The sequence below is a fragment of the Inhella proteolytica genome, from assembly GCF_016093275.1.
Lineage (GTDB): Bacteria > Pseudomonadota > Gammaproteobacteria > Burkholderiales > Burkholderiaceae_C > Inhella > Inhella proteolytica.
The window spans coordinates 1-56,491 of sequence record NZ_JAEDAK010000020.1; the positions used below are offsets into that span (position 1 = coordinate 1).

The window sequence follows — 56,491 nt, forward strand, 5'->3', positions numbered from 1 at the left end:
GCGCGCGGGACACGAGCCGCCGGTGCGGGCGGCAGCGGCGCCGGCGGGGCCGTGGCCAGCGGTGCGGCCGGGCGCGCGGCCGGCACGGTGACGATGCGCAAGCTGGCCGCCGACACGCGCGCCACGGGGGCGGCCGAAGCCCCCAGGCGCAGCAGCCCCAGCCACAGGGCATGGCCGGCCAGGCTGATCAGCAGGGCCAGCAGCCACAGCCCGGTGGGGCGCAGCGCCGCCGGCCAGGGGTTGCGGGCGTGCATGGCGGCGCACCTTAGCAGGCGCAGAATCGTCGCTCGACCCGCTGCCGCCCTCCACCATGAAGCGCCGCCACTGCCTGCTCCTGCTTGCCCCCCTGCCGGCTCACGCGGCCCTGCTTGAAAGTGACGCCGCCCAGGGCGTGCGCGCCGCACTGGAACGCGGCGCGCTGGCCGCAGTGAGCCAGCTCGGCCGGGTGGACGGCTTCTTTGCCCACCCCGAGCTGAAGATCGAATTGCCAGGCGCGCTGAAGGACGCCGCCAAGCTGCTCAAGGCCACCGGCCAGGGCAAGAAGGTGGACGCCCTGGTGCTGGCGATGAACCGCGCCGCTGAAGCCGCCGTGCCGCAGGCGCGCGATCTGCTGGTGCAGACGGTGAAGAAGATCAGCGTGGAGGACGCCCTGCGCCTGGTGCGCGCGAGCGAAGACGACGCGGTGACGCGCTTCTTCGAGACCAAGACCCGCGAGCCCCTGACCGAGCGCTTCCTGCCCATCGTCACCAAGGCCACCGAGAAGCAGAGCCTGGCCGACAAGTACAACGCCGTGGCCGGCAAGGCCGCCGGCCTGGGCCTGCTGAAGGGCGAGGACAGCAACATCCAGGCCTACGTGACGCGCAAGGCGCTGGACGGGCTTTACCGTCTGATTGGCGAGGAAGAAAAGAAGATCCGCCAGGACCCGGTGGGCACCGGCAGCGCCATCCTCAAGAAGGTGTTCAAGCTGGGTTGAGCCAAGGCTCGGCCAAGGCCTTTTCGGCCGCCTTGGCCAGCTGCTTGGCGCCTTTGGCCTTGGCCTGCGCGGCCACCCAGCTAGCGGCGGCTCCGCCCTGACCCGCGAGCAGGCGCAGCGCCAGGCCACCCACCGCGGGCGCGCGCACGCCCACATCGGGCAGGCGCTCGAAGGCCGCCGTAGCCACGGCCTGCCAGGGGGCGTCGTGCAGTTCGGGGTCGAGCGCCGACCACCAGAGCAGGCCCATCAGCAGGTCCTCGCTGCATTCGCCCAGGCGCGCGCCCACGCCGGGGCGGGCGCCGGTCGTGGCCCATTCGGTGCGGCCGCTGCTATGCGGGAAGGCCGCCAGGCGCGCACGCACCCAGTCGCGCCAGGGCTGCAGCTGCGCCGCGTCAAAGCCTGCGATGTGGGCGCGCAGCTCGCGCAGCCAGCGCTGGCTGGGCTTGGTGGGCACGCCTTCCAGCCAGTGCTGGATTACGGGCGCGGCGGCGGTCTTCAATACGGGCGGTGCGCTGTCCCAGGCAGCTTGCGCGGGCCCCCCAAAGTCATCGGGCTCGAAGTGCACCGGCAGCAGGCCCGTCACCGGGTCGCGCCGCAGCCAGCGCCGCCAGCTGCGCACGGCGGCCTTGTCGGCCGGGGCCAAGACCTGTTCGGGGTACTCGGTGAGGCGGCGGCGGATCGCTTCGGGGTCCACTGGCTCCTGAGCCTCCAACTCGGCCATGCGCTCGCGGCTCTCCTTCATGAACTCGTACATAGAGTCGTTCGGGTCCAGAGGCTTGGAGCGCTCGGCTGCCAAAAAGGCCACGCCCACTTCCCAGCGCTTCACGACAGTGACTGACAAGCGCGCCAACCAAGTCCGAATGCCCTCGGTGAGCGCGGCACTATGCGACTGCCCTTCCAGCCAGGCCGCCAAAACTGAGAAGCCCCAAGGAAAGCGCGCCGTGACCAGTTCCTGCTTCAGGCGGGTTTGCAGGCAGAGCAAGATATCGAACAGCGGCGTGGTCTGCTCCAATTGCGGAAGGCCTGGGAGCAAGGCCGCCAGCAAAGGTGGCAGAGCCTCGTCCGCGTCGCATCGGCGCTGCGAATCGTAGAGAGCCGAAGGCGCAAGCCCCCGTTCCCAGTTTGCTGGCTTCTGGAGCAAAGCAAACAAGGTCTCCTCGCGAGCCCGAGCGTCCATTCGGCCGATCTGTGGTCCGGTCGGCAAATCTCGCAGTGGATCTGGGTCCCGGTGCCGCAACTTGCGGAATTCGGCAAACCATGCATCGGCGAGCTGCGCCGGCGAATGGTGCGAGGACTCCGCTGGCGACTCAAAGGCTTTGACGACAGGCTTCGGTTTGGGAGGGCGCTGAGCTGCACTCGATTGATGAGCCGCCGTCGTTGACTTTCGCGCACTTGCGCGTGTCCAGGCGCCCGCATCGACCCCGTGGACCTGCAGCCAGGTACTCAGCGCGCGTAGATAGGCGGGCGACCAACGCTTCCAGGGCTCCAAGACCGAGTCGACCAATCGCTGCGCGACCTCCCGGTCCCTGAGCACCAGGGCCGCGGCGAGGCGGGTTGGAATCGAGGGCTCAATGCCGGAGTCCGCAAAATCGCGTACGGCCTCGACCGAGGCATGTTGATCGAACCAAGGCAGTACATGCCCAGTAGCGGCAAGCTCATGTGCTTCAGCCAAGGCCAGCAAGTCCGTATCTTTGCCCAACTTGCCCTCGGTCTGAACCAACCAATGATCTGCAGGTAGCGCATCTTCGAGGTGGCAACGAATGTGGCCGCGGGCGTCGTCCGGCTTCTCGATGCCTTCGAGGCGCCGTTCCTCACCCGGGCACTGCGCCCGCATCTGGTCAATGGCCGGGAATTGCAAGGCGAGATTGACATAGAACTCACCTCTCGATCCCTCGTTCCACTCACCCGCCTGCAGATTCACGATCTGCCAATGCCGCTGCACCCCCTCGCCCTGCTCGCGCCAAAGCGTGCGGCTCTTGCGCTTGAAGCCCAGCGGCGCCAGCACCTGACCCAGGCGCTTGGCCAGGTAGTCGATCTTGGCGCCGGCCTTGTCCTCAGGCGCGGGGCATTTCAGTTCCTTGCTGGCCATGTGCTGCCTCCATGGGGGCCGCATGCTGCCAGACCAAGTCGGCAATCGCGCCGATGTCCTCCAGCTTGAGCCAGGGCCGCTCGACCGGGGGCGGCGCGTCGGTCGCCAGCGCCACGATGCCCGGCCAATCCGGCCACAGCATGGGCTTGCCCACCTCGGCGCGCCAGACCTCGAGCTTGGGGAAGTCGCCGCTCTTGAAGCCCTCCACCAGCACCAGGTCGCAGCGCTGGATGCGGCTGAGCAGGTAGGCCAGCGGCGGCTCCTCGGCGCCGCGCAGCTCGTGCATTAGCGCCCAGCGCGAGGCGCCCAGCAGCAGCACCTCCTGGCAGCCGGCCTCGCGCAGGCGAAAGCTGTCCTTGCCGGGGCGGTCGACCTCGATGTCCTTGTGGCTGTGCTTGATCAGCGAGACCGAAAGGCCGCGCCGGCCGAATTCCGCCACCAGCTTTTCCAGCAGGGTGGTCTTGCCCATGCCGGAGCGCCCGGCGATGCCAAAGACTTTCATATCCGTGACCGAAGGGCCGCCCCGAGGACACGAGGGCCCCCTTGGGGGGTGGCGACTGAAAGGAGACTGGGGACGTCCATTTCGCGATTGTGGTGGTGCCGGCTTGACGCACTGCAAGCCCGTCGGCCGGGCCTGCGCCCAGAATGCCGCGATGGATCCGCGCCGCCGCTTCTTCTTCCGTGCCCAGCCCATTGCCGCGACGATTCAGCGCCCACCCGGCGCCCTGCCCGAGGCCGCCTTCGAGCAAGCCTGCACGCGCTGCGATGCCTGCATCACCGCCTGCCCGCCGCAGGTGATCCGGCGCGGCAGCGGGGGCTTTCCGGCGATGGACTTCAGCCGCGCCGGCTGCGACTTCTGCGGCGCCTGCCAGCGCGCCTGCGCGCCGGGCGCCTTGGCTGCTGCGCCGGGCTTCGGCCCCTGGAAGGCGCAGATCAGCAGCAGCTGCCTGGCGCAGCGTGGCGTGGACTGCCGCGTCTGCGGCGACGGCTGCGAGGCACGCGCCCTGCGCTTCCCGCCACGGCGTGGCGGCGCGCCGGTGCCGGTGCTGGACCTGCAGGCCTGCACCGGTTGCGGGGCCTGCGTGGGCAGCTGCCCGGCGCAGGCCATCAAGCTGGTGGTGCCTGCCTGAAAGAAGGCTGGCCTGCGGGGCTCGCGCCGCCGCAGGCCAGCACCAGACCTTCAGGCCCTCAGCGCCCTGGGGCCGAATCGGACGCGGCGTTGCTCGGGGGCAGTTGCACCGCCCCTTCCTTGGCTGCGCCGATCGGCTGCTCGATCGGTGGCAGCGTGTGCGCGATGCCTTTGTGGCAGTCGATGCAGGTCTGCCCCGCCGTGAACGCCACCTGGTGACGCGTGGCCGCGCGGCTGTTCTGCTCGGCGTAGTCCATGTAGCTGAAGTTGTGGCAGTTGCGGCATTCCTGCGAGTCGTTGCGCTTCATGCGTGCCCACTCGTGCTCGGCCAGGATGGGGCGCTTGGCGTTGAACTTCTCGGGGGTGTTGATGGACCCCAGGATCTTGTGCAGCACCTCGTTCGAGGCCTGGATCTTGCGGATCATCTTGGGCCCCCACTCCTTGGGAACATGGCAGTCCGGGCAGGTGGCGCGCACGCCGGTACGGTTCTGGTAGTGGATGGTGTTGCGGTACTCGACGAAGACGTTCTGCTCCATCTCGTGGCAGGAGATGCAGAAGGCTTCGCGGTTGGTCCACTCCATCGCCGTGTTGAAGCCGCCCCAGAAGATGATGCCGCCGGCAAAGGCCGCGAACAGGACCCAGAACTGCTTGGTGTGGGCAAAGGCCCAGGCGCGTTGGATGAGGGCTTTCATGGCCGGGACCTTACTTCATGCCTTTGGCACGTTCGTAGGTGTTGGCCACGAGCGGCTTGGCGTCGCTCTGCGGCACATGGCACTGGGTGCAGAAGTAGCGGCGCGGGCTCACCGTGTCCAGCTCCACACCCTCGCGGGTCTTGAAGTGGGTGACGCTGATCTTGGTGGCGCCGCTCTCCTTGGTCTTCTGCCAGGCATGGCAGTCCATGCACTTGTTGAAGTTCTTGGTGATCTGGTAGCCGCTGATGGTGTGCGGAATCAGCGGCGGCATCTGCACGAAGTCGCGGTCGCCCACCGGGTGGTCACGCTCCTGCCGGTGGTTGGCCGGCGGGTTGTCCTGGTTCAGCGGCGTGCCGCCCCGCAGGCCCTGCAGCTTGACGGGCTCGGCCGGCTTGTCGGCGGCGCGCGCCTGGTCCACGCCGATGGCAAAGACGGAGAGCGCCAGCAGTACGGGGCCAAAGCGCTTGAAGAAGCCGGGTACTTTCATGGTCAGTCCCTTCTTGTGTCGAAACGGTGGGTGAATCGGAAGACGTCGGTGGTGCAGACATCGGCGCAGCGGCCGCAGGCCGTGCACTCGCGGTCGGTGATGACGGGGCCGTGGCCCTGCTTGCCCTTGAGCGGCATGACGATGACCTGCGGCTCGGGGCAGACGGCGTAGCAGTCGCCGCAGTCGTTGCAGCGGCTGCTGTGCGTGGCGGCCACGCGCAGCAAGGGCTTGCTGCCCAGCAGCGCATAGGCCGCGCCATGCGGGCACAGATGGCCGCACCAGCCACGCGGTGCCACCAGCAGCTCGAACAGGAACACCGCGAGCGCGCCGCCCCAGGCCAGGGAGCCGCCGAAGATCAGCGCGCGCTGGGTGAGCGTGACGGGGTTGACGGCTTCCCACACGGCCTGGCCGCTGAAAAAGGCCGCGCCCAGCACGGCCGCCAGCAGCCAGTAGCGCAGGTTGCGGCTGGGGCTGCGGCCGGTGCTGATGCGCAGCTTGCGGCGCAGCCAGCCGGCGCTGTCGCTCACCAGGTTCACCGGGCAGACCCAGGAGCAGTAGACGCGCCCGAACACGGCGTAGAAGGCGAGGACGATGCCCACACCGATCAGCGCGGCCGCTTCGGGCCGGTGCCCCGCCGCCAGGCTTTGCGCCAGCACGAAGGGGTCGGTCAGCGGCAGCACGCCCAGGGTCAGGCTGCTGGCCAGATTGCCCTTGACGATCCAGAGGCCTGCCAGCGGACCGAGCAGGAAGAGCGTGAAGAGGCCGAGCTGGCTGAGGCGGCGCAGCAGCAGCCAGCGCTGGCGCTTCCACCAGGGCTTGGCGGCCACGTTCGGCAGCGGCAGCACGGCGCTCACTTCCTGGCCCCGGACGCGGGTTGCGGATAGGCCGGGCTGCCGTCACGCAGCGGCGCAATGTCCCCGCCCTGCTCGGGCAGGCGCTGGCTGGGCAGGTTGTATTGGGGTTGGTAGCCGCGGTTCTCGGCCTCCCAGCCTTTGCGGTAGTGGCCGCCTAGGCGCCCTTGCGCCAGCTCGCGCGGCAGCACCTTGATGGCCGCCTCTTCCAGCACGCAGCTCTTCTCGCATTTGCCGCAGCCGGTGCACGCGTCGGCATGCACGGTGGGCAGCAGCATGGCGTGGCGGTCGCTGCGCGGGTTGCTGATCTTCTCCAGCGTGATGGCCTTGTCCATCACCGGGCAGACGCGGTAGCAGACGTCGCAGCGCAGGCCCAGGAAGTTCAGGCAGCTCTCGTGGTCGATCAGCACCGCCAGGCCCATCTGGGCCTTTTCAATCTGCCGCAGGGTCGGGTCAAGCGCGCCGGTGGGGCAGGCCTTGACGCAGGGGATGCCCTCGCACATCTCGCAAGGGATGTCGCGCGCCACAAAGTAGGGCGTGCCGATGGCGACGTCGCGCGCCATGCCGTCGCCGAGCTGGCTGAGCTTGAGGTTCTGCGGCGGGCAGTCGCGCACGCACAGACCGCAGCGCACGCAGGCGGCCAGGAATTCGGCTTCGTTCAGCGCGCCCGGTGGGCGCAGGGCCTGAGCCGGCCGCGCCTGCGCCGGGTGTGCGACCAGGGCCGCGCCGCCGGCCGTGAGGCAGGCAGCGGCGGCGCTGGAAGCGCCCTGCAGCAGGTTGCGGCGGTTCAGGTTCATGGCCTCAAACCTTGATGACCTTGACGGCGCACTTCTTGAAGTCGGTCTCCTTCGAGATCGGGCAGGTGGCGTCCAGCGTGAGCTTGTTGACCAGCCGGCCTTCGTCGAAGAAGGGCACGAAGACGAGGCCACGCGGCACCTTGTTGCGGCCCTTGGTCTCGACCTGGCACTGGATCTCGCCGCGGCGCGAGGCCACCTTGACGCGCATGCCGCGTTGCAGGCCCCGCGCCTTGGCGTCGTCGGGGTGCATGAAGAGCAGGGCCTCGGGCACGGCGCGGTGCAGTTCGGGTACGCGGCGCGTCATCGTGCCGGTATGCCAGTGCTCCAGCACGCGGCCGGTGCACAGCCAGAGGTCAAACTCCTTGTCCGGGCTCTCGGCTGCCGGCTGGTAGGGCAGCGCATAGATCACCGCCTTGCCGTCCTTGTGGCCGTAGAACTTCACACCCTCGCCGGCCTTCACGTACGGGTCATAGCCCTCGCGGAAGCGCCACAGGGTTTCCTTGCCGTCCACCACCGGCCAGCGCAGGCCGCGCACCTCGTGGTAGGTGTCGAACGGGGCCAGGTCGTGGCCATGGCCGCGGCCGAACTCGGCGTACTCCTCGAACAGGCCCTTCTGCAGGTAGTAGCCCAGCTGCTGGCTCTCGTCGTTCTTGTAGTCGGGGATGTACTTGCCGTTGACCTTGCCCATGTCGGCCAAGGGGAACTTGTTGACCTTGCCGTTCTTGTAGAGCACGTCGAACAGGGTCTTGCCCTTGTACTCGGGCTTCTTGGCCAGCAGCTCGGCCGGCCACACCTCTTCGATCTTGAAGCGCTTGCTGAATTCGATGAACTGCCACAGATCGCTCTTGGCCTGGCCCGGCGCGCTGACCTGCTGGCGCCAGAACTGCGTGCGGCGCTCGGCGTTGCCGAAGGCGCCTTCCTTCTCCACCCACATCGCGGCGGGCAGGATCAAGTCGGCGGCCATCGCACTGGCGGTCGGGTAGGGGTCGCTCACCACCACGAAGGCCTTGGGGTTGCGCCAGCCCGGCAGGATCTCGCCGTTGATGTTGGGGCCGGCCTGCATGTTGTTGTTGGTGGTGACCCAGTAGCAGCGCAGCTTGCCGTCCTTGAGCGCGCGGCTCTGTGCCACGGCGTGCAGGCCGATCTTGTCGGGGATGGTGCCGTCGGGCAGGCCCCAGATTTCTTCGGTGTGCTTGCGGTGCTCGGGGTTGGTGACCACCATGTCCGCCGGCAGGCGGTGCGAGAAGGTGCCGACCTCGCGCGCGGTGCCGCAGGCGCTGGGCTGGCCCGTCAGGCTGAAGGGGCTGTTGCCGGGCTGGCTGATCTTGCCGGTCAGCAGGTGGATGTTGTAGACCATGTTGTTGGCCCAGGTGCCCCGGGTGTGCTGGTTGAAGCCCATGGTCCAGAACGAGGTCACCTTGATCTTGGGATCGGCATACAACTTGGCCAGGTCTTCGAGCTGCTTGACGGGCACGCCCGAGAGCTCGCTGGTCTTCTCGGCGGTGTATTCGCTCACGAACTTCGCGTACTCCTCAAAGCTCATCGGCGTGGAGTCGTTCGGGTTGCCCTTGGGCTTGCCGTCGGCGCCGGGGTAGCCGTTGCTCTTGGCGTCCTTTTCCAGCGCGTGCACCGGGCGCAGGCCGTAACCGATGTCGTCGGCGCCCTTCTTGAAGTTGACGTGCTTCTTGATGAACTCCTGGTTCACCTTGCCGTTCTTGATGATGTAGTTGGCGATGTAGTTGAGGATCGCCAGATCGGTCTGCGGCTTGAAGATGATGGGTTGGTCGGCCAGGTCGAAGCTGCGGTGCTCGAAGGTCGAGAGCACAGCCACCTTGGTCTGCGGGTGCGAAAGCCGGCGGTCGGTGATGCGGGTCCACAGGATGGGGTGCATCTCGGCCATGTTGCTGCCCCAGAGCACGAAGGCGTCGGCCTGCTCGATGTCGTCGTAGCAGCCCATCGGCTCGTCGATGCCGAACGTGCGCATGAAACCAGCCACGGCGGAGGCCATGCAGTGGCGCGCATTGGGGTCGATGTTGTTGGTGCGGAAGCCCGCCTTCCACAGCTTGGCGGCGGCATAGCCTTCCCAGATCGTCCACTGGCCCGAGCCGAACATCGCCACCGAGTTAGGACCCTCGGCCTTGATGGCCTCCTTCCACTTGGCGGCCATGATGTCGAAGGCCTCGTCCCAGCTCACGGGCACGAAGTCGCCTTCCTTGTCGTAGACGCCGTTCTTCTTGCGCAGCAGCGGCGTGGTCAGGCGGTCCTGGCCGTACATGATCTTGGACAGGAAGTAGCCCTTGATGCAGTTCAGGCCGCGGTTCACCGGCGATTCCGGATCGCCCTGCGTGGCCACCACCTTGCCGTCCTGCACGCCCACCACCACCGAGCAGCCGGTGCCGCAGAAGCGGCAGGGCGCCTTGTCCCAGCGCACCGTGCTGGCGGCCGCTGTGGTTGGTGCGGCCTCGGCGCTCTGCATCATCACCACCGGCAGGCCGGCGGCCGATGCGGCAGCGGTAGCGGCCTGGGTCTTCAGAAAGTCACGACGGTTGGCGTCCATGGGGTTCGCTCCTGCTGCGGCCGGTGGCCGGGTTCGTTCTGCGGGAATCCTCGGGGGAAGGGGTGTCGGCTGCCTTGAACCGGTTCAAGGACGCACACCATCCAGATCGCTGAGGTTGCGGCGCCAGTCGAGCTGGCCGGATTGATGCGCCTCGGGGGCCGGGGCATCGGGCCCCGAGTACTCGTACACCAGGGTGCTGGACCAGACCTGGGGCATCTGGGCGATCTCACCCAGCGTGGCGGCGGCGGAGCGCTCGGCCACGTCCTCGATCACCAGCACCAGGCGGCCATCGCCGGGGTTGTGGGTCACGTCCACACCGGGCAGGGCCAGCACCTGGGCCTGCACTTCGGCCACAGCCTGCGCCGGCACCCGCAACACCACTCCCAGAATCGACATCGATGCCTCCCGCACCAAATTGGTGAAAGCAGTGTCCGGGCCGATGCTGCACCTGGGTTTGACCGAGATCAAGTAGGGCGGGCTCGGGATCTGATGCGCATCAGATTCCAAGGCCTTACCGGCGCCCGCTCTCTCAGCCCCTGGATGAGCCGCCCTGCATTTGCTGGTTCACCCAGCGCGCGAAGGCCGCACGGTCAGCCACCCCCGTGCGGCCGTACAGCGAGCGGCAATGGGTCTTGATCGATGTCGTGGCAATGCCCAGGGCGCGGGCGATGGCCTCCAGGCTGTCTCCTTCCAGCAGCCGCCAGGCGATCTGCAGCTCTCGTCGGCTCCAGCCGTGGCGGCGCGCCAGCGTCAGCAGCGGCAACTGGGGACTGAGCAGCCGGGTCAACTCGACCGCCACCAGCCCGGCCCCGCCGTCCTGCAGCGGCGTCAGCGCACGCAGCTGCGCCAGGTAGCGGCCTTCGCTGAGCTGGAACACCAGGTCTTGAGCGTCGCCCGGGCGTTCCGCGGTCAACAGGGCCTGATGCAGGCGCACCCGCAGCTCCTGCCAGGGGCGGCCCTGATCGGTTCCCTGCAGAAGGGCCAGCAGCCGCTGACCCAGGCTGCAGGCCTGGACCACTTCGCCATCCGTGCGCAGCAGCAGCAGGCCGGCGCCGTGCTGCTCCAGCGGGGCGGCTTCCGTTCCGGCCTGGGCGGCCGCGTTGGCAGCCAGCAGGGCCTCCAGCGCGGGACGCAGGCGTTCCATGTGGCGCAGCTCCGCCGCCCCGAACGGCCGTTGGCCGCTGCGCGCGCAACCCAGGATGGCACGCAGACCCGGGGCACTCAAGGGCAGGTTCAGCACCGCATCCAGGCCGAGCGGGCGCAGCACGCTTTCATGCACGGGCCGCCGCTCCAACTCGCGCGCCTGCAAGGCAAACGGACGCGGATCCGCCAGGCGCTCCAGGGCACTGCGCTGGTAGGCAGGGCGGTGGTGTTCGTAGTCGGCCAGGTAGCCGCGCACGGCGGGGGCCGCCCAGCCGGCATCGGCGTAGAAGTCACGCATGCCGCCGTCCGGCCCGTACCAATGCACCACCAGGGAGTCCAGCCCGATGCAGGCGTCCAGATGGCGTTGCAGCTCCCCCATCAGATCGGGCAGGGGGGCCCGGATGGCATCCAGGCGCTGGAAGTCGGCAAAGGGGCGAAGCGTGGCCATGCGTTTGAGGGGCCGCAGCCCCCCGGATCCTCCCCGGGGAGGAAGCAGCGTTGCCAGGGTCGAGCCAGCATCAAGGGGCAATCACAACGCCCTCGATTGTGCGGGCGCAACCCTTGGAGAACACACATGAAAGCCCTGTGGACCCTGCTGCTGGCCAGCAGCCTGAGCGGCATGGCCGCCGCCCAAACCGGCGCATACGGCGCCATCGCCATGAACAAGAACAACGGCCACTTCGGGTGGTCCGTGGGACAGGTTTCCTCGCAGGCGGCCGAGCAGGTGGCGCTGCAGAACTGCAGCGGCCCCTGCAACCCGATGGTGTGGTGGGCACACGGATGTGGAGCCCTGGTACGCGGCGGCAATCGCTCCTACGCCACCGGCATCGCCCCCAGCCGCAGCGCGGCCGAGCGTCAGGCACTGGGCCGCTGCCCGGCCGGCCCCTGTGTGGTCGTGCTGAGCCGCTGCAGCGGCAACGCCCGCTGAGTCGCCCCGGCGCTCAGCGGGCCACGCCGGTCAGCGTGGCGTGCTTTAGCAACCGCATCCAGCGCAGCGCCTGTTGCTGCGCCGGCGGCTCGCGAAAGGCCACCTGCACCAGATAGGAGGCCTCGCGGCCCTGGATGGCCTTGAACCAGGTGATCTCGCGCGGCTGGTCGCACTCCAGGGTCCACAAGGCAAAGGGATGGCCCTGCTCCCGCCCCTCCACCACGGAATCCAGGCGCGCATGGCGGCAGCGCTTCTGCCAGGCCTCATGCAGGCGCGCCCGCCACACCTGAGGGGGCACCGCCCCGGCCTGGGGAAAGACTTGCGTGGTGAGCAGTTCGGTCCACTGCTGCAAGGTTTCCCCGGCGGCCAGCCACTCGGTCATCACCACGGTGGCACTGCGCTGGCGACTGGCCACCGCATAGCCGGGTGGCAGGTCCATGCTGAGGCCTTCGGTCGAACCCAGCAGACCCACGACCAGGGGCCCGACCCAGGCCAGGCTCATTCCACGCCCCCACAGTCCGGCCAGGCGCGGATCTTGGCCACTTCCAATCCCATCGGATTGGGCAAGGAGCGGCGCGAGAACGGCGTCCCTGCGCCCGCAGCGAGGCGGTCTTCGTGCAAGCCGGGCAGGCGCACCACTTCGCTCTCCAGCAACTTGTCCTGCGCGTCAAACAGGCCCAGCACGATCAATGGCTTCAGGCAGTGACCCGGCCCGGCGTTGCGCACTTGGCCTTCCACCTGGTGGAAGCCGGTCTTCGAGGTCTGGTGGGTCAGCCCCGCCATTTCCAAGCGGGGCTGCGGTCGGGCGCAGGCCCGTGCACTCGCGGTGATGCGGTGGCCCGCCGGCGTGCCGTTGATCTTGCGCAGGTCACGCCGGTAGGTGAATACCGCCGCTTCACCCGGCGGCAGGTAGCGCCGCTGGGCCATCACCCCATCGGCTTGGGCACGGCCGAGCTCGCTTTGTGCCAGTGTCACGACCGAGCGCACCCCCAGAGGTTTGCCCGCGGCATCCAACCACTGCACCTGAACCTGGGGAGCACACACCGGCTCCGAACCGGTGTTTTGAATGAGACCGGCCACGCGGGCCATGTCCAAGTGCTTGTAGCTGACATGCCCTTCGAGCACTTCCAATCCCGCTCGAGCAGGTTGACTGAGAGTCAAGGCGGTGGCCATGGCCACCATCAGGGCGAACTCACGCATCTTCATTTCGATCCTTTCTGCAACAAGGCCATGTCGGCACGGCGGCGGCGCCCCCCCGCGATCACCAGGACGACGGCAACCGCCATCACGCCGTGCAGGCTGGCAAACAACCAGGGCCGATCACTCGGTCGACCCAACGGCCAGCAACGGGCGTAGCGCTGCCCACGCCGCCAAGGCAGCACGAACATCACTTCGCAGCGCGCCTGCGGCTGCCAGGCAGGGGCCAGGCGAAGGGCTTCCTGGCGTGGGTGGCTGTTCATCCAGGCCAACCACATTCCGCTGCACATCAGCAGCAGGCCAACACCGATCCACTGCCAAACCGCCGCCAGAGCGCTCCGCTGCGTGCTCTTCACCATGCTCGGCCACCTCTCGCGGGGCGACATTCCAAGAAGGCCTCAGCTTAGGAAGTGCGGCCCTGCAACGCCTCCTCCCTGGGGAGGAATACGTCGTTCAGAGGGCTGGCGCACAAGCGTCGCGGTAGACAAGCCGTCCGAGCGAAGTCCCTGCCGCTCGTTCGAAGGTCGGATTGGCGCCAGACGCCCGCAAGGTTGACGCAGCCAGGGCGCAGCGTCTCGGGGGATAACTCGCTCGGGTCTCCGCGTCATCAGCCTCCCTGAAACCAATGCAACAGATCCCGAAACGGGCCTGCAACGGGCCCTTTTGAAACTGACGTCACTTCGAACCGCACTGCAAGAGACAAGCTCAGCGCAGGCGAAATGCAAAGGATCTCAACGTGGCGACTTACACCGGCAACAACCTCAACAACGTCATCAAGGGCGGCAGCAACGCCGACAAGATCTACGGGCTGGGTGGCGATGACGAGCTGTGGGGCATGGACGGCAATGACTGGATCTATGGCGGCGAGGGCAACGACCTGATCCGCGGCAACGACGGCGACGACACCCTGCTGGGCGAGGCCGGCAACGACCAGCTGATCGGCCACGAAGGCAATGACAAGCTCTACGGCGGCGAGGGCAATGATTCGGCCTTCGGTGGTGACGACGACGACTGGTTCTCGGGCGGCAATGGCGACGACCACCTGGCCGGCGACAACGGCGACGACGTGATCTGGGGTGAGGCCGGCAACGACTACCTGGAAGGCGGCGACGGCGACGACAAGCTCTACGGCGGCTATGGCAACGACAAGCTCGAGGGCGGCTACGGCGACGACCGCCTGGAAGGCGGCGACGGCGACGATGCGCTCTACGCCGGCGGCGGCAACAACGTGCTGGTGGGCGGCACCGGCCACGACATCCTCTCCACCGCTGGCTTCGGCGCCTGGCTGGGCCCGACCAAGCTGTATGGCGGCACCGGCAACGACACCTACTACGTCACCCGTGTGTCCTCCTCCGTGCTGGTGGACGACGCAGTGCCTGAGGTAATCGAGTACGAATTCGAAGGCCACGACACCCTGCACCTGGACTCGTCCTTCTTCAACGAGATGAGCACGTACAACCTGCCCGCCTTCATCGAAGACTTTGTGGCGCACCGCAACCCGGCGGCCGGCCTGTGGACCGAGTCCGACGAGCACATGAAGGTGGTCGGCAATGCGCTGGACAACCGCATGACCGGCACCAACGAGGACGACACCCTGATCGGCGGGGGCGGCAACGACACGATCTACAGCCGCAACCCCGCCTACGCCAGCCAGCCCCGCGTGGACAACGGCATCGGCCAGGATCAACTCGAGGGCGGCAGCGGCAATGACAAGTTGATCGAGGTCCAGGGCGACCTGGCCCGCATGTACGGTGGCACCGGCGACGACACCTACACCCTGAGCGACAGCGGCTATGCCGGCACCGACAAGGCCACCTTCCGCGGCTGGGGCGTGCTGGAAGCCGCCAATGAAGGCTACGACACCGTTTATTCCGCCACCGCCAGCACGCTGCTGCACACAAACGTCGAAGCCCTGATCTACACCGGCAACGCGGCGCAGACGCACCTCTGGGGCAACGCCAGCGCCAACACCATCTACGGTGGCGGCAACTCGAACGACGACATCCGCGGCGAGGACGGCGACGACCGCCTCGACGGCGGCTGGGGCGAAGGCGCCGACACCCTCCAGGGCGGCGCCGGCAACGACACCCTCACCGGTTGGGGCGGCAGCGATTTGCTGCGCGGCGGCACGGGCAACGACAGCCTGAACGGCGGCAGCGGCCCCGACAACCTGTTCGGCGACGACGGCGACGATCAGATGTGGGGCGACGACGGCGTGGACTTCCTCTACGGCGGCGCCGGCAAGGACGCCCTGCTGGGCGGCAACGGCGGTGACCGCCTGGAAGGCGAGGCGGGCGACGACCAGCTCTGGGGCAACGACGGCGACGACTATTTGGTGGGCGGCGCGGGCGTGGACCGCCTGACCGGCGGCAATGGCGCCGACCTGTTCATCTTCCAGGCCCTGAGCGATTCCCCCGGCTCGACCTTCGACTACATCAACGACTTTCAGCCCGGGGTGGACAAGATCGACCTCTGCGGCATCGACGCCCGCCCCACGATCGCAGGTGATCAGGCCTTCGGCTTCACGGGCTTCGACGCCCCGCAGGTCGGCCAGCCCGGCCAGGTTTGGGTGCTGCACGGGGGCGGTAGCACGTATGTGCAGGCCGACATCAACGGTGACGCGGTGGGCGACTTCATGGTCGTGCTGACGGGCATCCTGCCGCTCACCGAAGCCGATTTCCTGTTCTGAGGCCGCGCTAGCGGTGCTGATCGATCAAGATGGCATTGCCGTCCGGGTCGGTCAGCGTGAAGAAGGCCGGGCCGCTGACCGCGGTGGGGTTGACGCGTTCGGTGGGCGTGATGCCGGCAGCCTCGATCTGGCCCTGCAGGGTGCGCACGTCGGTGAAGTCGGGCAGGTTCTCGCAGCGCGGACCCCAGCCGGGGTTGAAGGTCAGCAGGTTCTTCTCCAACATGCCCTGGAAGAGGCCAAGGGTGATGTCATCGGCATTGCGCAGGATCAGCCAGCCCTGGGCGGCATCGCCAGCCACCGGGTTGAAGCCGAGCTTTTCGTAGAAAGCCTGGGAGATGGCCAGGTCCTTGACGGCCAGGCTGACGGAGAAGGCTCCTAGACGGATGGCGGACATGGCGGGCTCCCGTGCGGTGGAGCCCGCAGCCTACGTCAGGGCCGGGCTTTGTAGAACGTGACGGGCTCGGCCTTGAGCTGCTTGAGGACGTTCTTGCGCATCGCCCCCACCACATGCATCTCGCAGGGCTTGCAGTCGAAGCGCAAGGTCAGGGTGTCCTCGCCATGTTGCAGGGTCAGCGGCTCGGCGCGCACCGTGCCCTGAACGCCCGTCACGCCCTTGGCCTGCTTGGGGCACAGGCTCAAGCTCCAGCGCACGCAGTGCTTGGTGATCATCAGGCTCACCTCGCCCAGCTCCTCGTGGCTTTCGTAAGCAGCGCCCACCACCTTCACGCCATGGCGGGCGTAGAACTGCGCCGCCTTGCTGTTGTAGACGTTGGCCAGGTAGCTCAGCGTGTCCTCGGGGTAGGGCACGGGGGGCTGCACCTCGGCATCGCGCGGCAGCTTTTCAAAGGCGGCGGCGCGCGCGGCTTCCAGCGCGGCCACGCCCTCGCGGCGCAGGGCGTTGAGCTTGGCGGCCGGCAGGAACAGGGGCTCTCTCAAACTCAGGCGCACGCGGCGCGCTTCGAAGATCGTGTCGCCCAGCTTGGCCAGGCCGTCCTTCAGCTGCGCCTCGGCCTGGGCGGCGTCGCGCGCCGGCTCGTGCGCGAGCGGGAGGCGCACGGCGGCCTTCACGCCGGTCTCGTCCTTCAGGCTGAGCTCCAGGCCGTCGGCGGTTTGCGCCAGGTTCAGATCCACGGCGATGCGGCGCTCGCTGCTGGGCTTGGCGAGCAGGCGCTCCCAGGCCATGTCGCGGTTGCGGCTGACGGCCGTGTTGGGGAACAGGTCCTTCAAGTCGCTGAACTGCGTGCTGCGGTTCAGGTTCGGGTCGATGCGCCAGCGCGTGCCCTCGATGTGCGTGGCCACGTTCACCGGCACGCCCTGCAGCTCGCCTTGGCGGTCCCACCAGGTCAACGCGTCGCCATTGTTGAGCTGGATGGCGGCGTCGCCGGTGTCGATCTCGAAGTAGTCGGCACCCACCTTGCCGATGTGGCCGATCGGCATGCCGGCGTGCTTGGGGGTGTCGAAGGCGCCGATGTCGATCTTGCGGCCATTGACGAAGTAATCCGTGCCGCCACGGTTGAAGCCCTGCTCGGGTTCGGGCGTGAAGGTGAAGCGGCAGTGGCCGTGGCTGCTGGGTTCGTAGTCGCGGCCGCGGCGTTCCATCAGGCTGTCGAGCAGCTGGCGGTAGTGGGCGGTCACGTTCTTGACCGTCGCCATGTCCTTGTAGCGGCCCTCGATCTTGAAGCTGCGGATGCCCGCATCGGCCAGCAGCTCGATGTTGGCGCTCTGGTCGTTGTCCTTCAGGCTCAGCACATGCTTGTCGTGGGCAATGATGCGGCCCTGCGCGTCCTTCACCGTGTAAGGCAGCCGGCATTCCTGGCTGCAGCTGCCGCGGTTGGCGCTGCGCCCGGTGTGCGCATGGCTGATGAAGCATTGCCCGCTGTAGGCCACGCAGAGCGCGCCGTGCACGAAGAACTCCAGCTTGGCCTGCTGCACCTGGGCGCGGATGGCCTGGATCTGGCCCAGATCGAGCTCGCGCGCCAGCACCATCTGGCTGAAGCCCACGTCCTGCAGGAAGCGCGCCTTTTCGGGCGTGCGGATGTCGGTCTGCGTGCTGGCATGCAGCTGGATCGGTGGCAGGTCCAGTTCCAGCAGACCCATGTCCTGCACGATCAGCGCGTCCACGCCGGCGTCGTAGAGCTGCCAGGCCTGCTGGCGCGCGCCCTCGAGCTCGTCGTCGCGCAGGATGGTGTTCATCGTCACGAAGATGCGCGCGTGGAAGCGGTGCGCATGCGCGGCCAGGCGGGCGATGTCTTCGATCGGGTTGGACGCCTTGTCGCGCGCGCCGAAGCCGGGGCCGCCGATGTAGACGGCGTCGGCGCCATGGTTGATGGCCTCGATGCCGATATCGGCATCGCGGGCGGGTGCAAGGAGTTCGAGCGGGGCGCGGGACATGCCGAATTTTAGGAAGCCAGGCGTAGGCTCGGGGTTTTTCGCTCGCGCCACCGAACCGCCATGCGCCATCTATTGCACGCCCTGGCCCTCAGCCTGCCCCTGCTGGCGAGCGCCCAAACTGCGGCCCAGACCGCCCCCCCGCCCCCGCCGGGCTACGACGAAGCGCTGGCGCAGCGCGTGGGCGCCAATGAGAACGGCATGCGCGCCTACGTGCTGGTGATCCTGAAGTCCAGCGGCACGCCGGTGCCCAAGGGCGAGGCGCGCGACGCCATGTTCAAGGGCCACTTCGCCAACATGAAGCGCCTGGCCGATGCCGGCGTGCTGGCCCTGGCCGGCCCGCTGGATGGCGTGGACGGCTGGCGCGGCCTGTTCGTGCTGGCCGTGCCGGACATCGAGACCGCCAAGCAGCATGTGGCCACCGACCCGGTGATCGCCCAGGGCGAGATGGTGGCCGAGTACCACCGCTACTTCGGCTCGGCGGCGCTGATGCTGGTGAACGAGCACCACGCCAAAGTGGCGAAGAAGCCGTTCTGAGCCTGGCTCAGCCCCAGCTGGCAAACGGCAAAGCCCCCGGGGCGAACATGCCCTGTGGGCCGAAATGGAACATGCGTGAGCGGTCGGCCGCGTAGTCGTGGCCCTTGGTGGCCAGTACGCTGCGGTTGAGCTGCTCGTACCAGCGCTGCACCGTCACGGCATCGTTCAGAACCACGAAGGTCCAATTCGGAAAGGCCACGGTGATGGGCTCATCGCCATGCCAGGCGAACTGAGCCTCGGCGCCGTGCTGGACCATGTCGGCGCCGATCAGCTGGTTGAGCTGCTCACGCACGCGCTCGAAGTTGCCCCGCTCCAGCACCGGGGTGTAGTTCTTGACGCCGTGCAGCTTGCCTTCGGCGCGCTGGTTGAGCGTTTCCCGGCCCGGCACGATCACGTCCTTGAGGTCGTAATCGCCGTGGATGTAGGCCCAGTCCAGGCCGGCGCGCATCAGCTGCAGGCAGCCGAAGTGGCTGGAAGCCGGATCGACGTCGACCCGCCAGCGCCAGTCGGACGAACAGGTCGCCACGCGCCCCACGCCCCAGGCCGCCCAGCTCTCCAGCTTCAGCGGGTCGCCGGCTGCGGGCAGGTTGGCGCCGGCCAGCAGCTTCATGCCGTCTTCCCAGGCCTGCAGGGCCTTGGCCAGCTTGGCGGGCTTGTAGGCCCCCGGGTGCATGCCCGGGTGCACCACCAGGCCGGCGATGCGGTAGCTCTGCGCCACCATGCGCCCGGCCACGCTGCGCGTCACGGCCGGCGGGTCCAGGTCGGCGGTCTTGGCCTTCAGCAGGGCCGGCTTGGCGTAGTAGCCCGGCTTGCCCACGTAGACGAGCGAGTCCTCATTCGTGTGCCGCACCAGCAGGATGACGTTCTGATCGCGCGCCACCATCAGGAACTTCTGCAGATCCTTGCCGCGCATGCCGGTGCTGGTGCCCATGCTGCCTCCCTGGTTTTGATGGGCAGGATCCTAGGTGCCCGGGCCGGGATCAGCCAATCCCCAGCGCCTGCGCGGTCGGCGCATCGGCCGGGAACAGATGCTCGATGCGCAGCGAGGCCAGCGTCACGTCCAGCGGCGCGCCAAAGCTGCTGAAGATCGAGAACAGGCTCAACACCTGCCCGTCCTGCGCGCGCAGCCGGGTGAAGAGCAGCGGCGCCTGCACCTGCGGCAGCGGCCAGTCTGGCAGCGGGCCCAGGGCCTGCAGGCGGGCGGCCAGGGCGGGCACGTGCAGGGCCTCGCGGCGGGCGCGATGCAGCACCTCGCCACACACTTCCGCCTCGTTCAGCACGCAGCCGCGCAAGCCCTGGGGGCCGAGCAGGAAGTCGAGCAGATTGGGTTGGCCGGCTGGGAAGGGAATGCCCAGCAGCTCCAGCAGGCGCTGCACGCCGGCGTTGGCCATCAGCAGGTTCCACTCGGCATCGATCACCAGGGCCGGCGCCGCGCCGGGGGCGTGCAGCAGCCGCTCCAGTGCCTGGCGCGCCGGGGCCAGGGGTTCGGCGTCCAGCGCGTGCCGGCTGTACTGCGGCGCCAGGCCGGCGGCCAGCAGGGCGGTGTTGCGCGCCTCCAGTGGGGCATCCAGCGCATCCAGCAGCGCCAGCAGGGTGGCGCGGCCGGGTTGGGCGCGGCCGGTTTCGATGCAGCTCAGGTGCCGCTGCGACACCCCGGCGCGCAGGCCCAGTTCGAGCTGGCTGATGCGGCGCTGGCGGCGCAGGGCGGTGATCGGGTGGGGCGCGGTCTGCATGGGGGCGCAGCCTACGCGGCCGGACCGCTGGCGGCCATGACCTCGCAGGTCATTGCGGCCCCGCCGGGCGGCGCAAACACTGGCGCCGCCTTCAACCCCCCAGGAGATCACCATGCCCCGCCCCCTGCTCTGGATCGTCACGCTCGCCTTCGGCGCCTACTCGCTCTGGGCCCTGGCCCAGGTCGGCTACCTCGGGCTCTGGCAAGGCGGTTTCGCCAACCCGGGCAGCACGCAGATCACCTTCGATCTGATCGTCAGCTGCCTGCTGCTGCTGGGCTTCGTGGCGCAGGATGCCAAGGCCAGCGGTCGCCGCTTCTGGCCCTGGGCCCTGGCCACGCTGGCGCTGGGTTCGCTGGGCGTGCTGGGCTATCTGCTCTGGCCCGGCGCCCGCCGCGCGGTGACACGGCCGTCATCTCGCGCCGATACATTGGCCGCGTGACGACCGCGCCCCAGACCCGCCCCGCCCCCGTCGGTTTTGCCGAAGCCCTGCGCTTCTGGCTCCAGCTCGGATTCATCAGCTTCGGCGGCCCGGCAGGGCAGATCGCCATCATGCACACCGAGCTGGTGGAGCGGCGGCGCTGGATCAGCGAACAGCGCTTTCTGCACGCCCTCAACTACTGCATGCTGCTGCCCGGGCCGGAGGCGCAGCAGCTCGCCACCTACCTCGGCTGGCTGCTGCACCGGACTTGGGGCGGCATCGTGGCGGGGGCGCTGTTCGTGCTGCCCTCGCTCTTCATCCTGGTGGGCCTGAGCTGGGTCTACCTGCGCTTCGGCCACCTGCCCGTGGTGGCCGGCCTGTTCTACGGCCTCAAGCCGGCCGTCACGGCCCTGGTGCTGCATGCCGCGCACCGCATCGGCACCCGGGCGCTGAGGAACCGCTGGATGTGGGCCCTCGCCGCCGCCTCCTTCCTGGCCCTGTTCGCGTTCGACACGCCCTTCCCCGCCATCGTGCTGGCGGCGGGCCTGATCGGCCACTTCGGCGCGCGCCGCTGGCCGCAGGTGTTCACGCTGGGCGGCGGGCAGGGCAGCGCGAAGGCGAGCTACGGGCCGGCACTGATCGACGACGACACCCCGACGCCCGCGCATGCGCGCTTCTCGCGCCGCCGCCTGGCCCAGGTGCTGGGCATCGGGCTGGGCCTGTGGCTGGCAGCGCTCGGGCTGTTGACGATCCAGTACGGCTGGCAGGGCGCGCTCACGCAGATGGGCTGGTTCTTCACCAAGGCCGCGCTGCTGACCTTCGGCGGCGCCTACGCGGTACTGCCCTACGTCTACCAGGGCGCGGTGGAGCAGTACCAATGGCTCAGCGGCGGGCAGATGGTGGACGGCCTGGCGCTGGGCGAGACCACGCCAGGGCCGCTGATCATGGTGGTGGCCTTCGTCGGCTTCGTGGGCGGCTGGGGCCAGCAGGTGCTGGGGCCGGAGGCGCTCTTCCTCGGCGGCGCCCTGGCCGCGGCCGTGGTCACCTTCTTCACCTTCCTGCCCAGCTTCGTGTTCATCCTGGCCGGCGGGCCGCTGGTGGAGGCCACGCATGGCCGGCTCGGCTTCACGGCGCCGCTGTCGGCCATCACTGCCGCGGTGGTGGGCGTGATCCTCAATCTGGCGCTGTTCTTCGCCTGGCATGTGTTCTGGCCGCAGGGCTTTGCCGGGCGCTTCGACCTGGGCGCCTGCGCCATCGCCCTGGCTACCGGTGTCGCGCTGTTCCGCTTCAAGCTGGGTGTGCTGCCGCTGCTGGCGGGCTGCGCCGGCGCCGGGCTGCTGCTCAGCTCGCTGCCCGGCCTGCGCTGAGCCTACAGTGCCAGGCCTTCTGGAGCCCCGTATGAAGACCCTCACCCGCTTGGCCCTTTGCAGCCTGCTCGCCACCCCGGCTCTGGCCGAGAACGTCGGCGAGGTCTCGACCGCCTTCAAGCTGATTGGCCCCAACCACAAGGTGGTGGTGGAGGCCTACGACGACCCCAAGGTGGCCGGCGTGGCCTGCTACGTCTCGCGCGCCAAGACCGGCGGCCTCTCCGGCGCTTTCGGCCTGGCCGAGGACAAGGCCGAGGCCTCGATCGCCTGCCGCCAGGTGGGCGAGATCAGCTTCCCCAAGGGCGCGCTGCCGCAGCAGGAAGAGGTGTTCAGCGAACGCGCCTCCATCCTCTTCAAGCGCGTGCGCGTGGTGCGCATGGTCGACAAGGCGCGCAACACCCTGGTCTACCTGACCTACACCGACCGACTGATCGACGGCTCGCCGCAGAACAGCGTCACCGCGGTGCCGGTGCCGCGCGAGACCGTGGTGCCGCTGAAGTAAGGCGGCGCAGCAGCAACCAGGCCGGCAATGCGCTGGCCGCGCCCAGCGCGTGCGCCAGTGGCACCGTGGCCATGCCGCCCCAGAAGGGCTCGTGGCGCAGGGCCGGCCCCCAGGGTTGCTCCAGGCCCAGCTTGAGCACCAACCCGGCCAGCAGGGCCGCACCCACGGCGCGTGCGCGGCCCGGCTGCTGCAGCAGCCGCAGGCCGATGAGCGCCGCCGCGCCGTGCAGCAGGCCGGAGGCGCCGAAGTAGACCGGCAGATCGGGGCGCAGCGCCAGCAGCGCATGCGTCAGTGGCCAGGCCAGCAGCAGGGCCAGCAGCTCGCGCCGGCCGGCCTGGGCGCGCGCCGCCAGGGCGGCCAGCAGCAAGGCGCCGACGCAGTTGCCGGCCGCATGCAGCACCGAGCCGTGCACGGCCACGCAGGTCCACAGGCGCCAGGGTTCGGTGAGCCAGCGCCCGGCCTGCCAGTTCCAGGCCTCGGGCCGCAGCGCCAGGCCGGCCGCACAGCCGGCGGCCAAGCCCAGCAGCAGCCAGCTCAGGCCGGGAAGACGGCCGCCCACAGTGCGCGCACGGCGTCGCGGTGGCCGGCCAGCTCGCCCAGCGCGGCCTCGTCCAGGTGGGTGGGCTGCTCGTCCAGGCGCAGGCGGTGCTGGGCGCGGCGCAGTTCGCGGTAGGCGTCGGCCGCAGCGCGGCCGATGCCCGGGCCCAGCAGGCCGGCGGCTTCGGCCCGCTGCAGCAGGGCGATCAGGCCCTTGTTGGGGATCAGCTCGGGGTGGGCGGCGCTGTGCAGCAGCTGCAGGGCCTGCAGCGCGAACTCGGCGTCCAGCATGCCGCCGGGGCTGTGCTTGAGGTCGAAGCGGCCGGCGCGCACCGGGTGGGCCTGGCGCAACTTCTCGCGCATGGCCAGCACCTCGGCTTTCAACGCCGCGGGTTCGCGCGCGGCCTGCATCACCCCCTGGCGTACGGCCTCGAAGGGGGCTTCGAGCGCGGCGTCGCCGGCGCACCAGCGCGCCCGGGTGATGGCCTGGTGTTCCCAGGTCCAGGCGGTGTTGCTGCCGCGGCCTTCCTGGTAGGCGGCAAAGCTCTTCAGGCTGCTGACGAGCAGGCCGCTGTTGCCGTTCGGGCGCAGCGCGGTGTCGATGTCGAAGAGGCCGCCGGCGCGGGTCTGCAGCGTCAGCCAGGGCACCAGCTTGCGCACGAAATTCCCATACGCCTCGGGCGCGGCTTCGTCCTCGTCGTCGTAGAGGAACACGACGTCCAGATCGGAGCCGTAGCCGAGCTCCTTGCCACCGAGCTTGCCGTAGGCGATGACGGCAAAGCGCGGCTGCGCGCGGTGCGCCTTGCCGAGCTTCAACTGGCGCGCCCAGCACCAGTCGATCGCCGTTTGCAGCAGGGCGTCGGCCAGGGCGCTGAGGTCGTCGGCCACCTCTTCCACGGTGATGCAGCCCTCGACGTCGCGCACCAGGGTGCGGAACACCTCGGCATGGTGGGCGCGGCGCAGCGCGTCCAGCAGGGATTCCTCGTCGTCCTCGCCGGCGCGCACCCAGGCCTCGTGGCGCTCGGCCAGCTCCTGGCGGAAGGCGGCGGGCTCGAAACGTTCGTGCAGCAGGCGCACATCGGCCAGCTCGTCGATGACGCCGGGGTGCTGCATCAGGTAGCGCATCGGCCAGCGGGCGAGACCCAGCAGGCGCAGCAATCGCGTCAGCACGGCCGGGCGTTCGATCAGCAGGGCCAGGTAGGCCTCGCGGCGCAGCAGGGGTTCGACCCAGTCGACGAAGCGCGCCGCCGCCGCGGCCTCGCAATGGCCCTGCGCCACCTGCTGGGCAGCGCGCTGGAACAACTGGGCCAGGCGCTGCTGGGCGGTTTCCTTCAGGCCCTGCACGCGCGGCTGCTGCGCAAAGGCGCGCACCGCCGCCTGCAGGGGTTCGGGCAGGGCGGCCAGGAAGTCTTCGCTGGTCAGACTGGCCGGGGCGCCGCAGCTGCCGGGTTTGCAGGGCCCGCCGGGCGCGCGACCCTCGTGCAGCAGGGCGTCGAACTCGGCCGCCACGCGCTCGCGGGTTTCGCACAGGCGCTCGAACAGCGGGCAGCTGGCGTGCTCCTCGAAGCCCTGGCAGGGCTTGGCCTCGGTGCGCTGCAGGCCCAGGGTCTGGGCGATCCAGCGCAGGTCCTCGATGGCGCCAGGCAGGCAGTGGGTCTGCTGATCGTCCAGGTACTGGATGCGGTGCTCGACCTGGCGCAGGAACTCGTAGTCGCCCGCCAGCAGGCGCGCGGCCTCGGGTTTCATCAGGCCGGCGGCGGCCAGGCGGTCCAGGGCTTTCAGCGTGGAGCGGGTGCGGATCTCGGGGAACTGGCCGCCGCGAACCACCTGCAGCAGCTGGACGATGAACTCGATCTCGCGGATGCCGCCGCGGCTGAGCTTGACGTCATTGGCGCGCTCGGGCCGGCCGGCGGCGCGGCGCTGCGCCTCCTCGCGGATCATGCGGTGGATCTGGCGCAGGCCCTCGAACACCGAGTAATCGAGGTACCGGCGGTACACAAAGGGCGTGACGAGCTGGCTGAGCTGCTGCGCGCGCTTCAAGGTGTCGGGGTCGCGCGGCGCCACCACCCGGCTCTTCAGCCAGGCCAGGCGTTCCCACTCGCGGCCCTGGGCGTAGAAGTAGGTTTCCAGCGCGGCCAGGCTGCAGGCCGGCGGGCCGCTGTTGCCGTTGGGGCGCAGCGCCAGGTCCATGCGGAAGACCTGGCCGTCCTCGGTCACGTCACCGATCAGGGTGGTCAGGCGCTTGGCCACGCGGCCGAAGTACTCGGCGGCGCTCAAGCTCACCGGGCCGTCGCTGTCGCCGTCTTCCTCGTACACATAGATGAGGTCGATGTCGGACGAGACGTTCAGCTCGCGCGCGCCCAGCTTGCCCATGCCCAGCACCCAGAAGGCGACCTCCTGGCCCTCGGCATTGCGCAGCCGGCCGTGGCGCTCGGCCAGCTCGGTGCGGGCGGCCTGCACGGCGATGTCCAGCGTCACCTCGGCCAGCAGGGTCATGGCGCTGGTCACCCCGGCCAGCGGCAGCTGGCCCGCGCAATCCAGCGTGGCCAGGCGCTCCAGCCAGAGCTGGCGCGCCACGCGCAGCGCGGCGGGCAGGGGGCGGCCCTGGCGTTCCAGCGTGCGGACGAGGGCGCGCAGCGCGGCCTCATCCGGCGCGCCGGGCGGCAGCAGGGCCAATTCGGCCGCATAACGGCGCCGGATGCGCTGCACGAACCGGCTGTGCGCGGCGGCGTCCTCGCACTCGGCTGCGCCAGCGTTCAGCGGCGACACTTCGGCCCCTGACCCCATGTCCTCTGTCCTGTCCAAGATTGCTGCGGCCTCGCATCGCCCCGCCCGCTGGCTGCGCCGCGGCCTGCGGGCATTGCTGTGGGCGGTGCTGGGTCTGTGGTTTGTCTTGCTCAGCCTGTGGCTGATCCTGCACTGGGCGATTCTGCCGAACGTGGACCGCTGGCGCCCCGAGCTGGAACAGCGCGCCACAAGCTGGTTGGGGTCTTCGGTGCGCATTGGGGCGATCGAGGTGCGCACGGCCGGTTGGATCCCGGCGCTCGATCTACGCGAGGTGCAGCTGCTGGACGCCGCCGGCCGGCCGGCGCTGCGCCTGCCGCGCGTCACCGCCGCGCTCTCGGCGCGCTCGCTGCTGACCTTCACGCCGCGCCTGGAGCAGCTCTACCTGCATGAACCCGAGCTGGAGCTGCGCCGCGACGCGCAGGGCCAGATCTGGGTGGCCGGCCAGCGCCTGCGCACCGAAGGCGCCGCCGAGGACACCCGCCTGGCCGACTGGCTGCTGCGCCAGCACGAGTTCGCCATCCAAGGCGGCCGCCTGCGCTGGGTGGACGAAACCCGCGCTGCCGAGCCCCTGGTGCTGCAGGGCGTGGACCTGCTGTGGCGCAACGGCCTGCGCCGCCACGAGCTGCGCATCGACGCCGTGCCCCCGCCCGGCTGGGGCGAGCGCCTGAGCCTGCGCGCCCGCGTGACGCAACCCTTCCTGGCCCGGCCGAGCGACTGGAAGCGCTGGAACGGCCTGTTCTACGCCGAGCTGCCGCGCGCCCGCGTGGCCGAGCTGCGCCGCCACCTCAGCCTGCCCTTCGACCTGAACGAGGGCGACGGCGCCCTGCGCTTCTGGGCCGAGCTGAAGCAAGGCAGCCTGCACAGCGCCGACCTGGACCTGGCCCTGCGCGCCGTGGCCCTGCGGCTGACGCCGCGCGTGCAGCCGCTGCAGCTGGCCGATCTGCAAACCCGCATCAGCTGGAGCCAGCAGCCCCAGGGCACGCGCTGGCAGCTGCGCGGCCTGCGCTTTCAGCTGCAGGATGGGGAGGGCCCGGCGCAGCACTGGGCGCCCAGCCAGCTCACCCTGAGCCTGCAGCATCCGGCCAGTCGCGGCCTGTGGCAGCCGCTGGCCCCCGGCAGCCTGCAGGGCGGCCAGCTGCAGGCTGACCGCCTGGACCTGGGCCTGCTGGCCGCCTTGGCCGAACGCCTGCCCCTGGGCGAGGCCCTGCACCGGGAGCTGCAGAGCCGCCAGCCGCAGGGTCGCGTGAACCAGCTGCTGGCGGAGTGGCAGGGCAGCCTGGACGCCCCCACGCAGTGGCGCGTGGATGCCAGCGCCGAGGGCCTGGCCTGGGCCGCGCTGCCCGCCAGCGCCGCACCCGACGGCAGGCCCGGCCTGGGCCAGCCCGGCCTGCAGGGCGCGGCGCTGAGCCTGAACGCCAGCGAGCAGGGCGGGCAGGCACGCATCAGCCTGCGCGAGGGCCATGTGGCCTGGCCCGGCCTGCTGGCCGACGAGCAACTGCCGCTGGAGCAGGCGCAGCTGCAGCTGCAATGGCAACGCCAGGCCGACAGCTGGGACGTTCAGCTGCGCCAGGCCAAGCTGCGCACCGCCGACGGCCACCTCGAACTGGACGGCCGCTGGCGCAGCGCGGGCCCGAACGACCCCAAGCGCCACGGCCACTTGGAGCTGAACGCCAAGCTGCCGCGGCTGGACGTGCGCGCTCTGCCACGCTACCTGCCGCTGCCGCTGGACGCCGGCGTGCGCCGCTACCTGGCCGAATCCCTGCAGGCCGGCGAGGCCCGCCAGGTGCAGCTCACGCTCAAGGGCGCGCTGGACGACTTCCCCTTCGAACACGGCGGCGGCGTGTTCAAGGTCACGGCCAAGGCCCAGGGCCTGCGCTACGCCTTCGTGCCCAGCCATGGCGCCGACGAGCGCGGCCCCGCCTACCAATCTCCCTGGCCGGCGCTGGAGGAGCTCAATGGCGAGCTGAGCTTCGAAGGCCCGGGCATGCGCATCAAGAACGCCCGCACCAAGGTGGGCAATCTGGAAGCGCAGGTGACGCAGGCCGTGGTAGCCCACCTGGGGCGCGAGCCGGTGATGAAGATCGACGGCAGCTGGAAGGGCCCGGCCCAGGACGCGCTGCAGTTCATGCGCAACACTCCCATCGGCGGCTGGACCGGCCACGCGCTCGGCCTGGCCCAGGCCAGCGGCCCCGTGGCCGGCAAGCTGGCGCTGCAGATCCCCCTGCAGCACCCCGAGCGCACCACCGTTCAGGGCAATGTGCAGCTGGCCGGCAACGAGCTGCGCCTGCGCCCCGACCTGCCGCCCTTCCAGAACGTGCGCGCCCGGGCCGAGTTCACCGAAGGCGGGCTGCAGATCCCCAGCGCCCAGGCGCGCTGGCTGGGCGGCGAGCTGAAGGTCGAGGGCGGCAGCCAGGCGGACCGCAGCCTGCTGCTGCGCGCGCAAGGCAGCGCCAGCGCCGAAGGCCTGAAGGCCGCCACCGAGTTCGGCCCCATGGTCAGCGGCCTGGCCGCCAAGCTGAACGGGCTCACGCCCTTCCAGTTCCAGGGCGTGTGGAACGCCCAGGGCAGCGAGCTCAGCCTGCAAAGCCCCCTCACCGGCCTGGGCGCCAGCCTGCCCGAGCCCTTCGCCAAGCCGGCCGAAGCCAGCTGGCCGCTGCAGCTGAGCTGGCGCACCGACGTGCAGCGGGTGGACCGCCTGCGCATCGCCCTGGGCCCGCACCAGGGCCTGCTGGAACGCGCGCCCGGCCAGGCCCTGCGCGGCAGCCTGCGCGTGGGCTCCGGGCCCGAACCCAGCCTGCCCGAGCAGGGCCTGTGGCTGAACCTGAACCTGCCGCGCATCGACCTGGACGCCTGGCGCGCCGTGCTGCACGGCCTGGGCCCGCAGGGCGCCGGCGCCGGCGTGGCGCCCAGCCGCATCGCGCTCAACACCCCCGAGCTGCGCGTGGCCGGCCGCGTGCTGCGCGACATCAGCGCCGCCGCCAGCCGCGAGATGGAAGTGGCCGGGCGGCCGGTGTGGCGCTTCACGCTGCAGTCGCAGCCCATCAGCGGCTATGCGGAATGGCAGGAAGGCGGCAGCGCCGGCCAGCCCGGCCAGCTGCTGGCGCGCCTGGCGCGGCTTTCGCTGCCCAAGAGCGAGGCCGCGCGCGCCGACCAGGCGCTGGACGAAGCCAGCGGCCCCCTGCCCGGCCTGGACCTGGTGGTGGACGACTTCGAGCTGCGCGGCATGAAGCTGGGCCGGCTGGAGGTCAAGGCCACCGGCGCGCCAGCCGGCCAGCCCTGGTCGCTCGCCCATCTGGGGCTGCAGCACCCGGACGCCACCCTCAAGGCCCAGGGCGCCTGGCGCCCGCAGAGCCACCGCACCGAGCTGGACTGGCAGCTGGAGCTGGCCAACAGCGGCAGCTGGCTGGCCAATCTGGGCCTGCCCGACACCGTGCGCGGCGGCCAGGGCGAGCTCAAGGGGCGCCTGAGCTGGCGCGGCTCGCCGCTCAGCTTCGACATCCCCAACCTCGACGGCCAGTTCAGCGTGCAGCTGGGCGCCGGCCAGTTCCTGAAGGCCCAGCCGGGCGCGGCGCGCCTGCTCGGCGTGCTCAGCCTGCAATCCCTGCCGCGCCGCCTGCTGTTCGACTGGCGCGACGTCTTCGCCGACGGCTTCGCCTTCGACGACTTCGGCGGCGACGTGCAGATCGAGCGCGGCATCGCGCGCAGCAGCAACTTGCGCATGCGCGGCCCGCAGGCCAGCGTGCTGATGGACGGCAAGGCCGACCTGCTGCGCGAAACCGCCGACTTCAAGGTGCTGATGGTGCCGGACGTCAATGCCGGCGGCGCCTCGCTGGCCTATGCCGCCATCAACCCCGCTGTGGGCCTGACCACCTTCCTGGCCCAGCTGATCCTGCGCCGGCCCATCGCCGCCGCCGGCACCCAGCAGTTCCACATCACCGGCCCCTGGGCCGACCCGAAGGTGGAGAAGCTCGACAAGCCCGAGATCCCGGGCGCGCCGACGCCGCCCGCCGCCGCCCCAGCAGCCTCTGCCACCGCCTCCGCCCCGAAGTGAACGCCATGAAAGTCGCCGCCATTCAGCTCGTCTCCACCCCGCGCGCTGCCGACAACCTGGCCCGCGCCGCCCACTGGGTCGGCGAGGCCGCCGCCGCCGGCGCCCAGTTCGTGGCCCTGCCCGAATACTTCTGCCTGATGGGCCAGCAGGACGAGGACAAGCTCGGCATCGCCGAGACCCTGGACACCCCCGGCGTCATCCAGCACACCCTGCGCGACCTCGCGCGCGGCCACGGCATCTGGCTGCTCGGCGGCACCCTGCCGCTGCGCGCCGCCAGCGGCAAGGTCACTAACACCAGCCTCGCCTACGCCCCCGACGGCCACCTCGCCGCCCGCTACGACAAGATCCACCTCTTCAGCTTCAACAGCGGCCTGGGCGAGAGCTACGACGAAGGCCGCGTGCAGCAGGCCGGCCAGCAACCCGTCGCCTTCGACCTGGGCGGCTGGCGCACCGGGCTGTCGATCTGCTACGACCTGCGCTTCCCCGAGCTCTACCGCGCCCTCGCCCCCGAACTGATCTGCGCCCCTTCCGCCTTCACCCACACCACCGGCAAAGCCCATTGGGAGCTGCTGCTGCGCGCCCGCGCGGTAGAGAACCTGGCCTATGTGGTGGCCCCGGCCCAGGGCGGCACGCACGAGAACGGCCGCAAGACCTGGGGGCACACGATGATCGTGGACCCCTGGGGTGAAGTGCTGGCTGATGTGCCGGAAGGGGAAGGGATGGCGGTGGCGACGTTGGAGCGGCGGCGGCTGGAGGCGGTGCGCAAGGCGCTGCCTTGTTTGCAGCATCGGCGGCTTTGAAGGCAGCCGCGAAGCGGCGTGTGGGCTGACACGCCGGGTGCGTTGGCACGCTTTGGTTTTAACCCCCGCCTGGGCCGAGTAGCTCGGCCCAGCGTTGCTCACGCATCAAGCGCTCGAGTTGTGCCACGCGGGCCAGAGCCTGCTCTCGCTCAGCATCAGAAAGCACCATGGTGCTTGGACACACATACTCGACAGCGCAGCGTCGCAGCGTGCGCAAAGACTGAGGTTCGTTGGGAAATCCGGTCAAGCGCTGATAGAGCTCGTTTCGCACGAGCGCAAGCTGTGCAGACGTCAAGCCCTGCAGTTGCGGCAGCCTGCTCTCAGCGACCCGATCCAACCAGGCGTCAAAGGCAGCCGAGTACTTGGGCGGATTGGCCAACACCTGCCGGATGGCGGACCGGTAGTAATCGATGTAGCGCTCTTTCGGCCGGTCGCGAACCCATGCCGCCAGATTCCCTTTCAGCTTGACATGCTGTTTCAGAAAGGCAGTTGGGTCGGCGATCTGGCTTTGATTGCAGTAGCCCAACAGACTCTGCTTCGCCTGCTTCATTTCAAGTTGCAGCTGTTCCGCCCGGCTCTTATCACCATCGAAAAAGCCCGCCAACGCCAAGTCCTCAGCAGAGAGCGAAGGACTCTCCTTTCCAACCGAGCAGGCGACTACAGCCACCAGCGCGATGTAGTTGTTGTCTGGGTCGCTCGACGCGGCCGCCTTCCTCAGCAGCTCATCAAGCGGGATACGCGTACTGGCGGCACTGCCATCGAGATTGAACTGCAGCTCGATCGCCGGCGTCGCAGAACTCGGGGCCGGCCTCTCATCCAATTGACGGACGGTTTCGGCCGCCATCGGTCCGGATTGGACAGCCGGCGGCTTCGTAATGACGACGCTAGGTTGAGGCTGGGCCCGCCACAACAACCATCCAACCAAGAAAATGCAGGCGCCACCGAATAGCGCTCTAGCAATTCTCATTCGCCACCGCACATATCACCCATGCACGGATCTCGTGCCTTGGTTGGCTGGTCGGCTTGCTGACCGAGGCGCAATGATCATCGCGTGAACAAGTATCCAATCGGAATCAAGCCTCCATCGGAGGCCTGCCTGATCAATCAGTCGCCGCAATTTAGGCGTCAGTCAGAAGACGAATTGCGTCTTGCTGAAGATGTTTCATCGACCTTTCCTTTCACGCAAAATCGGACGAACATCTCCACTGCGAAATGCTGCTTCCATTTCTGCAGCCAAAACCAATATCTGTTGACGCGTCTTTTCGTCAAAATCCCTCGGACTGACCGCAGCTATAGCATATTCAGCGCCGCAAGATCCGAATAGAAAGCAGGAGCGCATCAATCGGACATCCTCCGATGCCATTTCGGGTGTCGATGTGGCCCTCAATATCGCCAACGATACTGCTGTATCAAATACTTCGGATTGCTCACCCCAATAAACGCCATCCCACGTTCTTGAAATAAGAAGAGGCCTAGCAGCTAGATTTGCAAGGTGTCCTTGCGAAGCCGCCTCTTCAAGCGCCGACTGAAACGATCTAGAGTCGCGCATGGCACTTACGGTGATCGCTGCGTCTTGAAAGGACTTGCCGTAAGCATCATCAGCCAACGGATCTTTGGCCACCCCATTCAATGCGCCACACTTTTGTTGAATTCGATCGCGCGCCTGCAGTCTGATTCCGAAATCAGGGGAGTTCTCCTGACCGAGCAGTGGATTCTCCTTCGAATTGTCTTGCGCAAGCTGGACCGCAAAGTTTGCCTCCATGCAGTACATGTAAATTGCACGCGCTGCCGCGTAGCCGCCCATCTGCCGAGAGTTACGGAAGGCTTCAGCTATCGGATACAAGTTGGGTTCGGCGAGCGCTATAAACCAGTCCGGTTTCATCCGCTGCTCGGGCAGCTCAATGCGCGAGGATTCTCTGAGCGATGTCTGCTCGCTCGGAGTCGAGGAGGCGGCCGGCGAGTGCAGTTTCGGGGGGGCCTGCTCAAGTTGAAGGCGTGGCGCTTCTCCTGGGCGGAGCAAGAAATAAATTGCAACTACCGCAACAACTGCGCCGGCAACCAGCCAATTAAATAAACGCCACCTCATTCAGAGCAGGGGGTCTCTGATGGATCTGCGAAACCAACCGGCCAGATCACCATGGCTTTAGTGGTGTAGTCAAACCTCTCGATAACAAAGGTAACCGGGAGGCCAGTTGGATACTTGACATCCACTCGATTTCCAATACGGATAAGGCTAGTCTGCCCCGCGTAGGAACTCAAGATGGATTGCTTTGCCTGGTAATAGTCATAGCCCAGGTCCCTGTCCAGTGTATTTATCGGGGAAACTGACGACGTAGGGGCGCACTTTGGCAGCTTTTCCAAGAGCACCCCAACGACCATTTTAACGGTATCGTCAGAAATCTTCTGAAAACCAAGCCCTCTTAAGCGCATAGCTTGATCCCGAGCATTTCTTGTTACTGTCTCGCAATCCGCCCCGCGACAAATGGTCGTATCTCGCAAGCCTTTACCGCGGATCTCAACCTTCTCAAGGAGGTGGGTGAAAGAATTCCGCTCCCACCCGCTTAGCAGGATGTTGGAGCCCGTACCACAGTCGAGCGCCGTCAGTTGACCCTTAGGCAGCTCTTGAACTTGATAGGTTGAACCGCCAGCTTCCCCATCTATATGGGATTCGCTTCCAAGCTTGTTGTTCGATGCCGGAATTTTGAGTGGCTCATAAGAGCCGCAAAACGCTTTAGCTTGACCTGATAGAACTACAAGCAAGGTCAGTCCAAACACTTTTGAAAGAAAATTCTTTTGCATATGCGCTCCCAAAAAGCTGAAGGGCCGCGATTCTGATTTTGTATATTTTGAAATGCACAAGGGCATACCCCCGGTTGCCTCATGAAGAAGCCGTCTGAAGGTGCCTCTGGCAGCTCAGCTATCAGCGCGGGCGTTCTGGATCACTGACAGTGGGGCCCTCGAGGCCAGCGACTTTGAGCCTAGGACTGCTGAACACCAGCCTGTTGCCAGGCAACTGACCGGCGAAACCGGCCTTGATGCCCGCTTGGTGCGCAGCGCCTGCTGCCTAGACTGGCCCCATGTCCGTCTCGCGCCGCACCCTGCTCGCTGCCCTGCCCCTGCTGGCAGCCGGCTGCAGCACGCCGCTGCGCACCCCGCCGCTGGCCATCACGCCGCGCCAGGCCTTGCAATGGCGCAGCTTTGTGGACGAGCAGTTGCGCGGCCAGATTGCGCTGGGTGAGGTGCAGGGAGCGGATGAGCCCGCCGTGGGCTTCCTGCAGCAGGCGCTGGCCTTTGTGTGGGGCAGCCCGGTGGCGGGCCAGGTGGTGCTGGATGCGCTGGAAGACCAGCTGCGCGCGCTGCGCCTGCTGGCCAGTGCGGCCGAGCCCGGGCGCTACCGGCTGGACGCCAAGCTGATCCAGCTGGAGGTGGGCGGACTGATTGGCGGCGCCGAGGCGCAGGCGCGCGTGGAGTACACGGTGCGCGAGCGCGAGGAGGGCGGCCGGCTGATCTACCAGCGGCAGGTGCGCAGCGAAGGCAAGGCCGGCTGGCTGGACCACGCCTTCACGGCCGACCGGCAGCGCCTGGCCAAGGAGGCGGCGCTGCGCGCCGGGTTGGTGCTGCTGGCGCAGGATCTGGTGGCGCTACGGGTCTGAAATTGCGACCTGACCTGCATTCCTGCTGGACCTTGTGGCCGCCCAGGCCAGAGCCCTGACGCGAGTTCGGCGGACCCTGTGAGAGCGCTCGGGGGCTTCACCCCCGAACCCCGACCCGCATTTCTTTGCTGCGCCAAAGAAACGCGGGGCAAAGAAAGGCGCCAACCCACACAGTCGCCCTAGGGGCGAACTGTGATGGCGGTGCTTGGGCTCACACTGACACGAGCCCCCATCTGACTGCGACGGTCAGGACGACGAAGGCGCCCGGAGTACCGGTCGTCCCGGGCACCGCACACCATCACCCTCGACGCTCCGAAGAACAAACCCCCAACCAGCGCAATACCTGCAAGGACGCTCATTGGGGGTCCCTTCATCACAGAAAGCCCGCGATGGTTTGCAGTGGTCTAGTCGGCCGGTACTCCGGCCAGCTTAGCGGGCAGGTTTTCGCAGTCCCAGGAGGGGTGTGGGAGCCATGTGCGCCAGCCGTGCAGTCGCGGCCGACCCGAGGTCGGCTGCGTACATTGGCGCCTTTCTTTGCCCCGCGTTTCTTTGGCAAGACAAAGAAATGCGGGTCGGGGTGTGGGGTTGAAGACCCCACAGGCTCTGACGCACACCCACACCAGGGCCAAACAGCCCCCATCACCGCCCTAGTCGGTCCGGAACGCCCCCATCACCCCGATGAGCTGCTGCGCCTGATCCTTCAGGCTCATGGCCGCCGCGCTGCTTTGCTCCACCAGGGCGGCGTTCTGCTGGGTGGCGTTGTCCAGCTCGGTGACGGCCTGGCCGACTTCCTGGATGCCGCGGCTTTGCTCGTTGGTGGCCAGGCTGATGGCGCGCACCGTTTCGGTGACCTCGGCGACGACACGCAGCAGCTCGTCCATGCCCTGGCCGGCCTCGCGCACCCGGGTGGCGCCGGCCTGCACCTGCTCGCTGCTGGCCTGGATGAGGCTGCGCACCTCACGCGCGGCGGTGGCGCTGCGTTGTGCCAGGCTGCGCACTTCGGCCGCGACGACGGCAAAGCCGCGGCCCATCTCGCCGGCGCGCGCCGCCTCGACAGCAGCGTTCAGGGCCAGGATGTTGGTCTGGAAGGCGATGCCGTCGATGACGCCAATGATGTCGGCGATCTTGCGGCTGCTGCCCTCGATGCCCTGCATCAGCTGCACCACCTCGCCCACCATGGCACCGTTGCGGGTGGCAGCGCCACTGGCCTGTTCGGCCAGGCGGCTGGCGTTGCCGGCGGCCTCGGCATTGCTGCGCACCGATTCGCTCAGTTCCGTCATGGCCGAGGCGGTCTCCTCCAGGCTGGAGGCGGTCTGCTCGGTGCGGTGGCTCAGGTCAGCACTGCCCTGCGAGACCTCGGCGCTGGCGGTGGCGATCGAATCGGAGGTGGCGCGCACCTGCTGCACCAAGTGCGCCAGGCTGCCGACGAACTGGTTGAAGCTCTCGGCCAGGTGGCCGATCTCGTCGCTGCTCTCGACCTTCATGCGCCGGGTCAGATCCCCCTGGCCGTTGGCGATCTCGCCCAGCAGCTGCGCGGCGCGGCCCACCGGCGCGGCCACCGCGCGCGAGGCCATCAGCACCAGGCCGAGCGAGAGCAGGCCGCCGATGAGGATGCCGGCCAGCGCCGCCACCTGCACGGCGCGCGTCACCGGGCCCACCAGCTCGGCCTGCGGCACCTCGGCCACTACGTAGCCCTCCAGCTCGGGCACATAGGAGCTGGCCAGGAAGCGCGCGCCCTCGTGCTCGTGCTGCAGCACGGCGAAGGGCTTCTTGTCCAGCAGCACGCGGGCGGCGGCGTCGTCCAGCTTGAACAGGCCTTGCAGCTTGTGCTTGCCCTCGATGGTGAGCTTGGGGTCGCGGTGGATCAGCACGCTGCCGTCACCGCGCACCAGGAACACCGAGCCGGTCTGGCCGATGGTGTAGGCCTTGATGCTCTGCGCCATCGCGTCCACCGAGAGCGCCACGCCGGTGGCGCCGCGCTGCGTGGGGCTGGCCTCAAAGCGCGCGTTGATGAACATCATGTAGGCCTTGCTGGTGGGGTCCTGGTCGATCTCCACCGAGTAGGGCTTGCCCGAGTTCAGCATCGCGGGCAGCCAGGTATCGCGCTCGGCCAGCATGCGCGAAAGGCCCGCCTCATTGAAGTACTTGCCGGTCGCCTGCGAGACCCAGAACACCTGCGCGGTGGCCTGCTGCTGCTTGACGGCGCCGGCCAGGGCCTTCCAGTCGGCCACGCCTTCGTCGGGCAGGCCGGCGGCCTCCCACTTCAGCAGAAAGGGGTCGTGCGCGACCTGCAGCGAGGCCGAGAGCGGCACGGCGATGCGGCGCTGGATGTCGGCGCGGATGCCGGTCACCAGGGCCGGCAGCTCGTCGTTGACGATGCGTCCACGCACCGTGCTGCCGATCATCCAGGTGCTGATGACACCGCTGACCGCGCTGAACAGCAGCAGGCAGGCCGCCATGCAGGTGATCAGCTTGCGCTGGATGGACCAGCGCGCCCACTGCCGCTTCATGAATCCGAGCATCGTCGTCTCCACTGGGGGTGAGCAACGATTTCACGCGCGCCCCTCGGGGGGCGTCATGGGAATTACCCTTCTTTTGCAGGAGGGTTGAGCGAGCGCGGCGGCGCCTCGCGCCGCAGCTTCGCAAACGGCCCGAACAGCCAGGAGCGCACGGCGATCACCATGGTGTAGGGGCGCTTCTGGTCCGGGGGCAGGCGCTGGTCGGCCAGGTGTTGCTGGGCGAAGTCTTGCGCCACGCGCTGCAGGCGTTCGTTGAAGGCGGTGATCAGGGCCGGGCTGATCTGGCCGTGCACCAGCAGCAGCTTCTCGCCCTCGCCATCGAAGTCGCTGGCGAAGAACTCGTCCACCGCGTGTTCGCGGAAGAAGCGCATCACCGGCCCGCCCGGGCGCCAGCGGAAGGTCTTGGCCACCAGCAGGCGGTAGCGGTTCAGCGGCCGCAGCTCGATGAAGCCCAGCCGGTCCAGCTGCGTGAGGCAGCGGATGCCCTCGGCCTCGTCGTAGCGGTAGGTGGCCAGCACCTGCTCGAAGGGCCATTGCGAGAGGCAGCAGATCGCCATCAGCAGCAGCTTGGGGTCGCCCACCACCGCCTGCTCCTGCTCCACCGAGAGCTCGCGGCGCAGCGGCTGGGCGTCGGCCACGCGGCGCGCCAGGTCGGCGAAGTCCATCTTCAGCACGCGCAGCACCTCGTCGATGCGCGAGAGCGGCAGATCACCCTCGGCCGCGAACATGCGCTTGACGCTGCTCTCGGCCAGATCCAGGTGCTGCGCCAGTTCGGCGTAGGTGATGCCGGCGAGCTTGAGCTCGGCCTTCAGGGCGTTGATGAGGTCGCGCGTGCTAGACATCCCGGCAGTATCTATTTCTCCAGGCTGCGCTTTTCGAACAGGTAGTCAGTGTTGTCCTGGTGCCCGGCCGCGCGTGCGGCGCCGTAGCGCGGGGTCTGCGGGAACTCGCGCGCCACCTCGAAGCGCACACGCTCGTAGAGCTGGTTGCCGATCTGCCAGGCGCTGAGCTGCTTGAGCCGCTCCATCAGATGCCAGGCGAACACGGAGTGGCCGTCGCGCCCGGTGTCGGCCACGGGTTCGTTGCCGCCGGAGGAGAGCACCACCACGGCCTTGCGGCTGAGCAGGCTGTCGGGGGCGGCGCTGCGGTCCACTTGCACCTTCTCGCTGCCGGCCAGGGTGCCGGAGTAGCAACTGTCTGAGACCAGCAGGGTCTGGCGCGCGCCGATCAGACCCACCAGGCGGGCGATGTCGGCATTGCTGAGCCAGCTCTGCGGCTGGTCGGCACGGCTGTCGGCGGGCAGCCAGTAGCCCATGTTGGCGCTGGGTTCGACGACGCCGTGGCCGGCGTAGTAGATCAGCACGGAGTCGTTGCCGTCGGTCTCGAGCGCGAGCTGGTTGAGCGCGCGCACCATGGCTTCCTTGCTGGCGTTTTCCAGCGTCAGGGTCTCGTAGCCGAGCTGCTCTTCGAGCAGGCGCTGCATGGCGCGCACGTCGTCGAGCGCGCCGCTCAGGTCGGCCACGCGGTCGTCCTGGTAGTCGTTGACGCCGATCAGCAGCGCCACCTTGCGCGCGATGGTGGGCAGCGCGGCCTCGCGCACCTTGCGCGCCTGGGCGCGGCGCAGGCGCTCCAGCCCGGTCTGGGTCTTGGCGGCGGGCGCGGCCTGGGGCGTCGTGCTGGCCAGGCGGGCGGCCTGGATCTGCGCCTTCAGCGCCTCGGTGATCAGGCACTGGCCGCTGGCCAGTTCGGGCTCGCTGGTGCAGGGACGTACATCCGCCAGGGCCGGGTCCAGCTGCAGGCGGTGCAGGGCGTCGGCGAAGACCTTCTTCTTGTAGTTGTCGCGCGCGGCCAGCAGGGTGATGAGCTCGGCGCGCGACATCTGGCTGCTGTTGATGGGCGTGAAGCTGGTGCCACCGCTGCCCTGGGCCACGCCGGGCAGGGCGTCGAGGGTGCGGCCCTCGCTGGGGGTGGAGAGTTGCACCAGCGGCGCGCTCTGCGTCAGCGCCGTGCCCAGGGCCACCTGGGTGTCCACCGCCGCGGGCGCCACGCTGGCGCTGGTGCTGGGCGGGCCGGAACGGTAGAAGGCGCCGCTGCCGGCGGCACCGACGACGAGGTTGCCGCTGGCATCGCGGCTGAAGGCGGCGGGGCTGACGCTGTACTGCGTGAAGCTGGGGCTCAGCGCCCCCAGGCTGCCGGTGCTGCCCTGGTCCATGAAGACGAGCCAGCGGCCATTCGGCGTTTGCAGGGCATCCGCCCCGGCCTCGTTGCTGAAGCGCTGCATAGGGCTGCTGCCGTCGGCGCCGAGCAGGGTGATGGCGTCGCCGGGGGCGGTGGAGCGCAGGGCGGCACCGGGCAGCAGGGTGAAGTCATCGATCGCCAGTTGCAGGCGCGAGGGAATGCCCAGCACCCCTGCAAAGCTCACCAGCTGCCCTTCAATGGTGATGCGCGTGACCGCAGCGCTGGGCATGTCGCGCAGGTTCTCGCCGAGTTGACGAAGTTCGGCGCTGCTCACCACCGCGTTCGGGGCGCGCTCGGTGAGCTTGAGGTGGAGCAGGCTGCCGGCGGACAGCTGCGGGGTCCCTGCGCCCTGGGTGTCGTTCTCCAGCCCGACGCTGTTACCCGTGCCATCCAGCAAGAGGGTGCTGCCCGCGCTCAGGCGCCACGGGCCGGCAACTTCGATGGTGGCGGAGGTCCCGAGGGATTCGCGGCCGGTCAGGATCAAGTCCTTGGTGGCGGTGACGGTGCCGGCGTTGTTGGCAAGGCGCACGCCAAAGTCGTCGGCGCCGGTTCCGGTGAGCCGAATGGTGCCGCCGCTCAAGGTGCTGCGCTCGTACACCGCCACACCCATGCCGCTGTGCCCGGCGCCATTGCGCGAGCTGCCGGTCAGCTCGATGGTCTCGGCCTGCAGATTGCTGTTGAGCAAGGCCACGCCCACCAGGGCGAGACTCTGGCCGGCCAGTTCCGGGCTGGCGGGGTCGGGCGCCACACCGCTCATCTCGATGCGGCCGGTGGGGCCCGGGGCGCTCAGCTGGCTGTCGCGCACCTGGATGCCGAAGGCGTGATCGCCGTACTCGCCCGGCAACTCTCCAAAGCCACCCAGGGCACGCAGGCCGATCGCTCCGCCCCCAGCCGCCAGGCGGCTGTCAAACACTGCCAGGCGCGAATCCCGGCTTTCCAGGTTGATGTTGAGCGGGGCGCCACTGGACACGATTTCCGAACCCGTCAGGAGCATGCGGCCCGCGCTGGCGCTGAAGCGCCCACCGGCCTGCACGGTGGCGTCGATGATCTGCACGAAGCCGCTGTTGGCAACTTGCGGGCCGACCAGTTCGAACACGCCGTTGCTCGGGCCGCGCAGGATGCCCGCGCCCAGGCTCACGCCGCGGTTGGTGCCTTCCAGGCGCACCAGGCTGGCCGCCGCGGCGTCGAGCAGTTGCTCATCGGCCGCACTGCCGCTAATGAAGCTGCTGCGGTTGGAGACAAGGGTCACTGTGCCCCCGGTGGCGGTAATCAAGGCCGGCCCGCTGTACGCATTGGCCGACACGCCGGCGCCACCAAACTCAGCCAGCTGGTTGATCTGCCCATCGATCCGCAGTTCAGCACTGGAGGAGCTGGCGTTGAGCGTGAGGCGCGCGTTGTTGCCGCGCACCCCGCTGCCACCGAAGCCGCGCAACCACAGGCGATCGGTGGCGATCAGATGCGTGTTGGCGCGCAGATCGATGCCACGCTCCGGCAAAACGGTTCCCGCCACCAGGGGGCCGCTGCCCGCGGCACCCACCATGTTGATGACCCGGGCGCGAATTTCCATGGGGTTGACGCCCGTGCCGTCGACGCGGATGGCGGTGGCCCGGCCGCCCACGCTGGTGGCGGTTCCGGCCTGGGCCGAGAACGTGCCGCTTCCCAGGTCGAAGAGGCTGCCGTTGAGGTAGATCCCGATGCGGGACGCGGGTGCGAACGGAGCGCTCGTGAGATCGGCGAGCGCCGCGGCGTAGGCGTCGGGGGTGAAGCCGCCCTCGAACTCCAGCTGGCGCGAGGTCTGGCTGCCGATCGTCACGTTGCCGCCGCGCGTGTCGATCACCGAGTCCACGATGGCAATGGCACCGGAGCTGCCACGGGCCGCCTGCACGAAGAGGTTGAGCGGGTTGCCGGTCGTTTGCACGCGGCTGTTGCGCATGCCGATGTGGCGGTGGGCGTCGAAGGTGAGCGACACCCCGGCTGGCGGCGCCACCACCAGGTTCATGCCATCCACGGTGATGTCGCCAGCCTGGCTGTTGGCGCCCGCGCTGGCCGTGGCGATGGTGACGGAATTGCCCGCATTCAGCGCCGCCGCGATGGTGGCGGTGGCGATCGTGGAGTCGTCGCCCGTGCTGGTGAAGAGCGGGCCGGCGCTGATGTTGGTGTTGCTGGCGGTGTCCGACACCAGGATGTTGTTCGGATCGATCAGCCAGTTGCCGGCTCGGCCGCCCGGCGCCTGCAGGTTCAGGCCGGCGGGCCGCGCATCCAACCAGCCGCCCGAGGTCTCCACGAAGCCGCCGTTGCCGCCCTGCGGTCCGCCCTGGGCGCTGAAGTGCCCGTAGGCGCGCGTGGCCTCGTTGCTCCACAGCCAGATCGAGCCGCCGTCGCCGGCCTGCGTGGCGTCGGCGCGCAGTTCGGCCTGCGGGCCCATGTAGACGGCGCGGGCGTTGGGCAGTGCCGCATCGCGACCGCCGGCCCCGCCACCCACATAGATGCGCCCGCCGCCCGCGGGCGCCGAGGTGTCCGCGCGGGTGCCATCGAGCAGGGCCACTTCCTGGCCCAGCAGCTGGATCTCGCCGCCGGCGGCGGCGGTGACGCTGCCCGCGCCCAGGCTCAGGCGCTGGCTGGCCTGCAGCACGATGCGGCCCTGGGCGTCGGTGCCGAGCGAGTCGGCCTGCACCAGACCCTGCTGGTTGACGCTGGCGGCATGCACGTCGATGCGGCCGCCCGGCGCGCTCAAGGCGCCCAGGTTCAGCACCTCGCCAGCGGGCACGTCGACGCGCACGGCGAGGTTGGGCGCGCCGCTGTCCACCAACTCCACCTGACGCGCCGCGGCCAGCTGCACCTGGCCAGCCTCGATCGAACCCGTGTTCTCCACCCGGCCGCCTAACAGCACGATCTGCCCGCCCAGGCTGCCGCGCAGCTGGCCCTCGTTGCGCAGGCTGGCGCCCTGGTCGGCGCTGAAGCGGTAGCGGCCGCTGATGAAGTCGGCGTCGCTGAGACTCAGCGTAGACGTGACGAGGCTGGCCACATCCACGCGCGCGCCGGCACCGAACAGCACGCCGTGCGGGTTCAGCAGCCAGACCTGGCCGTTCGAGCCCAGGCTGCCGAGGATCTGCGAGGGGTCGCTGCCGACCACGCGGTTCAGCACCTTGGAGCTGGCATTGGCCTGCTCGAAGTACACGCCGGCGCCGGGGCCGATCGAGAAGCTCTGCCAGTTCAGGATGGCGTTCGGGCTGTTGCGCACCGTCAGCTGGTTGCCCTGCTGCTGCAACTGGGCCTGGCCCTGCTGCACCTGCAGACCGGCGGGCAGGGTGGCGGCCAAGGCGGGCGTGCAGCACAGCGCGATCAGGGCGCGGGCGAGCGGGCGAAGCGTCGGAAAGCGGTTCATGTCGACTCTCCCGGCCTTAGAAGCGGTGTTGGAGGCTGAAGTGGGCGTGGACGTCGTCGCGCCGGGTCTGCAGCGCGTCTTTCAGCGCCACGCCCACATCCAGGCGCAGCTGGGTGTCGCCCTGGCCCGCGCGCAGGCCCAGGCCCAGGCTGGCCAGCTCGCAGTGGCGGCGCGTGTTCACGCAGGGTGTGCTGCCGCGGTTGCGCGCCCAGCCCAGGTCGGCGAACACGATGCCCTGCAGGCGCCAGCGTTCGCTGAAGCGCGCCCCCCAGTTCGGGCTCCACCACTCCAGGCTGGCCTGCAGGCCGGAGTCGCCATTGAGCTCGCGCTCCTCGTAGCCGCGCACGCTGAACTGGCCGCCCAGGCCGAAGGCCTCGGCGGGCACCAGGGCGTCGGGGCTGAGCTGGCCGTTCAGCTGCAGCTCCAGGCTGCCCCAGTCGTCCAGCGGCAGACCCAGGTTGCTGCCGAAGCGCAGCAAGGCATAGCGGCGCTTGGCGTCGGGGCGGACGGCCTCGAAGTCGGCCTGGCGGCCGTCGCCCCCGCCCAGGGCCAGATTGGTCTGCAGGCTGGCATGCAGGCCCCAGCGGATGCGCTCCACCGCCTGCGCGGTGTAGCCCAGGCTGAGCGGCTGCAGGCGCACGCTGGCGCCGGCCGAGCCGCAGGCGCCGGGCGGCAGCCCGGCAATCGAGCAGTCGTTCAGGTAGTGGCGCTGCTCCAGCGCCACTTGCAGGCGCTGGTCCACATTGCCGACGCGCTCCAGGTAGCGGCTCAGGCGCAGGCCCATCACGCGGCCGCGGCCGGAAAAGGCCAGGTCACCCGCGGCCGTCTGGCTGGTGCCGCCGTCCACATCGGACCAGGCACCGTAGGCATCCAGTGCCAGCAGGCTGGCATAGAAGGGCTGGCGCAGGCCGGCGCTGAAGACCTTGACGGCCGAAGGCTCCTCGGGCGCGGTCTGGAACTCGGTGCTGAGCACGCGGTCGCCGCCGGCGAAGTTGGCGTGCTGCCAGCCCAGCGCGGCACGCCAGCGGCCGGTGCGCTCGCCGCCGCTGTTGTCCAGCCGCGCGTGCCAGCGACTGGGGGGCTGCTGCTGCACCGTCAGCACCGCGCCCACCTGGCCCGGCTGCGCGCCGGGCTGCAGCAGCACCTGGGTCTGGTGGGCGGGGTTTTCGTTGGCCAGCTGGATTTGCGCGTCCAGCCGGCGCACCTCGGGCGTGCGGCCGATCTGCAGCGCGGGCAGGCGCGCGCGCACCGCCTCGTGCTGCGCGGCCGGCACACCGCGCACCTCGACGGCGCTGAGCTGCCCCTCCACCACGCGCAGCTGCACCACGCCGCCGCTCAGGGTCTGCTCGGGCACGAATGCCACCACGCCGCCGTAACCGGCCTCGCGGTACAGCGCCTGCAGCGCCGCCGCCGCCTCGCGCAAGCGGGCCACGCTGCTGCTGCCCTGGAAGGGCGCCAAGCGCGCCTGGATGCGCTCGGCCGGCAACAGGGTGTTGCCCTGCACCTCGAAGCGCTGCACCTGCAAAGGCGGGCTGTCGGCCGCGTGCGCGGCTGGGCGTACCGCCAGCAGACAGAGCAATACCAGGGGCAGGACGGTTCCACGCATGGTCTGGGGCCTCATCGCTTGCCGGCTGCGGGCAGCCCCGCGCCAGGTTCTTGGAAGGCCCGCCCGTGGGCCGGCCACCTGATCGTGACAAGTTGTTGTACGCCTGCGCTGCGGCAGCGTCCTCCGGGAAGGTGCGGAGAGACAAAGCGCGCTCGGGCGCGCATGGCGATACCGGGCGAAGCATCAGATCGGCCCGACCGACTGGACGCTGGTCAAGCCCTGGCGGGTTCGCCAGCATCGCGGCCTCTACAGAGCCACGACCATGCAAAGACGACGACTCCTCTGCTGCGGTGCACTGGCCGCGGCCGGCCTGTTCTCCGAGCTGGCGGCCGCCACGTCCACCGCGCCGAATGGCGCCCATGCTTTGGCCCATCAGGCGCTGGATGGGCTGGACGCCCGCCAGCTGTGGGACGCGCATTGCCATTTGCTCGGCACTGGCGACTCGGGCTCCGGATGCACCCTGCACCCTTCGCTGGACCAGTGGTGGCACCCCGTGGAGTACGCCCGCAAACGCGCCATCCTGCACGGCGCGGGGGTACCGGCCCACGCGCCTTCAGTGGACCGCGCCTATGTGCAGCGCCTGCTGCAACTGGCTGAGGGCTTCCCACCCGGCGCGCGCTGGTTGCTCTACGCCTTTGAGCAGGCCCATGACGCCAGCGGCCAGGCCTGTGCGGGCGGCACCACCTTTCATGTGCCCAATGCCTATGCAGCACAAGTTGCGGCCGCGCACCCGGAGCGCTTCGGTTTCGTCGCCTCCATCCACCCCTACCGTGCCGATGCGCTGGAAGCCCTGGAGCAGGCCTTGACCCAGGGCGCGCTGGCCATCAAATGGCTGCCCAGCAGCATGGGCATCGACCCCGCCGATCCGGCCTGCAGTCCCTTCTACGAACGCCTGGCGCGCAGCCGCACGCAACTGATCATTCACTGCGGCGACGAACACGCCGTGCCCGGCATGGGCCGGCAGGACTTCGGCAACCCGCTGCGCGTGCGCGCCGCGCTGCGCCAGGGGGTGCGCGTCATCGTGGCGCATTGCGCTTCGCTCGGCTATGCCGAAGACCTGGACCGGCGCAGCACACCGAAGCGCCCGGCCTTCGAGCTGTTCGCGCGCCTGATGGACGAGCCGGGTTGGGAGGATCTGCTGCTCGGCGATGTGTCCGCCGTCACGCAGGTCAATCGATCACCCGAGGTGCTGCGTACCCTGCTGACGCGGCGTGACTGGCAGCCCCGCCTGCTGCATGGCTCCGACCACCCCCTGCCCGGCCTGGCCCCGTTGGTGCGCTTGCCTGCCCTGGTGCGCGCCGGCTTGCTGGAGCAGCAGCAGGTGGCCGGCCTGCAGGCCCTGCGCGCCCACAACCCGCTGCTCTTCGATCTGGCGCTCAAGCGCAGCCTGCGTTGGCAGGACCAGGCCTTCGATACCGCGGTCTTCCATACCGCCCGCCACTTCGCCTCGGCATCGCGCCGCGATACCGAATGGCGCAACAACTGAAACCGTTCCTGAAGGCTTTGACCCCGTGGAGGCGCGCAGACACTATGCGCCCCACAACGAACCCGGAGCCCCTGATGAACACCCCTCGCGCCCCACGTGACACCAAGGCCTGGCAGCTGCAGGTTTGGATCTCGTTCGGCATCGCCGTGCTGCTGTGTGGCACGGGCCTGGCCTATTTGCCCGTCTCGCCGATCGAGCGTGCCTTCATGGTGATGGCCTATGTGTTCTGCCTCTGCGCCGTGTTCGTGCTGGCCAAGCATGTGCGCGACCGCCATGCCGGCATGCCCGAGACCCCGGGCTGGAGCTTTGTGGTCTGGGGCAGCTTCGCAGCGGCCATGGGCCTCACCGGCTGGGGCCTGTGGGAGCTGGAGATCAGCCCGCCCTATGCCGCTTTCATGCTGGTGAGCTGGCTGTTCCTGATCTCTTCCACCTTCACCCTGGCCAAGACCCTGCGGGACGCCTACGAGGACCGTCGTGTGCGTCCGCATCACCCGAGCGAATAAGGAGTTCTTCATGCGCACCTCTCTTGTCTGCCTGAGTCTGCTGCTGTGCCTTGCCAGCCCGGTGGCCCGGGCGCACGGCGATCCGTCCGAGGCCAGCGCCCTCTCGGCCCTGCCGGTGGCGGTGTCGGTGGCGGCGCCGGTGGTCGTGCTGTCCGGCGGCGTGGTGCTGACGGTCGTTGCGGTCCAAGCCAGCGCCGTCGGCACCGTCTGGGTGGTGGAGCGCGCCAGCGACGGCGTGCGTGCCAGCATCCGCTTCAGCGGCCAGCTCGCGCAGTCCTCGCTGCTGGCAGCCGGCACGGTCATCACCGTCACGGCGATCTCTGCCGGGCATGTGCTCTCGGCCGCCGGCCAGGCCATCGCCTTCGTGCCCAGCGCCATCGGCGAGGCCCTGCTGCACCACGAACCGATCACGCGCTGATCACCATGCTCAAAGCCCTGGTTCTGACCTTGGCCCTGCTGGCGGGCGCGGCGCAGGCCGGCCGCAGCTGCGACACCCAGCCCCCGAAGGTCGAGACCGTGACGCGCGGCCTGGAACTGGCCGAGCGCACCGCCCGTGCGCTGGACGCCAGCGGCGCCGAGGTGGTGGTGCTGGCCCGTGCCGGGCAAGACCTGAGCGCCTACGGCCTGCGCTGGTCGCACCTGGGCTTTGCCTACCGCCTCAAGCCGCCGGCTGCGGGTGGTGCGGGCGATGCGCCCGGCACCTGGCGCGTGGTGCACAAGCTCAACGACTGCGGCAGCGACCGCGCCGGCCTGTACCGCCAGGGCCTGGGCGAGTTCTTCCTGGACAGCCCGCACCGCTACGAGGCCGCCTTCGTGCCCCTGCAAGGCCAGGCCGCCGAGCAGCTGGCGCCGCTGCTGCGCGACAGCCGCGCCGTGCAGCGCCTGCACCAGCCGCGCTACAGCATGGTCAGCTACGCCTGGGGCACGCGCTACCAGCAGAGCAACCAGTGGCTGCTGGAAACCTTTGCGCTCATCGAACCCGGCGTGCGCGACCGCGAGACGGCGCAGGCCTGGCTCAAGCTCAAGGGCTTCCAGCCGAGCCGGCTGCACATCAATGCGATGACGCGGCTGGGTGCGCGCGCCACCCGCGCCAATGTGGCCTTTGACGACCACCCCAATGCCCAGCGCTTCGCCGGCCGCATCGACACCGTCGGCGCCGACGCGGTGCTGACCTGGCTGCAACAGAACCGCTTCGGCGGCGCTCCCGTCTACATCCGCTAGACCCAGCCGCTGAGCGGCTCCCCACCATGACGCTCTATGCCCTCAAACCCCGCTTCCAGCGGGGGTTGCGCCCCGCCGTGCGCCGTTTGGCCGCGGCCGGTGTCACCGCCAACCAGGTCACCGTGCTGGCGGCCCTGCTTTCCGTGGCCCTCGGTCTGGCCCTGTGCGTGCTGCCGCGCGCCGCCTTTGCGCTGCTGCCCCTCTGGCTGCTGCTGCGCATGGCGCTGAACGCGGTGGACGGCATGTTGGCGCGCGAGCACGGCCAGCAGAGCCGCCTGGGCGCCTACCTGAACGAGCTGGGCGATGTGCTCAGCGACGCCGCGTTGGCCCTGCCACTGGCCTTCGTCGCGCCGTTCGACCCGCGGTGGGTCGCGGCCTTCATCTTCCTGGGCCTGCTGAGCGAATTTGCCGGCGTGCTGGGCCCGGCGCGCCGCTATGAGGGCCCGCTGGGCAAGAGCGACCGCGCGCTCGTGCTCGGGGCCCTGGGACTTTGGATTGCACTGAGCCCGGAGCTGCCGGGCTGGCTGGCGGGCCTGATGCCGCTGCTCTGCGCCCTGTTGCTGCTGACCACCGTGAACCGTGTGCACCAAGGCCTGAAGGCCACGAAGGGAGCTTGACCATGGACTACCCCACCACCCGGCCCGAACACCCGGGCCAATTCCAGACCCATGACGGCCAGAGCCTGTTCTACCGGCACTGGCCCGCGCAGGGGCCGCGCCAGGGCGCGCTGCTGCTGCTGCACCGCGGCCACGAGCATTCGGGCCGCATGGCGCACCTGGCCGACGAGCTGAACCTGCCCGGCTTCGACGTGTTCGCCTGGGACGCCCGCGGCCATGGCCGCTCGCCCGGCGCGCGCGGCTACAGCCCGGGCGTGGCCTGCTCGGTGCGCGATCTGCAGGACTTCGTGCAGCACCTGCAGCAGGCGCACGGCGTGGCGGCGAGCGAGCTGGTGGTGGTGGCGCAGTCGGTGGGTGCCGTGCTGGCCGCCACCTGGGTGCATGACTACGCGCCCCCGCTGCGCGGCCTGGTGCTGGCCGCGCCGGCCTTCAAGGTCAAGCTCTACGTGCCCTTCGCGCGCCCCGGCCTGCGCCTGCTGCAGAAGCTGCGCGGCGAGTTCTTCGTCACCAGCTATGTGCAGGCCAGCCAGCTGAGCCAGGACGCGCAGCGCGTGGCGAGCTACCAGGCCGACCCGCTGATCACCCGCCCGATCGCCGTGGGCATGCTGCTGGGCCTGTACGAGGCCGCCGAGCGCGTGGTGGCCGATGCCGCCGCCATCCAGGTGCCCACGCAGCTGCTGGTGGCCGGGCGCGACTGGGTGGTGCACGAAAAGCCGCAGCGCCGCTTCTTCGAGCGCCTGGGCAGCCCGGTGAAGGAGCTGCGCGTGCTCGATGGCTTCCGCCACGACCTGCTGGGCGAACGCGAACGCGAGCGCGCGCTGGCCGAAGTGCGCCGCTTCGTGCTGGCCCGCTTTGCCGCCCCCCTGCAGCCGCCCTGCCTGCGCCGGGCCGACCGCCAGGGCCCCAGCCATGCCGAGGCCCTGGCCCTGGCGCAGCCGCTACCGCTGGCCAGCCCGCGCGGCGCCTGGTGGGCGCTGGTGCGCGCGAACCTGCGCCTGGGTGCCTGGCTGTCCGAAGGCCTGCGCCTGGGCCGCCGCACCGGCTTCGATTCCGGCTCCACGCTCGACTACGTCTACCGCAATCAACCCCAGGGCCGCAGCGGGCTCGGCCGCCTGATCGACCGCGTCTACCTGAACTCGATCGGCTGGCGCGGCATCCGCCAGCGCAAGCGCCATGTCGAAGAGCTGCTGCGCCAGGCGATGGCGCGCCTGCAAGGCCAGGGCGAGGGCGTGCGCCTGCTTGACGTGGCCGCCGGCCATGGCCGTTATGTGCTGGATGCACTGGAGGCCCTGCCCGCGCAGCCACGCCCCGAGGCCGTCCTGCTGCGCGACTACTCGGCGCTGAACGTGCAGGCGGGCACGGAGCTGATTCGCACGCGCGGCCTGCAGGACATCGCACGCTTCGAGCAGGCCGATGCCTTCGACCCCGCCAGCCTGGCGCAGGCGCAGCCGCGTCCCAACCTGGCGGTGGTCTCGGGCCTGTACGAGCTGTTCCCCTGCAACGAGCAGGTCGGCCGTTCGCTGGCCGGCATCGCGCAGGCGGTGCCGCCGGGCGGCTACCTCGTCTACACCGGCCAGCCCTGGCACCCGCAGCTGGAGCTGATCGCACGCGCGCTCACCAGCCACCGCCAGGGCCAGGCCTGGGTGATGCGCCGGCGCAGCCAGGCCGAGATGGACCAGCTGGTGCGCGAGGCCGGCTTCGAGAAGCTGGACCAGCGCGTGGACGAGTGGGGCATCTTCACCGTCGCGCTGGCGCGCCGGGTGGCCGCATGAAGTTGGGCGCGCTGCAGCGCCGCGCGCTGCTCTGGCTGGCCTTTCTGGGGCCCTTCTTCTACGCCAGCTATGGCCTGGCCAACCACCTGGCCAGCCGGCGTGGCGCCGTGCCCACGCTGGCCTTCGCCTGGGAAGCCCAGATCCCCTTCCTGGCCTGGACCATCCTGCCCTACTGGAGCCTGAACCTCTTCTACGCCGCCTCGCCCTTCCTGTTCCGGCGCGCACAGGCGCTCGACGCGCATGGCCGCCGCCTGCTGCTGGCGCAGGTTCTGGCGGTGGCCTGCTTCCTGATCTGGCCGCTGCGCTTCGGCTTCGAGCGCCCCGCCGCCGAGGGCTGGGCCGGGGCGCTGTTCGCCGCGCTGATGAGCTTCGACCAGCCCTACAACCAGGCGCCCTCGCTGCACATCGCGCTGCTGCTGATCCTCTGGCAGCCGTACGCACAACGTCTGCAGGGCCTGGCGCGCTGGGCCCTGCATGCGTGGTTCGCGCTGATCGGCGTTTCGGTGCTGACGACCTACCAGCACCACTTCATCGACATCCCCGCCGGCGCTGCGCTGGGCCTGCTGTGCATGAGCCTGCTGCCGCTGGAGGGGCGCGCACCCGCCGCGGGGGCGGAACAAGCGGGGCAGTTGGGGCGGCGGCTGGCGCGTCGCTATGCCCTGGGCGCGGCCGCGGCGCTGGCGGCCGGCTTGGGGCTGGTCGCCCTGGGTCTGCGCCAGCCGGGGCCCGGGGCCGGTGCGCTGATCGGTGCGGCCGGTCTGCTGCTGGCCTGGACCGCGCTGGCGCTGGCCGGCGTGGCCTGGATCTACCGCGGCGCCCGTGGCGAGGGCTTCCAGAAGCGCGCCGATGGCCAGTTCCCGATCGGCCCGCGCCTGCTGCTCGCGCCCTACCGCCTGGGCGCCTGGCTGAACAGCCGCTGGCACACGCGCGGCGGGCGGGCGCGCACCGAGGTCTGGCCGGGCGTGTGGTTGTCGCGCCAGCCCAGTGCCGCCGAGCTGCGGCGCGCCCGGCCGGCCGGGCTCATCGATGCCGCGCCCGAGCTGGCGCTGCGCCATGGCGCGGCCGAGCGCCTGCCGCTGCTGGACCTGCTGGTGCCCAGCCCGCAGCAGCTGCGCCGGGGCGCCGAGGCCATCGAGGCCGCGCGCCCGCGCGGGGCTGTCTGGGTGTGCTGCGCACTGGGCTATTCGCGCAGTGCCGCCATCGTGGCCACCTGGCTGCTGCGCAGCGGCGCGGCACGCGATGCAGCGGCCGCAGCCAGATTGCTGCAGCGGCTTCGCCCCGGCGTGGCGCTGAGTGCCGCGCATTGGCAGGCCATCGCGGCCGCGGCGCAATGAAGGCCGAGCTGCAACAGGCCTTGCGCGGCCTGCGCATCGAGCTGCTGCTGCTCGGACTGGCCCTGGCCCTCGGCCTGCTGCTGCTGCCTCAGCTGGGGGCCGGTGCGCGTGCCGCCGTGTTGCTCAGCGCCCTGCTGCTCGCCTACCTGGCCTTGCGCCTGGGGCTGGACGCCTGGGTGCTGCGGCGCTGGCTGCGCGCGCCGGATCTGCCGCAGGCCATGCAGGCCTTTGACCAGCGCCTGGCCCGGCTGCGCCTGCGCCCGGCCAGCGGACGCAACCTGGCCGAACGCCTGCAGGGCCTGGCGCGCTGGCGCCTGCGCGCGCTGTGTGCGCTGGCCCTGCACTGCGCCCTGCTTGGTCTCTTCTTCGGGAGTGCGTGATGGCCCTGTCCTCCTTCAGTCAACAGCTCTTCACCGGCCTGGCCCTGACCCTCTGCCTGGCTTCGGGCACCGCCCGGCTCATCAAGTGGCGCGTGGCCGGCGGCCGCCCGCACGCGGTAATCGACAACCTGAACGCCCGCATCAACGCCTGGTGGGTGATGGTGGGCGTGCTGGCCTTCAGCTTCTGGTTCGAGCGCTTCGGCCTGCTGCTGCTGTTCGCCGCCCTATCCGCCCTGGCGCTGCGCGAGTACGCGCGGGTGGCCGGCCTGCAGGCGCAGGACGGGCGCCTGCTGCGCTACCTGTGCTGGCTGTTCCTGCCGGTGCAGTACGGGCTGATCGCGATCGACTGGTACGGTCTGTACGCCATCTTCATCCCCGTCTACGCCTTCCTGGTGCTGCCCATTCTGGCCACGCAGTGCGGCGACACGCGCAACTTCCTGGCCCGCTGCGCCTGTGCGCAATGGGGGCTGATGGCCTGCGTCTACTGCCTCTCGCACGTGCCGGCGCTGCAGACCCTGGCCATCCCCGGCTGGAGCGGCAGCGGCCTGCAACTGGTGGCCTTCCTGCTGCTGGTGGCGCAAGGCAGCGATGTGCTGCAGTACATCTGGGGCAAGCTGCTGGGCCGCACGCCGGTCGCGCCGCGGCTCTCGCCGTCGAAGACGGTGGAGGGCCTGCTCGGTGGCGTGGCCAGCGCCACCCTGCTGGGCGCGGCCCTGCACCCCATCACCCCCTTCAGCCCGCTGCAGGCGGCAGCCCTGGCCTTCACCATCTGCGTGATGGGCTTTCTGGGCGGGCTGGTGATGTCGGCCATCAAGCGCGGCGCCGGCGTCAAGGATTGGGGCCAGCTGATCGAGGGCCATGGCGGCCTGCTGGACCGGCTGGACTCGGTGGCCTTCGCGGCGCCTGTGTTCTTTCACTTCGTGCGGTACTGGTGGACCTGAAGGGGTGGCTGGCGTTCCAAGCCCCCTGAAACAAGTCGTTGCTCCTTGACCCTCCGAACATGGGGGACTGCCCGCGGTGAGTGGATCAAGCCCTCTCCAATCGCTGCCTGACGTCCCATCCACTGTCCTCGGCACGAATGAAAGACCTTCCGCGGTTGTCGCATTCCCCCATCCAGCGAACGGCGATGCGAGCGGGGCTCTGGCTGGCCCTGACCCTGGTCCTGGCTGGGCTGGGCTGGTGGATGCGCGCGGGGGGCACCCCAGCCTCACCCGAGGCAACAGCCCCCGCAGAGGCCCGCACCGCTCCTCCGGGGGCTCCCATCGACGCCAAGTTGCTGCTGGGCCAAGTCATGCAGATTGAGTTCGGCCCGTACTCCGAAATGGGGAAGGCCTGGATGCAGCCCAGCACGGATGGCAGCCCCTACGCGATGCGGGTGATTCAGCAAGCGCTGGTGACGGACGCGCAAGGACAGCAGACGCTGTTCTTCGCCGCATCCGGCCAGACATCCGACTCCTTCCCTCACCACAAGAGCGCCGTCTTCGTCGTGCCGGTCAGTCGAGTTGCCCAGTCCGGCGTTCTGCAGTACCGCAAGATGCCTCTGGAAGATGAACTGGAGCGCGGCATGGGGTTGGACGCGCATGACCTCGAGCTGGTTTCGCTCGGGGCCGGCGTGCAGGCCTGGCTGGTCAACGTGCAGCAGGCTTTTCATGGCGAGGAGCTCACGGAGCAACGCACCGATGTCTGGGTCCTGGCCTTCTTTGGCGGAGAGATCCACCGGCTCGCAAGCATCCCCACCCTGGTAGAGGGTGACGGCAATTGCCAGGACTTGGATGCCGAGTTTGCGCATTGGCAGGCACGCCGGACAGACCCAGCGAATCGACCGGATCCGGCTCACCCAGCCACAACAGCGCCCGCAGCAGATCCCTCCAGCCAAAGCCCGGAAGCCCCTGCCAGGGAAGACGGTCCGCCACCGCGTTGCTACCGTGTTCAGGTGGACTACCGCTTCGCCCCCGGCGCTGCCGGCTCTCTGGCCAGCCTTGAGCTGGTCCAGCGCGGCTGGCGGGGCCAGGAACTGCTGCCCGCGCAACAGTGGACGGTTCGTTTCAACCCCCGCAGCCTCACCTACCCCCTGCCCGCAGGTGTGGGGAACCCAGTGGACGATTGAGCGTCGGGCGCGCGGCCTCGGCGCGTCTGCGGCGGCAGGATCAGCCGATTCGAGCGGTGCTGGCTGGCGATACCGATCGCCCCCTGGATCCGTACTGGGGCAGGCGAGTCCAGGCCGAGCCACTCCCAGGCCCTAGCATCCCGGCCACTCTGCAGGAGACCTCAGTTGAGCGCATCCCATTCCAGCCAGTTCGCCCTGATGGCCCAGCGCCGCTTCGCGCCCTTTTTCTGGACCCAGTTCCTGGGCGCGGCGAACGACAACCTGTTCAAGTTCGCGTTCACGGTGCTGGTGACCTACCAGCTCTCCATCAGCTGGATGCCGCCGGCGCAGGCCGGGCTGGTGATCGGGGCGGTGTTCATCCTGCCCTTCGTGCTGTTCAGCGCCACCTCGGGTCAGCTGGCCGACAAGTTCGACAAGCGCGCGCTGATGCGGGGCATCAAGTCGCTCGAAGTGGCCATCATGGTGCTGGCCGCCTGGGGGCTTTACACCAGCACGGTGCCGGCGCTGCTGGCCTGCATCTTCCTGCTCGGCCTGCACAGCACCCTGTTCGGCCCGGTCAAGTACGCCTACCTGCCGCAGCATCTGGCGCCCAACGAGCTGACGGGCGGCAACGGCATGGTGGAGATGGGCACCTTCGTCTCCATCCTGATCGGCAACATCGTCGGCGGCATCCTGATCGCCATGCCCGGCGTGGGCCCGCATTACGTGGCCTGGGCCTGCCTGGGCCTGGCGCTGGCCGGGCGGCTCACCGCCCAGGCGCTGCCGCCCACGCCGGCCTCCGACCCGCAACTGAAGATCAACTGGAACCCGGTCAGCGAGACCTGGTTCAACTTGCAGCTCGCACGTCAGCAGCTGGCGGTGTTCCGCTCGCTGCTGGGCATTTCCTGGATGTGGTTCGTCGGCGCAGTGTTCCTGGGCAACTTCCCGGTCTTCGCGAAGAACGTGCTGCAGGGCGACCCGAACGTGGCCTCGCTGCTGCTGGCGGTGTTCTCGGTCGGCATCGCCATCGGCTCGCTGGCCTGCGAGATGCTGAGCCGGCGCATGGTGGAAATCGGCCTGGTGCCACTGGGCGCGCTGGGCATGACGGTGTTCGCGGTGGACCTGTACTTCGCCTGCACCGCCCTGAGCCCCCACAGCGGCCCGGCCCACACCCTGGCCAGCTTCGTGGCCGCCCCGGGCCATCTGCGCGTGATGCTGGACCTGGCCCTGCTGGCCCTGTGCGCGGGCCTGTACAGCGTGCCGATGTATGCGCTGATCCAGCTGCGCGCCCAGGCCACGCACCGTGCGCGCATCATTGCCGCCAACAACATCCTGAACGCGCTCTTCATGATCGCGGCCAGCGTGAGCGCCGGCCTGCTGCTGGGCGCGGGCTTCACGGTGCCCGAGCTGTTCCTGTGCATCGGCCTGCTGAACGCGGTGGTGGGCAGCTACATCTTCCTGGTGGTGCCCGAGTACCTGCTGCGCTTCATCGCCTTCGTGCTCTCGCACACCTTCTATCGCCTGAAGCTGCAGGGCGCCGAGCACATCCCCACCGAGGGCGCGGCGCTGCTGGTGTGCAACCACGTCAGCTTCATCGACGCGGTGCTGCTGATGGCCGTGAGCCCGCGCCCGCTGCGCTTCGTGATGGACCACCGCATCTTCAAGATCCCGGTGCTGGGCTGGATGTTCAAGCTGGCCAAGGCGATCCCGATCGCGCCGCAGAAGGAAGACCCGGCCACCTATGCACGCGCGTTCGAGCAAGCCAGCGCCGTGCTGCGCGACGGCGAGCTGCTGGCGATCTTCCCGGAGGGCGGCATCACCCGCGACGGCACGCTGCAGACCTTCAAGGGCGGCGTGATGAAGATCTTGGAGGCCGACCCGGTGCCGGTGATCCCGATGGCGCTGAAGAACCTCTGGGGCAGTTTCTTCAGCCGCGTGGAGCATGGCAAGGCGATGGTGCGGCCCTTCCGCCGCGGCCTGTTCAGCCGCGTGGAGGTGGTGGTGGGCGAGCCGGTGCCGGCGGCCCAGGTCAGCCCGCAGGGCCTGCAGCAGCGGGTGGCGGAGTTGCTGGCCTGAGGGCCAGTGGCCCGGCCGCCTCCGCAGGACGGCGGCGGCTCTTCGCACGCCGTCACCGGGTGCTCAGGACCCGGTTCGGTGCGTGCTCAGTGCGCCGTATTCGCCCGCACTTCGGCCACTGAGCTGACGCCCTGCAGCACCTTGAGGATGCCGTCCTGGCGCAGGGTGTGCATCCCTTCCATCAGCGCCTGGCGCTGGACTTCCTCGGCGCGGGCGCCGGACTGGATGAGCTGGCGCAGGCCGGGGCTCACCATCAGCAGCTCGTGCAGGCCGGCGCGGCCGCGCAGGCCGCTGTGCTCGCATTCGGCGCAGCCCGGCGCCTCGTAATGCTGCAGCACGCCCTTGATGCCGTACTGCGCCTGCCAGTGGCTCAGCAGCTCGGCGCGCTGCGGGCGTTGTTTGGGCGGCAGCACGCGCAGGTAATCGTCCATCAGGGCCTCGCGCTCATGGGCTTCGAGCGGGCGGTGGCGCACGCAGCTGGGGCATAGGCGCCGCACCAGGCGCTGCGCCAGCACGGCGATCAGCGAGTCGGCGAAGTTGAAGGGGTCGCAGCCCATGTCGAGCAGGCGGCCCACGGTTTCGGCGGCGCTGTTGGTGTGCAGGGTGCTGAGCACCAGATGCCCGGTCAGCGAGGCCTCGATGGCGATGTCGGCGGTCTCCTGGTCGCGGATCTCGCCGACCATGATGACGTCGGGGTCGGCGCGCAGAAACGCGCGCAGCGCACGCGCGAAGGTCCAGTCGATCTTCGGGTTGACCTGCACCTGGCGCAGGCCGCTCTGGGTGATCTCGACCGGGTCCTCGGCGGTCCAGATCTTGCGCTCGGCGGTGTTGATATGCGCCAGCACGGAGTGCAGGGTGGTGGTCTTGCCCGAGCCGGTGGGGCCCACGCACAGCACCATGCCGTGCGGGCGCTCCACCGCCTCGCGCAGCGCGGCCAGCTGCGGGGCGCCCATGCCCAGCTCG

General features: G+C 69.4%; 49 protein-coding genes (1 of these 49 cut by a window edge). 22 read left to right on the forward strand and 27 right to left on the reverse strand.

Translation table 11 applies throughout. The features are described 5' to 3' along the window. The coding region (locus I7X39_RS20325) for a hypothetical protein (RefSeq protein WP_198113019.1) at positions 1-254 on the reverse strand (254 nt) is incomplete at its 3' end. Positions 255-310: 56 nt separating this feature from the next. Here I7X39_RS20325 and I7X39_RS20330 point away from each other — a divergent pair. Then, entirely contained in the window at positions 311-973 is a 663-nt protein-coding gene (locus I7X39_RS20330; RefSeq protein WP_198113021.1) for a DUF4197 domain-containing protein, read from the forward strand. Here I7X39_RS20330 and I7X39_RS20335 read toward each other — a convergent pair. Then, entirely contained in the window at positions 960-2,978 is a 2,019-nt protein-coding gene (locus I7X39_RS20335) for a DUF4304 domain-containing protein (RefSeq protein WP_198113023.1), read from the reverse strand. The two genes, I7X39_RS20330 and I7X39_RS20335, sit on opposite strands and share 14 nt — an antisense overlap. Positions 2,979-3,027: 49 nt before the next feature. Further along, positions 3,028-3,564 carry a molybdopterin-guanine dinucleotide biosynthesis protein B gene (gene mobB / locus I7X39_RS20340; protein ID WP_198113025.1) on the reverse strand — a complete coding sequence of 179 codons (537 nt, stop codon included), beginning with the start codon at positions 3,562-3,564 and terminating at the stop codon, positions 3,028-3,030. 151 nt (positions 3,565-3,715) lie between these two features. Here mobB and I7X39_RS20345 point away from each other — a divergent pair, with 151 nt between their 5' ends. After that, entirely contained in the window at positions 3,716-4,192 is a 477-nt protein-coding gene (locus tag I7X39_RS20345; protein WP_198113027.1) for a ferredoxin-type protein NapF, read from the forward strand. A gap of 58 nt (positions 4,193-4,250) precedes the next feature. On the opposite strand, the gene I7X39_RS20350 is transcribed toward I7X39_RS20345, so the two are convergent. The 7 genes from I7X39_RS20350 to I7X39_RS20380 all read right to left on the reverse strand — a co-directional run bounded on the left by I7X39_RS20350 (position 4,251) and on the right by I7X39_RS20380 (position 11,166). Then, positions 4,251-4,883 (reverse strand): NapC/NirT family cytochrome c, encoded by a 633-nt coding sequence (locus tag I7X39_RS20350; protein ID WP_198113029.1) that lies wholly within the window; start codon positions 4,881-4,883, stop codon positions 4,251-4,253. Positions 4,884-4,893: 10 nt separating this feature from the next. Beyond that, positions 4,894-5,370, reverse strand: a complete 477-nt coding sequence (locus I7X39_RS20355) for a nitrate reductase cytochrome c-type subunit (RefSeq protein WP_198113031.1) — start codon at positions 5,368-5,370, stop codon at positions 4,894-4,896. 2 nt (positions 5,371-5,372) lie between these two features. Next, a complete protein-coding gene (napH, locus tag I7X39_RS20360) occupies positions 5,373-6,215 on the reverse strand; it encodes a quinol dehydrogenase ferredoxin subunit NapH (RefSeq protein ID WP_198113033.1) in 843 nt (280 codons plus the stop codon). 5 nt (positions 6,216-6,220) lie between these two features. Next, entirely contained in the window at positions 6,221-7,018 is a 798-nt protein-coding gene (napG, locus tag I7X39_RS20365; RefSeq protein ID WP_198113035.1) for a ferredoxin-type protein NapG, read from the reverse strand. 4 nt (positions 7,019-7,022) lie between these two features. After that, the gene (gene napA, locus I7X39_RS20370; RefSeq protein WP_198113037.1) at positions 7,023-9,575 is read right to left on the reverse strand and encodes a nitrate reductase catalytic subunit NapA; all 2,553 of its coding nucleotides are present in this window, start codon (positions 9,573-9,575) and stop codon (positions 7,023-7,025) included. A gap of 84 nt (positions 9,576-9,659) precedes the next feature. Continuing rightward, on the reverse strand, positions 9,660-9,971 hold the full coding sequence (locus tag I7X39_RS20375) for a chaperone NapD (protein ID WP_198113039.1): 312 nt from the start codon (positions 9,969-9,971) through the stop codon (positions 9,660-9,662). A 133-nt stretch (positions 9,972-10,104) separates the two neighbouring features. Continuing rightward, positions 10,105-11,166: a helix-turn-helix transcriptional regulator gene (locus tag I7X39_RS20380; protein ID WP_198113041.1), complete on the reverse strand. Its 1,062-nt coding sequence runs from the start codon at positions 11,164-11,166 to the stop codon at positions 10,105-10,107. A gap of 126 nt (positions 11,167-11,292) precedes the next feature. Between I7X39_RS20380 and I7X39_RS20385 the strand changes: the two genes are divergently transcribed. Next, the gene (locus tag I7X39_RS20385; protein ID WP_198113043.1) at positions 11,293-11,646 is read left to right on the forward strand and encodes a DUF4189 domain-containing protein; all 354 of its coding nucleotides are present in this window, start codon (positions 11,293-11,295) and stop codon (positions 11,644-11,646) included. Between the two features lie 13 nt (positions 11,647-11,659). On the opposite strand, the gene I7X39_RS20390 is transcribed toward I7X39_RS20385, so the two are convergent. Genes I7X39_RS20390 through I7X39_RS20400 form a run of 3 tightly spaced genes read right to left on the reverse strand, consistent with a single transcriptional unit; the run spans position 11,660 to position 13,202 of the window. Then, on the reverse strand, positions 11,660-12,148 hold the full coding sequence (locus I7X39_RS20390; RefSeq protein WP_198113045.1) for a hypothetical protein: 489 nt from the start codon (positions 12,146-12,148) through the stop codon (positions 11,660-11,662). After that, a complete protein-coding gene (locus I7X39_RS20395; RefSeq protein ID WP_198113047.1) occupies positions 12,145-12,852 on the reverse strand; it encodes a hypothetical protein in 708 nt (235 codons plus the stop codon). Before I7X39_RS20395 ends, I7X39_RS20390 begins: the two co-directional genes overlap by 4 nt. Next, on the reverse strand, positions 12,849-13,202 hold the full coding sequence (locus I7X39_RS20400) for a hypothetical protein (RefSeq protein ID WP_198113049.1): 354 nt from the start codon (positions 13,200-13,202) through the stop codon (positions 12,849-12,851). The genes I7X39_RS20395 and I7X39_RS20400 overlap by 4 nt, the downstream gene beginning before the upstream one ends. A gap of 377 nt (positions 13,203-13,579) precedes the next feature. Between I7X39_RS20400 and I7X39_RS23735 the strand changes: the two genes are divergently transcribed. Next, positions 13,580-15,532 carry a calcium-binding protein gene (locus I7X39_RS23735; protein ID WP_198113051.1) on the forward strand — a complete coding sequence of 651 codons (1,953 nt, stop codon included), beginning with the start codon at positions 13,580-13,582 and terminating at the stop codon, positions 15,530-15,532. 7 nt (positions 15,533-15,539) lie between these two features. Here I7X39_RS23735 and I7X39_RS20410 read toward each other — a convergent pair whose 3' ends face one another. Next, positions 15,540-15,926: a VOC family protein gene (locus I7X39_RS20410; protein WP_232352088.1), complete on the reverse strand. Its 387-nt coding sequence runs from the start codon at positions 15,924-15,926 to the stop codon at positions 15,540-15,542. Between the two features lie 35 nt (positions 15,927-15,961). Next, the gene (locus I7X39_RS20415) at positions 15,962-17,923 is read right to left on the reverse strand and encodes a peptidase U32 family protein (RefSeq protein WP_198113053.1); all 1,962 of its coding nucleotides are present in this window, start codon (positions 17,921-17,923) and stop codon (positions 15,962-15,964) included. A 60-nt stretch (positions 17,924-17,983) separates the two neighbouring features. On the opposite strand from I7X39_RS20415, the gene I7X39_RS20420 reads away from it, so the two are divergent. Beyond that, a complete protein-coding gene (locus I7X39_RS20420) occupies positions 17,984-18,457 on the forward strand; it encodes a YciI family protein (RefSeq protein WP_198113055.1) in 474 nt (157 codons plus the stop codon). A gap of 7 nt (positions 18,458-18,464) precedes the next feature. Here I7X39_RS20420 and I7X39_RS20425 read toward each other — a convergent pair whose 3' ends face one another. Further along, a complete protein-coding gene (locus I7X39_RS20425; protein ID WP_198113057.1) occupies positions 18,465-19,388 on the reverse strand; it encodes a hypothetical protein in 924 nt (307 codons plus the stop codon). Positions 19,389-19,437: 49 nt separating this feature from the next. Further along, positions 19,438-20,190 carry a helix-turn-helix domain-containing protein gene (locus tag I7X39_RS20430; protein WP_198113059.1) on the reverse strand — a complete coding sequence of 251 codons (753 nt, stop codon included), beginning with the start codon at positions 20,188-20,190 and terminating at the stop codon, positions 19,438-19,440. A 112-nt stretch (positions 20,191-20,302) separates the two neighbouring features. Here I7X39_RS20430 and I7X39_RS20435 point away from each other — a divergent pair, with 112 nt between their 5' ends. From I7X39_RS20435 to I7X39_RS20445, 3 genes are read left to right on the forward strand one after another with little or no spacing between them, the layout of a single operon-like run. Then, a complete protein-coding gene (locus I7X39_RS20435; protein ID WP_198113128.1) occupies positions 20,303-20,629 on the forward strand; it encodes a DUF2834 domain-containing protein in 327 nt (108 codons plus the stop codon). Then, a complete protein-coding gene (chrA, locus tag I7X39_RS20440; RefSeq protein WP_310739951.1) occupies positions 20,626-21,975 on the forward strand; it encodes a chromate efflux transporter in 1,350 nt (449 codons plus the stop codon). The genes I7X39_RS20435 and chrA overlap by 4 nt, the downstream gene beginning before the upstream one ends. Before the next feature lie 31 nt (positions 21,976-22,006). Beyond that, on the forward strand, positions 22,007-22,477 hold the full coding sequence (locus I7X39_RS20445; protein ID WP_198113061.1) for a CreA family protein: 471 nt from the start codon (positions 22,007-22,009) through the stop codon (positions 22,475-22,477). Here the strand turns inward: I7X39_RS20445 and rrtA are convergent. Together rrtA and glnE are read right to left on the reverse strand one after the other, a co-directional pair. Further along, positions 22,431-23,036, reverse strand: coding sequence for a rhombosortase (gene rrtA, locus I7X39_RS20450; protein WP_198113063.1), 606 nt, complete (start codon positions 23,034-23,036; stop codon positions 22,431-22,433). The two genes, I7X39_RS20445 and rrtA, sit on opposite strands and share 47 nt — an antisense overlap. After that, a complete protein-coding gene (glnE, locus tag I7X39_RS20455; protein ID WP_310739952.1) occupies positions 23,012-25,783 on the reverse strand; it encodes a bifunctional [glutamate--ammonia ligase]-adenylyl-L-tyrosine phosphorylase/[glutamate--ammonia-ligase] adenylyltransferase in 2,772 nt (923 codons plus the stop codon). The genes rrtA and glnE overlap by 25 nt, the downstream gene beginning before the upstream one ends. 16 nt (positions 25,784-25,799) lie before the next feature. Here glnE and I7X39_RS20460 point away from each other — a divergent pair, with 16 nt between their 5' ends. Both I7X39_RS20460 and I7X39_RS20465 read left to right on the forward strand, forming a co-directional pair. After that, positions 25,800-29,852 carry a YhdP family protein gene (locus I7X39_RS20460; protein ID WP_198113067.1) on the forward strand — a complete coding sequence of 1,351 codons (4,053 nt, stop codon included), beginning with the start codon at positions 25,800-25,802 and terminating at the stop codon, positions 29,850-29,852. Between the two features lie 5 nt (positions 29,853-29,857). Then, the gene (locus I7X39_RS20465; RefSeq protein ID WP_198113068.1) at positions 29,858-30,652 is read left to right on the forward strand and encodes a carbon-nitrogen hydrolase family protein; all 795 of its coding nucleotides are present in this window, start codon (positions 29,858-29,860) and stop codon (positions 30,650-30,652) included. A gap of 58 nt (positions 30,653-30,710) precedes the next feature. Here I7X39_RS20465 and I7X39_RS20470 read toward each other — a convergent pair whose 3' ends face one another. The 3 genes from I7X39_RS20470 to I7X39_RS20480 form a co-directional block, all read right to left on the reverse strand. Then, entirely contained in the window at positions 30,711-31,496 is a 786-nt protein-coding gene (locus I7X39_RS20470; protein WP_198113069.1) for a hypothetical protein, read from the reverse strand. 318 nt (positions 31,497-31,814) lie between these two features. Beyond that, the gene (locus tag I7X39_RS20475) at positions 31,815-32,738 is read right to left on the reverse strand and encodes a hypothetical protein (protein ID WP_198113070.1); all 924 of its coding nucleotides are present in this window, start codon (positions 32,736-32,738) and stop codon (positions 31,815-31,817) included. Beyond that, a complete protein-coding gene (locus I7X39_RS20480; RefSeq protein ID WP_198113072.1) occupies positions 32,735-33,451 on the reverse strand; it encodes a hypothetical protein in 717 nt (238 codons plus the stop codon). Before I7X39_RS20480 ends, I7X39_RS20475 begins: the two co-directional genes overlap by 4 nt. Before the next feature lie 278 nt (positions 33,452-33,729). Here I7X39_RS20480 and I7X39_RS20485 point away from each other — a divergent pair, with 278 nt between their 5' ends. After that, positions 33,730-34,305 (forward strand): hypothetical protein, encoded by a 576-nt coding sequence (locus tag I7X39_RS20485; protein ID WP_198113074.1) that lies wholly within the window; start codon positions 33,730-33,732, stop codon positions 34,303-34,305. Positions 34,306-34,952: 647 nt separating this feature from the next. Here I7X39_RS20485 and I7X39_RS20490 read toward each other — a convergent pair. From I7X39_RS20490 to I7X39_RS20505, 4 genes are all read right to left on the reverse strand, one after another. Then, positions 34,953-36,827 carry a methyl-accepting chemotaxis protein gene (locus tag I7X39_RS20490; protein ID WP_232352090.1) on the reverse strand — a complete coding sequence of 625 codons (1,875 nt, stop codon included), beginning with the start codon at positions 36,825-36,827 and terminating at the stop codon, positions 34,953-34,955. Between the two features lie 62 nt (positions 36,828-36,889). Then, on the reverse strand, positions 36,890-37,666 hold the full coding sequence (locus tag I7X39_RS20495) for a helix-turn-helix domain-containing protein (RefSeq protein WP_198113076.1): 777 nt from the start codon (positions 37,664-37,666) through the stop codon (positions 36,890-36,892). An 11-nt stretch (positions 37,667-37,677) separates the two neighbouring features. Then, positions 37,678-42,447, reverse strand: coding sequence for a two-partner secretion domain-containing protein (locus I7X39_RS20500; RefSeq protein WP_198113077.1), 4,770 nt, complete (start codon positions 42,445-42,447; stop codon positions 37,678-37,680). A 16-nt stretch (positions 42,448-42,463) separates the two neighbouring features. Continuing rightward, positions 42,464-44,053, reverse strand: coding sequence for a ShlB/FhaC/HecB family hemolysin secretion/activation protein (locus I7X39_RS20505; RefSeq protein WP_198113080.1), 1,590 nt, complete (start codon positions 44,051-44,053; stop codon positions 42,464-42,466). A 262-nt stretch (positions 44,054-44,315) separates the two neighbouring features. On the opposite strand from I7X39_RS20505, the gene I7X39_RS20510 reads away from it, so the two are divergent. The 11 genes from I7X39_RS20510 (at position 44,316) to I7X39_RS20560 (ending at position 55,528) form a co-directional block, all read left to right on the forward strand. Continuing rightward, positions 44,316-45,539 (forward strand): amidohydrolase family protein, encoded by a 1,224-nt coding sequence (locus I7X39_RS20510; RefSeq protein ID WP_198113082.1) that lies wholly within the window; start codon positions 44,316-44,318, stop codon positions 45,537-45,539. Positions 45,540-45,613: 74 nt separating this feature from the next. After that, positions 45,614-46,042, forward strand: coding sequence for a YiaA/YiaB family inner membrane protein (locus I7X39_RS20515; protein WP_259376463.1), 429 nt, complete (start codon positions 45,614-45,616; stop codon positions 46,040-46,042). Positions 46,043-46,052: 10 nt separating this feature from the next. Beyond that, complete coding sequence (locus I7X39_RS20520; protein WP_198113086.1) at positions 46,053-46,460, forward strand: hypothetical protein; 408 nt, start codon at positions 46,053-46,055, stop codon at positions 46,458-46,460. Between the two features lie 5 nt (positions 46,461-46,465). After that, entirely contained in the window at positions 46,466-47,263 is a 798-nt protein-coding gene (locus tag I7X39_RS20525) for a DUF2145 domain-containing protein (protein WP_198113088.1), read from the forward strand. A gap of 26 nt (positions 47,264-47,289) precedes the next feature. Then, positions 47,290-47,880 (forward strand): CDP-alcohol phosphatidyltransferase family protein, encoded by a 591-nt coding sequence (locus I7X39_RS20530; protein WP_198113090.1) that lies wholly within the window; start codon positions 47,290-47,292, stop codon positions 47,878-47,880. Positions 47,881-47,882: 2 nt separating this feature from the next. Further along, a complete protein-coding gene (locus I7X39_RS20535; RefSeq protein WP_198113092.1) occupies positions 47,883-49,652 on the forward strand; it encodes a bifunctional alpha/beta hydrolase/class I SAM-dependent methyltransferase in 1,770 nt (589 codons plus the stop codon). Then, the gene (locus I7X39_RS20540; RefSeq protein ID WP_198113094.1) at positions 49,649-50,986 is read left to right on the forward strand and encodes a phosphatase PAP2/dual specificity phosphatase family protein; all 1,338 of its coding nucleotides are present in this window, start codon (positions 49,649-49,651) and stop codon (positions 50,984-50,986) included. Before I7X39_RS20535 ends, I7X39_RS20540 begins: the two co-directional genes overlap by 4 nt. Continuing rightward, positions 50,983-51,366 carry a hypothetical protein gene (locus I7X39_RS20545; protein ID WP_198113096.1) on the forward strand — a complete coding sequence of 128 codons (384 nt, stop codon included), beginning with the start codon at positions 50,983-50,985 and terminating at the stop codon, positions 51,364-51,366. Before I7X39_RS20540 ends, I7X39_RS20545 begins: the two co-directional genes overlap by 4 nt. After that, positions 51,366-52,307 (forward strand): phosphatidate cytidylyltransferase, encoded by a 942-nt coding sequence (locus I7X39_RS20550; RefSeq protein ID WP_198113098.1) that lies wholly within the window; start codon positions 51,366-51,368, stop codon positions 52,305-52,307. Before I7X39_RS20545 ends, I7X39_RS20550 begins: the two co-directional genes overlap by 1 nt. A gap of 350 nt (positions 52,308-52,657) precedes the next feature. Continuing rightward, positions 52,658-53,473 carry a hypothetical protein gene (locus tag I7X39_RS20555; RefSeq protein WP_198113100.1) on the forward strand — a complete coding sequence of 272 codons (816 nt, stop codon included), beginning with the start codon at positions 52,658-52,660 and terminating at the stop codon, positions 53,471-53,473. Positions 53,474-53,671: 198 nt separating this feature from the next. Next, positions 53,672-55,528 carry an MFS transporter gene (locus I7X39_RS20560; RefSeq protein ID WP_198113134.1) on the forward strand — a complete coding sequence of 619 codons (1,857 nt, stop codon included), beginning with the start codon at positions 53,672-53,674 and terminating at the stop codon, positions 55,526-55,528. An 86-nt stretch (positions 55,529-55,614) separates the two neighbouring features. Here the strand turns inward: I7X39_RS20560 and I7X39_RS20565 are convergent, their stop codons facing one another. Then, positions 55,615-56,491, reverse strand: partial view of an ATPase, T2SS/T4P/T4SS family gene (locus tag I7X39_RS20565; RefSeq protein ID WP_232352091.1) — the final stretch only. It continues 1,634 nt past the right edge of the window; 877 of the gene's 2,511 nt are visible here — the last part of the coding sequence; its start codon lies off the right edge, out of view; the stop codon is at positions 55,615-55,617.

Coding starts and splice junctions, on each gene's coding strand:
- I7X39_RS20350 (WP_198113029.1), bottom strand. CDS start 4,883: ATGAAAGCCCTCATCCAACGCGCCTGGGCCTTTGCCCACACCAAGCAG.
- I7X39_RS20550 (WP_198113098.1), top strand. CDS start 51,366: ATGGCCCTGTCCTCCTTCAGTCAACAGCTCTTCACCGGCCTGGCCCTG.
- I7X39_RS20330 (WP_198113021.1), top strand. CDS start 311: ATGAAGCGCCGCCACTGCCTGCTCCTGCTTGCCCCCCTGCCGGCTCAC.
- I7X39_RS20485 (WP_198113074.1), top strand. CDS start 33,730: ATGTCCGTCTCGCGCCGCACCCTGCTCGCTGCCCTGCCCCTGCTGGCA.
- I7X39_RS20530 (WP_198113090.1), top strand. CDS start 47,290: ATGACGCTCTATGCCCTCAAACCCCGCTTCCAGCGGGGGTTGCGCCCC.
- napA (WP_198113037.1), bottom strand. CDS start 9,575: ATGGACGCCAACCGTCGTGACTTTCTGAAGACCCAGGCCGCTACCGCT.
- I7X39_RS20540 (WP_198113094.1), top strand. CDS start 49,649: ATGAAGTTGGGCGCGCTGCAGCGCCGCGCGCTGCTCTGGCTGGCCTTT.
- I7X39_RS20535 (WP_198113092.1), top strand. CDS start 47,883: ATGGACTACCCCACCACCCGGCCCGAACACCCGGGCCAATTCCAGACC.
- I7X39_RS20470 (WP_198113069.1), bottom strand. CDS start 31,496: ATGGCGGCCGAAACCGTCCGTCAATTGGATGAGAGGCCGGCCCCGAGT.
- I7X39_RS20515 (WP_259376463.1), top strand. CDS start 45,614: ATGAACACCCCTCGCGCCCCACGTGACACCAAGGCCTGGCAGCTGCAG.
- I7X39_RS20385 (WP_198113043.1), top strand. CDS start 11,293: ATGAAAGCCCTGTGGACCCTGCTGCTGGCCAGCAGCCTGAGCGGCATG.
- I7X39_RS20495 (WP_198113076.1), bottom strand. CDS start 37,666: ATGTCTAGCACGCGCGACCTCATCAACGCCCTGAAGGCCGAGCTCAAG.
- I7X39_RS20460 (WP_198113067.1), top strand. CDS start 25,800: ATGTCCTCTGTCCTGTCCAAGATTGCTGCGGCCTCGCATCGCCCCGCC.
- I7X39_RS20480 (WP_198113072.1), bottom strand. CDS start 33,451: ATGCAAAAGAATTTTCTTTCAAAAGTGTTTGGACTGACCTTGCTTGTA.
- I7X39_RS20545 (WP_198113096.1), top strand. CDS start 50,983: ATGAAGGCCGAGCTGCAACAGGCCTTGCGCGGCCTGCGCATCGAGCTG.
- I7X39_RS20505 (WP_198113080.1), bottom strand. CDS start 44,053: ATGCGTGGAACCGTCCTGCCCCTGGTATTGCTCTGTCTGCTGGCGGTA.
- I7X39_RS20425 (WP_198113057.1), bottom strand. CDS start 19,388: ATGGGCACCAGCACCGGCATGCGCGGCAAGGATCTGCAGAAGTTCCTG.
- I7X39_RS20510 (WP_198113082.1), top strand. CDS start 44,316: ATGCAAAGACGACGACTCCTCTGCTGCGGTGCACTGGCCGCGGCCGGC.
- I7X39_RS20345 (WP_198113027.1), top strand. CDS start 3,716: ATGGATCCGCGCCGCCGCTTCTTCTTCCGTGCCCAGCCCATTGCCGCG.
- I7X39_RS20380 (WP_198113041.1), bottom strand. CDS start 11,166: ATGGCCACGCTTCGCCCCTTTGCCGACTTCCAGCGCCTGGATGCCATC.
- I7X39_RS20520 (WP_198113086.1), top strand. CDS start 46,053: ATGCGCACCTCTCTTGTCTGCCTGAGTCTGCTGCTGTGCCTTGCCAGC.
- I7X39_RS20560 (WP_198113134.1), top strand. CDS start 53,672: ATGGCCCAGCGCCGCTTCGCGCCCTTTTTCTGGACCCAGTTCCTGGGC.
- I7X39_RS20475 (WP_198113070.1), bottom strand. CDS start 32,738: ATGAGGTGGCGTTTATTTAATTGGCTGGTTGCCGGCGCAGTTGTTGCG.
- I7X39_RS20430 (WP_198113059.1), bottom strand. CDS start 20,190: ATGCAGACCGCGCCCCACCCGATCACCGCCCTGCGCCGCCAGCGCCGC.
- I7X39_RS20420 (WP_198113055.1), top strand. CDS start 17,984: ATGCGCCATCTATTGCACGCCCTGGCCCTCAGCCTGCCCCTGCTGGCG.
- I7X39_RS20465 (WP_198113068.1), top strand. CDS start 29,858: ATGAAAGTCGCCGCCATTCAGCTCGTCTCCACCCCGCGCGCTGCCGAC.
- I7X39_RS20490 (WP_232352090.1), bottom strand. CDS start 36,827: ATGCTCGGATTCATGAAGCGGCAGTGGGCGCGCTGGTCCATCCAGCGC.
- I7X39_RS20355 (WP_198113031.1), bottom strand. CDS start 5,370: ATGAAAGTACCCGGCTTCTTCAAGCGCTTTGGCCCCGTACTGCTGGCG.
- I7X39_RS20500 (WP_198113077.1), bottom strand. CDS start 42,447: ATGAACCGCTTTCCGACGCTTCGCCCGCTCGCCCGCGCCCTGATCGCG.
- I7X39_RS20415 (WP_198113053.1), bottom strand. CDS start 17,923: ATGTCCCGCGCCCCGCTCGAACTCCTTGCACCCGCCCGCGATGCCGAT.
- I7X39_RS20555 (WP_198113100.1), top strand. CDS start 52,658: ATGCAGATTGAGTTCGGCCCGTACTCCGAAATGGGGAAGGCCTGGATG.
- I7X39_RS20395 (WP_198113047.1), bottom strand. CDS start 12,852: ATGAAGATGCGTGAGTTCGCCCTGATGGTGGCCATGGCCACCGCCTTG.
- I7X39_RS20435 (WP_198113128.1), top strand. CDS start 20,303: ATGCCCCGCCCCCTGCTCTGGATCGTCACGCTCGCCTTCGGCGCCTAC.
- I7X39_RS20400 (WP_198113049.1), bottom strand. CDS start 13,202: ATGGTGAAGAGCACGCAGCGGAGCGCTCTGGCGGCGGTTTGGCAGTGG.
- I7X39_RS20410 (WP_232352088.1), bottom strand. CDS start 15,926: ATGTCCGCCATCCGTCTAGGAGCCTTCTCCGTCAGCCTGGCCGTCAAG.
- mobB (WP_198113025.1), bottom strand. CDS start 3,564: ATGAAAGTCTTTGGCATCGCCGGGCGCTCCGGCATGGGCAAGACCACC.
- napG (WP_198113035.1), bottom strand. CDS start 7,018: ATGAACCTGAACCGCCGCAACCTGCTGCAGGGCGCTTCCAGCGCCGCC.
- I7X39_RS20445 (WP_198113061.1), top strand. CDS start 22,007: ATGAAGACCCTCACCCGCTTGGCCCTTTGCAGCCTGCTCGCCACCCCG.
- I7X39_RS20525 (WP_198113088.1), top strand. CDS start 46,466: ATGCTCAAAGCCCTGGTTCTGACCTTGGCCCTGCTGGCGGGCGCGGCG.
- I7X39_RS20390 (WP_198113045.1), bottom strand. CDS start 12,148: ATGAGCCTGGCCTGGGTCGGGCCCCTGGTCGTGGGTCTGCTGGGTTCG.
- I7X39_RS20375 (WP_198113039.1), bottom strand. CDS start 9,971: ATGTCGATTCTGGGAGTGGTGTTGCGGGTGCCGGCGCAGGCTGTGGCC.